The 57,671-nt window shown below is 72.8% G+C and carries 47 protein-coding genes (1 of these 47 running past the window's edge); 19 read left to right on the top strand and 28 right to left on the bottom strand.

Features of this window, described 5'->3' with window-relative positions; all coding sequences use genetic code 11:
- A protein-coding gene (locus HG542_RS09130) for an LLM class F420-dependent oxidoreductase (protein ID WP_171079610.1) crosses the window boundary here: on the bottom strand, window positions 1-627 show its 5' portion. 339 nt of this gene lie to the left of the window's left edge; 627 of the gene's 966 nt are visible here — the first part of the coding sequence; it begins with the start codon at window positions 625-627; its stop codon lies beyond the left edge, outside the window.
- A gap of 277 nt (window positions 628-904) precedes the next feature.
- Between HG542_RS09130 and HG542_RS09125 the strand changes: the two genes are divergently transcribed.
- Both HG542_RS09125 and HG542_RS09120 read left to right on the top strand, forming a co-directional pair.
- On the top strand, window positions 905-2,086 hold the full coding sequence (locus tag HG542_RS09125; protein WP_255315841.1) for a L,D-transpeptidase: 1,182 nt from the start codon (window positions 905-907) through the stop codon (window positions 2,084-2,086).
- Window positions 2,087-2,192: 106 nt separating this feature from the next.
- On the top strand, window positions 2,193-3,980 hold the full coding sequence (locus HG542_RS09120; RefSeq protein WP_171079609.1) for a bifunctional metallophosphatase/5'-nucleotidase: 1,788 nt from the start codon (window positions 2,193-2,195) through the stop codon (window positions 3,978-3,980).
- A 7-nt stretch (window positions 3,981-3,987) separates the two neighbouring features.
- On the opposite strand, the gene HG542_RS09115 is transcribed toward HG542_RS09120, so the two are convergent.
- Together HG542_RS09115 and HG542_RS09110 are read right to left on the bottom strand one after the other, a co-directional pair.
- Window positions 3,988-4,989, bottom strand: a complete 1,002-nt coding sequence (locus HG542_RS09115) for an AMP-binding protein (RefSeq protein WP_171079608.1) — start codon at window positions 4,987-4,989, stop codon at window positions 3,988-3,990.
- 76 nt (window positions 4,990-5,065) lie between these two features.
- Window positions 5,066-6,100: a PP2C family protein-serine/threonine phosphatase gene (locus tag HG542_RS09110; RefSeq protein ID WP_227725802.1), complete on the bottom strand. Its 1,035-nt coding sequence runs from the start codon at window positions 6,098-6,100 to the stop codon at window positions 5,066-5,068.
- 246 nt (window positions 6,101-6,346) lie between these two features.
- On the opposite strand from HG542_RS09110, the gene HG542_RS09105 reads away from it, so the two are divergent.
- Window positions 6,347-7,777, top strand: a complete 1,431-nt coding sequence (locus HG542_RS09105) for an NAD(P)/FAD-dependent oxidoreductase (protein WP_229922573.1) — start codon at window positions 6,347-6,349, stop codon at window positions 7,775-7,777.
- On the opposite strand, the gene HG542_RS09100 is transcribed toward HG542_RS09105, so the two are convergent.
- The 3 genes from HG542_RS09100 to HG542_RS09090 all read right to left on the bottom strand — a co-directional run bounded on the left by HG542_RS09100 (window position 7,764) and on the right by HG542_RS09090 (window position 10,876).
- Window positions 7,764-8,429, bottom strand: a complete 666-nt coding sequence (locus HG542_RS09100) for a hypothetical protein (protein WP_171079607.1) — start codon at window positions 8,427-8,429, stop codon at window positions 7,764-7,766. The two genes, HG542_RS09105 and HG542_RS09100, sit on opposite strands and share 14 nt — an antisense overlap.
- A 122-nt stretch (window positions 8,430-8,551) precedes the next feature.
- Complete coding sequence (locus tag HG542_RS09095; protein ID WP_171079606.1) at window positions 8,552-10,135, bottom strand: phosphodiester glycosidase family protein; 1,584 nt, start codon at window positions 10,133-10,135, stop codon at window positions 8,552-8,554.
- A gap of 399 nt (window positions 10,136-10,534) precedes the next feature.
- The gene (locus HG542_RS09090; RefSeq protein ID WP_171079605.1) at window positions 10,535-10,876 is read right to left on the bottom strand and encodes a hypothetical protein; all 342 of its coding nucleotides are present in this window, start codon (window positions 10,874-10,876) and stop codon (window positions 10,535-10,537) included.
- Window positions 10,877-11,092: 216 nt separating this feature from the next.
- Between HG542_RS09090 and HG542_RS09085 the strand changes: the two genes are divergently transcribed.
- Window positions 11,093-12,349 (top strand): MFS transporter, encoded by a 1,257-nt coding sequence (locus tag HG542_RS09085; RefSeq protein ID WP_171079604.1) that lies wholly within the window; start codon window positions 11,093-11,095, stop codon window positions 12,347-12,349.
- 11 nt (window positions 12,350-12,360) lie between these two features.
- On the opposite strand, the gene HG542_RS09080 is transcribed toward HG542_RS09085, so the two are convergent.
- The 8 genes from HG542_RS09080 to HG542_RS09045 all read right to left on the bottom strand — a co-directional run bounded on the left by HG542_RS09080 (window position 12,361) and on the right by HG542_RS09045 (window position 24,178).
- The gene (locus tag HG542_RS09080) at window positions 12,361-13,590 is read right to left on the bottom strand and encodes an aspartate kinase (RefSeq protein ID WP_171079603.1); all 1,230 of its coding nucleotides are present in this window, start codon (window positions 13,588-13,590) and stop codon (window positions 12,361-12,363) included.
- Between the two features lie 41 nt (window positions 13,591-13,631).
- A complete protein-coding gene (locus HG542_RS09075) occupies window positions 13,632-15,008 on the bottom strand; it encodes an aspartate aminotransferase family protein (protein ID WP_171079602.1) in 1,377 nt (458 codons plus the stop codon).
- Window positions 15,009-15,057: 49 nt separating this feature from the next.
- Complete coding sequence (locus HG542_RS09070; protein WP_171079601.1) at window positions 15,058-19,056, bottom strand: Pls/PosA family non-ribosomal peptide synthetase; 3,999 nt, start codon at window positions 19,054-19,056, stop codon at window positions 15,058-15,060.
- A 502-nt stretch (window positions 19,057-19,558) separates the two neighbouring features.
- Window positions 19,559-20,845, bottom strand: a complete 1,287-nt coding sequence (locus HG542_RS09065) for a M1 family metallopeptidase (RefSeq protein ID WP_171079600.1) — start codon at window positions 20,843-20,845, stop codon at window positions 19,559-19,561.
- Between the two features lie 73 nt (window positions 20,846-20,918).
- Window positions 20,919-21,782: an ABC transporter permease gene (locus tag HG542_RS09060; protein WP_171079599.1), complete on the bottom strand. Its 864-nt coding sequence runs from the start codon at window positions 21,780-21,782 to the stop codon at window positions 20,919-20,921.
- Window positions 21,742-22,620, bottom strand: coding sequence for an ABC transporter ATP-binding protein (locus tag HG542_RS09055; protein WP_171079598.1), 879 nt, complete (start codon window positions 22,618-22,620; stop codon window positions 21,742-21,744). Before HG542_RS09055 ends, HG542_RS09060 begins: the two co-directional genes overlap by 41 nt.
- Window positions 22,617-23,081 (bottom strand): MarR family winged helix-turn-helix transcriptional regulator, encoded by a 465-nt coding sequence (locus HG542_RS09050; protein WP_171079597.1) that lies wholly within the window; start codon window positions 23,079-23,081, stop codon window positions 22,617-22,619. The genes HG542_RS09055 and HG542_RS09050 overlap by 4 nt, the downstream gene beginning before the upstream one ends.
- A gap of 92 nt (window positions 23,082-23,173) precedes the next feature.
- Window positions 23,174-24,178, bottom strand: coding sequence for a DUF1259 domain-containing protein (locus HG542_RS09045; RefSeq protein ID WP_171079596.1), 1,005 nt, complete (start codon window positions 24,176-24,178; stop codon window positions 23,174-23,176).
- A 117-nt stretch (window positions 24,179-24,295) separates the two neighbouring features.
- On the opposite strand from HG542_RS09045, the gene HG542_RS09040 reads away from it, so the two are divergent.
- Window positions 24,296-25,153, top strand: coding sequence for an SAM-dependent methyltransferase (locus HG542_RS09040; protein ID WP_171079595.1), 858 nt, complete (start codon window positions 24,296-24,298; stop codon window positions 25,151-25,153).
- Here the strand turns inward: HG542_RS09040 and HG542_RS09035 are convergent.
- The 3 genes from HG542_RS09035 to HG542_RS09025 all read right to left on the bottom strand — a co-directional run bounded on the left by HG542_RS09035 (window position 25,107) and on the right by HG542_RS09025 (window position 31,880).
- Window positions 25,107-26,393, bottom strand: a complete 1,287-nt coding sequence (locus HG542_RS09035; RefSeq protein WP_171079594.1) for an aspartate kinase — start codon at window positions 26,391-26,393, stop codon at window positions 25,107-25,109. The genes HG542_RS09040 and HG542_RS09035 overlap by 47 nt on opposite strands.
- 91 nt (window positions 26,394-26,484) lie before the next feature.
- Window positions 26,485-27,798, bottom strand: coding sequence for an aspartate aminotransferase family protein (locus tag HG542_RS09030; RefSeq protein ID WP_171079593.1), 1,314 nt, complete (start codon window positions 27,796-27,798; stop codon window positions 26,485-26,487).
- Entirely contained in the window at window positions 27,795-31,880 is a 4,086-nt protein-coding gene (locus tag HG542_RS09025) for a Pls/PosA family non-ribosomal peptide synthetase (RefSeq protein WP_171079592.1), read from the bottom strand. The genes HG542_RS09030 and HG542_RS09025 overlap by 4 nt, the downstream gene beginning before the upstream one ends.
- Before the next feature lie 457 nt (window positions 31,881-32,337).
- Between HG542_RS09025 and efeU the strand changes: the two genes are divergently transcribed.
- Together efeU and efeB are read left to right on the top strand one after the other, a co-directional pair.
- Complete coding sequence (gene efeU, locus HG542_RS09020) at window positions 32,338-34,404, top strand: iron uptake transporter permease EfeU (protein WP_171079591.1); 2,067 nt, start codon at window positions 32,338-32,340, stop codon at window positions 34,402-34,404.
- Between the two features lie 39 nt (window positions 34,405-34,443).
- Window positions 34,444-35,712 carry an iron uptake transporter deferrochelatase/peroxidase subunit gene (gene efeB, locus HG542_RS09015; protein ID WP_171079590.1) on the top strand — a complete coding sequence of 423 codons (1,269 nt, stop codon included), beginning with the start codon at window positions 34,444-34,446 and terminating at the stop codon, window positions 35,710-35,712.
- Between the two features lie 67 nt (window positions 35,713-35,779).
- On the opposite strand, the gene HG542_RS09010 is transcribed toward efeB, so the two are convergent.
- Complete coding sequence (locus HG542_RS09010) at window positions 35,780-36,550, bottom strand: G1 family glutamic endopeptidase (protein WP_171079589.1); 771 nt, start codon at window positions 36,548-36,550, stop codon at window positions 35,780-35,782.
- A 142-nt stretch (window positions 36,551-36,692) separates the two neighbouring features.
- On the opposite strand from HG542_RS09010, the gene HG542_RS09005 reads away from it, so the two are divergent.
- The gene (locus tag HG542_RS09005; protein WP_171079588.1) at window positions 36,693-37,670 is read left to right on the top strand and encodes a helix-turn-helix domain-containing protein; all 978 of its coding nucleotides are present in this window, start codon (window positions 36,693-36,695) and stop codon (window positions 37,668-37,670) included.
- Window positions 37,671-37,716: 46 nt separating this feature from the next.
- Here the strand turns inward: HG542_RS09005 and HG542_RS09000 are convergent, their stop codons facing one another.
- Entirely contained in the window at window positions 37,717-38,973 is a 1,257-nt protein-coding gene (locus tag HG542_RS09000) for an MFS transporter (RefSeq protein WP_171079587.1), read from the bottom strand.
- A 90-nt stretch (window positions 38,974-39,063) separates the two neighbouring features.
- On the opposite strand from HG542_RS09000, the gene HG542_RS08995 reads away from it, so the two are divergent.
- On the top strand, window positions 39,064-39,759 hold the full coding sequence (locus HG542_RS08995) for a response regulator transcription factor (protein ID WP_171079586.1): 696 nt from the start codon (window positions 39,064-39,066) through the stop codon (window positions 39,757-39,759).
- Window positions 39,752-40,609: a cyclase family protein gene (locus tag HG542_RS08990; protein ID WP_171079585.1), complete on the top strand. Its 858-nt coding sequence runs from the start codon at window positions 39,752-39,754 to the stop codon at window positions 40,607-40,609. Before HG542_RS08995 ends, HG542_RS08990 begins: the two co-directional genes overlap by 8 nt.
- Window positions 40,610-40,654: 45 nt before the next feature.
- Here HG542_RS08990 and HG542_RS08985 read toward each other — a convergent pair whose 3' ends face one another.
- Both HG542_RS08985 and HG542_RS08980 read right to left on the bottom strand, forming a co-directional pair.
- Window positions 40,655-41,425 (bottom strand): SDR family NAD(P)-dependent oxidoreductase, encoded by a 771-nt coding sequence (locus tag HG542_RS08985; RefSeq protein ID WP_171079568.1) that lies wholly within the window; start codon window positions 41,423-41,425, stop codon window positions 40,655-40,657.
- Window positions 41,422-43,128 (bottom strand): dihydroxy-acid dehydratase, encoded by a 1,707-nt coding sequence (locus HG542_RS08980; protein WP_171079584.1) that lies wholly within the window; start codon window positions 43,126-43,128, stop codon window positions 41,422-41,424. Before HG542_RS08980 ends, HG542_RS08985 begins: the two co-directional genes overlap by 4 nt.
- 178 nt (window positions 43,129-43,306) lie before the next feature.
- Between HG542_RS08980 and HG542_RS08975 the strand changes: the two genes are divergently transcribed.
- Both HG542_RS08975 and HG542_RS08970 read left to right on the top strand, forming a co-directional pair.
- Entirely contained in the window at window positions 43,307-44,107 is an 801-nt protein-coding gene (locus HG542_RS08975; RefSeq protein WP_171079583.1) for a YmdB family metallophosphoesterase, read from the top strand.
- A 17-nt stretch (window positions 44,108-44,124) separates the two neighbouring features.
- Window positions 44,125-44,928: a class II aldolase/adducin family protein gene (locus HG542_RS08970; RefSeq protein WP_171079582.1), complete on the top strand. Its 804-nt coding sequence runs from the start codon at window positions 44,125-44,127 to the stop codon at window positions 44,926-44,928.
- Between the two features lie 62 nt (window positions 44,929-44,990).
- Here HG542_RS08970 and HG542_RS08965 read toward each other — a convergent pair whose 3' ends face one another.
- Entirely contained in the window at window positions 44,991-45,191 is a 201-nt protein-coding gene (locus tag HG542_RS08965) for a DUF2795 domain-containing protein (RefSeq protein ID WP_171079581.1), read from the bottom strand.
- Window positions 45,192-45,477: 286 nt separating this feature from the next.
- Here HG542_RS08965 and HG542_RS08960 point away from each other — a divergent pair, with 286 nt between their 5' ends.
- Window positions 45,478-45,645, top strand: coding sequence for a hypothetical protein (locus tag HG542_RS08960; RefSeq protein WP_171079567.1), 168 nt, complete (start codon window positions 45,478-45,480; stop codon window positions 45,643-45,645).
- Window positions 45,646-45,667: 22 nt separating this feature from the next.
- On the opposite strand, the gene HG542_RS08955 is transcribed toward HG542_RS08960, so the two are convergent.
- The 3 genes from HG542_RS08955 to HG542_RS08945 form a co-directional block, all read right to left on the bottom strand.
- The gene (locus HG542_RS08955; RefSeq protein ID WP_171079580.1) at window positions 45,668-46,111 is read right to left on the bottom strand and encodes a DUF2267 domain-containing protein; all 444 of its coding nucleotides are present in this window, start codon (window positions 46,109-46,111) and stop codon (window positions 45,668-45,670) included.
- A gap of 69 nt (window positions 46,112-46,180) precedes the next feature.
- The gene (locus HG542_RS08950; RefSeq protein ID WP_171079579.1) at window positions 46,181-46,576 is read right to left on the bottom strand and encodes a DUF2267 domain-containing protein; all 396 of its coding nucleotides are present in this window, start codon (window positions 46,574-46,576) and stop codon (window positions 46,181-46,183) included.
- 47 nt (window positions 46,577-46,623) lie between these two features.
- Window positions 46,624-47,055 (bottom strand): Hsp20/alpha crystallin family protein, encoded by a 432-nt coding sequence (locus HG542_RS08945; RefSeq protein ID WP_171079578.1) that lies wholly within the window; start codon window positions 47,053-47,055, stop codon window positions 46,624-46,626.
- Between the two features lie 128 nt (window positions 47,056-47,183).
- Here HG542_RS08945 and HG542_RS08940 point away from each other — a divergent pair, with 128 nt between their 5' ends.
- Complete coding sequence (locus tag HG542_RS08940) at window positions 47,184-47,828, top strand: type III effector protein (protein ID WP_171079577.1); 645 nt, start codon at window positions 47,184-47,186, stop codon at window positions 47,826-47,828.
- Here HG542_RS08940 and HG542_RS08935 read toward each other — a convergent pair.
- The gene (locus tag HG542_RS08935) at window positions 47,815-50,187 is read right to left on the bottom strand and encodes an ATP-binding protein (RefSeq protein WP_171079576.1); all 2,373 of its coding nucleotides are present in this window, start codon (window positions 50,185-50,187) and stop codon (window positions 47,815-47,817) included. The two genes, HG542_RS08940 and HG542_RS08935, sit on opposite strands and share 14 nt — an antisense overlap.
- A 191-nt stretch (window positions 50,188-50,378) precedes the next feature.
- Between HG542_RS08935 and HG542_RS08930 the strand changes: the two genes are divergently transcribed.
- Window positions 50,379-50,756 (top strand): hypothetical protein, encoded by a 378-nt coding sequence (locus tag HG542_RS08930; protein ID WP_171079575.1) that lies wholly within the window; start codon window positions 50,379-50,381, stop codon window positions 50,754-50,756.
- 86 nt (window positions 50,757-50,842) lie between these two features.
- Here HG542_RS08930 and HG542_RS08925 read toward each other — a convergent pair whose 3' ends face one another.
- Together HG542_RS08925 and HG542_RS08920 are read right to left on the bottom strand one after the other, a co-directional pair.
- Window positions 50,843-51,436, bottom strand: coding sequence for a ricin-type beta-trefoil lectin domain protein (locus HG542_RS08925; protein WP_171079574.1), 594 nt, complete (start codon window positions 51,434-51,436; stop codon window positions 50,843-50,845).
- 41 nt (window positions 51,437-51,477) lie between these two features.
- Entirely contained in the window at window positions 51,478-52,521 is a 1,044-nt protein-coding gene (locus HG542_RS08920; RefSeq protein ID WP_171079573.1) for an LLM class flavin-dependent oxidoreductase, read from the bottom strand.
- A gap of 626 nt (window positions 52,522-53,147) precedes the next feature.
- On the opposite strand from HG542_RS08920, the gene HG542_RS08915 reads away from it, so the two are divergent.
- The 4 genes from HG542_RS08915 to HG542_RS08900 all read left to right on the top strand — a co-directional run bounded on the left by HG542_RS08915 (window position 53,148) and on the right by HG542_RS08900 (window position 57,529).
- Entirely contained in the window at window positions 53,148-54,566 is a 1,419-nt protein-coding gene (locus tag HG542_RS08915) for an aldehyde dehydrogenase family protein (RefSeq protein ID WP_171079572.1), read from the top strand.
- A gap of 50 nt (window positions 54,567-54,616) precedes the next feature.
- Complete coding sequence (locus tag HG542_RS08910; RefSeq protein ID WP_171079571.1) at window positions 54,617-55,729, top strand: zinc-binding dehydrogenase; 1,113 nt, start codon at window positions 54,617-54,619, stop codon at window positions 55,727-55,729.
- Window positions 55,730-55,809: 80 nt separating this feature from the next.
- Window positions 55,810-56,919, top strand: a complete 1,110-nt coding sequence (locus tag HG542_RS08905) for a thioredoxin family protein (RefSeq protein WP_171079570.1) — start codon at window positions 55,810-55,812, stop codon at window positions 56,917-56,919.
- 85 nt (window positions 56,920-57,004) lie between these two features.
- Complete coding sequence (locus tag HG542_RS08900) at window positions 57,005-57,529, top strand: C40 family peptidase (RefSeq protein ID WP_171079569.1); 525 nt, start codon at window positions 57,005-57,007, stop codon at window positions 57,527-57,529.
- The last annotated feature ends 142 nt before the right edge of the window (window positions 57,530-57,671 follow it).

Here is a 57,671-nt window from a genome sequence, read left to right as displayed (position 1 = left end):
CTTGCCCGCCCCGCCGAACCGGTCGAAGGCCTCCACCAGCTCCTTCTTCGGCTCGGTGGCGATGAGCAGGTCGCCCAGCCCGCCCGCGATCCGGCAGGAGCGTTCGCCCGAGGCCGCGATGCCGATCGGCGGGGGAGGCGAGGGCAGGTCCCACAGCTTCGCGTGCTCGACGTCGAAGTGGGCGCCGTGGTGGTTGACCGTCCCGCCGGCGAAGAGGGCCCGGATGACCTGCACGGCCTCCTGCAGCCGTTCCTGGCGCACGTCGACCGCGGGCCAGCCCCAGCCGACGACATGTTCGTTGAGGTTCTCGCCGGACCCCAGCCCCAGCCGGAACCGGCCCTCGGACAGCAGCTGGACCGTGGCGGCCTGCTGGGCGACCACGGCCGGGTGGTAGCGGGTGGTCGGGCAGGTCACGAACGTCATCAGCGGGATGCGGGACGTGGCCTGCGCCGCGGCGCCCAGGACGGCCCAGGCGTTGGGGGAGTGGCCCTGGGCGGCCAGCCAGGGGAAGTAGTGGTCGGAGATGACCGAGAAGTCGAAGCCCGCCTGTTCGGCCCCCACCACGTGCTCGACCAGCTCCCGGGGACCCGCCTGTTCGCACATCATTGTGTAGCCGATTTGCACCATGAGGTCCCAGTTCCCGAAGCGACGGGGGAGAAACCCGCTTCGGCAACGGTACGCACCCGTACGGTTGCGCAAAGTGGTCAACCCGTGCGTGATCCGGGTCATGGTGCGTCGCATGACGCCCGGCGCAGACTGAATCAGCCACAAGCGGTTCTAGCCGGACAAATTTCTTCACTTCAGGAACCGCAGACGCATGTGGATCATCTGTACGGGTGGTGGGGGGAGCACAACCCGTCTGTTCCGGTGACAGGGCAGGGCCCGCCACGGATTTCTTGCAGCAATGGAGGTCGCACACGTGCGCATCGGATCGGGCCGTCGCCCCGTCCTGCTGATACCCGCCCTTCTGGGCTCCCTGGCGCTGACCGCATGTTCCGGCGGGGCCAAGGCGGATGCCGGGCCCGAGGCCAAGGTCACCGTCACCCCGGCCGCCGACGGCAAGGAGGCCGCGCTCGGCTCGCCCATCTCCGTCAAGGCCGACGGCGGCAAACTCACCGCCGTGGACGTCAAGGACGACAAGGGGCAGAACATCGCCGGGCAGCTGGCGGACGACGGGTCCTCGTGGACGTCGCAGGGGAAGGTCAGGCCGCAGGCCACCTACACCGTGCACACCACGGCCAAGTCGGCCAAGGGCAAGGAGACCTCGACGACCTCGAAGTTCACCACCCAGCAGGCCCCGAAGGTCAACAAGCTCACCAACACCCCGGCCGACGGGGAGACCGTGGGCACCGGCATGCCCGTCTCGATCCTCTTCGACCACAAGGTCGACAAGGACAAGCGCGCCGAGATCGAGAAGGCCCTCAAGGTCAACACCTCGGTGCCGGTGGAAGGCGCCTGGGGCTGGGTCACCGACTACTCGGGCAAGGACCGCATCGACTGGCGGCCCAAGTCCCCCTGGCCCTCCGGGACCAAGGTGACCGTCAAGGGCTCGCTGGCCGGCATCGACTCGGGCGAGGGCGGCTGGTTCGCCCGCGACTACAACTACGGCTTCTCGATAGGCAAGGACCGCAAGGCGGTCATCGACGTGCCCAGCCACCAGCTGACCATGTACGAGGACGGCAAGGAGGTCGGCAGCGTCATGGGCTCGGCCGGCTCCCCCGAGGCGCCCACCCGCGGCGGCATCCACACCGTCCGCAGCAAGGCCTCGGACGAGGTCATGGACTCCTCCACCATCGGCTACGGCAACCAGTGGTCGCTGCCCTCGAAGTGGGTGACCCACATGACCGCTTCCGGCACCTTCCTGCACTCCGCGCCCTGGAACAAGTCCATCGGCGTGGAGAACAACAGCCACGGCTGCTTCGGCATGACCACCGAAGACGCCAAGAAGGTCTACGACTTCCTGTCGATCGGCTCCACCGTCGAGGTCAAGAACACGACGAACACGGAGAAGACCGACGTCGGCAACGGCCTCGAGGTCTGGCAGGAGTCCTGGGACCAGTGGCAGAAGCGCAGCGCGCTGAAGTAACGCCCTTGCAGGGCAGCCCGATGTGAACCCGCGCCCATGGCCGGCGGACATGCCGTCCGTCGGCCCAATGGGCCCGGCCGCCGCGCCCGCCCCGCACGCTGGGGCCATGGTGCGGGAACCCCTGCGGCGCCGGAGCCTCTTGGCGGCCGGCGCCGCCGCCGTGATGCCGGCCGCGGCCGCCGGCCGGGTTCGGGCCGCGAACCGCGGCACCGTCGAGATGCAGCTGCTCAACATCACCGATCTGCACGGGTATCTGCAGGCGGCCCCCGGCACCGACGCCGTCGTCACCGGGGCCGGGGGAGCGCGGTACACCGTGGGCGGGGCCGCGTACCTGGCCGCCCACCTGGAGCGGCTGCGCAGGGGGCACCGCAACTCGGTCCTCTTCGCCACCGGAGACCTCTTCTCCGGCTGGGAGTTCGACGCGACGGCCTTCGCCGACGAGCCGACGATCGAGGTGCTCAACCGGCTCGGCCTGCGCTTCTCCACCGCCGGGAACCACGAGTTCGACCGCTCCCCGGCCTTCCTGACCCGGCACATGGAACACGGCGAGGCCTACCCCGAGGCCGGCCGGGACGACGCCTTCCCCGACTCCACCGGACGGCCCTTCCACGGCGCGGACTTCCGCTACTACAGCGCCAACGTGGTGTGGTCCGCCACCGGACGGACCGTCCTGCCGCCCTACAACATCGAGTGGGCGGACGCCGGGGACGGACGCCGGATCCCGGTCGGCTTCATCCACCTCACCGTCCCCGGCACCGCTTCCTTCCCCTGCTCCTACCAGCCCGCCCTCGGCACCCTGGACCCGCTCGCCACCGCCGACCGCTGCGCCGCCGAACTCGCCTCCCGCGGCGTCCGCGCCCTGGTGCTCAGCGTGCACGACGGGGCCTACGCCGGGCCCGACTTCACCACCGGCACGCACCCCTCCGGCCCCGCCTACGAGCTCGCACGCCAGGTCTCGCCCGCCATCGATGCCGTCGTCACCGGCCACTGGCACCACCGCTTCACCATGAGCGTCCCCGACCCGGACGGCGTCCCCCGGCCGTTCGTCGAAGCGGGCTGCCACGGACAGGTCGTCAACGAAACCGTCCTCCGGCTCGACCCCGGCACCGGACGGGTCGTCAGGGAACTGACCACCTCCGTCAACCACCCCAACACCCGTGACATCGCCCCCGACCCCGGCATGGAGCGGATCACCGCGTACTGGGCCGGACAGGCCGCCGCCCGGGCGCGCACGCCGGTCGGCCGGCAGACCGGCTCGTTCACCCGGCAGCGCACTCCGGCCGGGGAGAGCACCCTCGGCAACCTGGCCGCGGACTGGGCCCGTTGGGCCGGCAGCCGTCCTCTCGGCCCGTTCGACGACGGCAACGTCCATCCCGTCCGCCCCGCGGACCTCGGCATCGTCGCCACCGCCCCCCGCACCGGCCCCTGCATCCTCGGCGGCGACCTGGTCCACGACGGGGCGTCCGGCACCGTCGTCTTCGCCGCGGCGTGGAACGCCGTGGGCTACGGGGACCCGGTCCTCACCGTCACCGTCGGCGGACGACAGATCCACCGGGCCCTGGAGGACCAGTGGTACCACGCCGACGGGCAGTTGCAGTTCGCCCCGCTGGCCGTCTCGCGCAACGTGCAGTACACCTACGACGCCACGGGACCGGCCGGAGACCGCATCGCCCCGCACGACGTCCTCCTCGACGGCCGCCCCCTGGACCCGTCCCGCTCCTACCGGCTGGCCGCACCCGCCTACACCCTGCTGGGACTCGACGGCACCACGGCCTTCGCCGGATTCCGCACCCCCGTCCGCCACGAGCGCGACCACGAGAGCTTCATCGCGTACGTCCGCGCGCACACGCCGCTGACCCCGGCCCCCCTGGGCCGGGTCCGGGCACGCGGGTGACGTCCGTTCAGGACCGGCGCGCCACGGGCCGCGAGGGCCGCGGGGAAGGCACCCGGACCACGGCGTCGGGCCAGAAACCCGCCACCGCGTACGCCCCGATGAAGGCGTCGAGCCGCTCCCCGTCGACCCCCTGCTCCGGTGCCAGCACCAGCCGCCACCGGCCGAGCTGCAGCGCGCACCGCTGCACGTAGTCCGTCCCGTGCGGCAGATCGAGGGCGCCGGGCGGTATCACGCCCGTGGTGGCGCGCTGCTGCGACATCGCCGCCAGCCAGCGGCGCGGGTCGCGGGCCACGGTGCCCGAGGGCAGGGCCCAGGTGCTCATGCCGGTGAAGAGGGGCAGCAGCACCTGGGTCGTCAGGCCGGTGCCGTCGTGGGCGGGCAGCCAGCCGACCAGGCGGTCCCGCGCCCCCAGCCGGGTTTCCGCGGTGAACGCCGAGAGCCCCGCCAGGGCCGCGCCGTGCGTGACGGGCACGGCCCGCGGCGGGCCGAACGAGCGCGGGGTGTACTGGACATAGGCGAGATCGGAGGCCTCCGCCGGCACCGGTTCGGCCGAGCGGCCCGTCGGCGGCCCGATGGCCACCACCGCCCCGCTGCGGCTCCCCGGCCGGGAGGCGAACAGCGGCAGCCACCCCGGCACCGTGCACACCAACGCCGGCCGGCAGTCCGCCTCGACCGCCGCGTACAGCGACGCGCGGACCGGCCCCCGGGGCGCGGGCACCGGCACCGCCACCGCTCCCGCGTACAGGCAGCCGAAGAACGCCGCGGCGAACTCCGGGCCGTTGGGGAACGCCAGCAGCACCCGGTCGCCCCGCTGCACCCTGGTCCGCAGCAGGGCCGCCACCTGACGGGCCCTGCGGTCCAGCGCCGCGAGGCCGAGCGACTCCGCCCGGCCGCCCACGGCGTCGGGCAGGTACGTGCAGAACACCGCGTCGGGCCGGGACGCCGAGCTGCGGGACAGCATGTCGGTCAGGGTGCCGGCCGCAGTGCGCGGGGACATCGTCATCGTCATGACATCGACGATGCATGGCGATCATCAACGGATGATCGCCATCCGATTAACGGGGCGGAACCGTCTGTTGCAGCCGTCACTCGCAGCGCTCGACCGCCACCACCGCCACATCGTCGGCCAGCGCCCCGCCGGCGTGGGCGAGCAGGTCGCCGTGAATGTACTGCACGAGGTGCTGCGGATGCGTGCCGCCCCAGGCGGCGATGCGCTCGGCCAGGGGATAGAAGGTGCCGCGGGCGTCGCGGGTCTCGATCACCCCGTCCGTGTAGAGCACCAGGAGGTCGCCGACGCCGAAGGGGAACGCCTCGGCCTCGTAGGCCGACGCCGGCAGGCCGCCGCCCAGGCCCAGCGGCAGGGCGGGATCACTGACCGTCAGCTCCGTCACCCGCCCCTGTCGCACCACCAGCGGCGGCGGGTGGCCGCAGTTGATGAGGCGGATCAGCGGCTCCTCGTCGGGGATGTCCAGCACGGCGGCGGTGATGAAGCTCTCGCCCGCCGTCTCCGCGTCCTCCGTGGGCTCCACCGTGTCCCAGTAGACCGTGTTCTCCAGGTGTGCCACCAGGGTCGGCAGCGTGGGGTTGCGGTGCGCCGCGGCACGGAACGCGCCCAGCAGCAGCGCCGCGTCGCCGACCGCCGTCAGCCCCTTGCCCCGCACATCGCCGATCATCACGCGGCTGCCGTACGGGGTGCGCACCGTGGCGTAGAGGTCGCCCCCGATCCGCGCCTCCGCCTCGGCCGCCACGTACACCGAGGCGATCCGCAGCGGCCCGATCCGCGACGGCAGCGGCCGCAGCAGCACCTTCTGCGCCACCTCGGCCACGCCGCGGACCTGGACCAGCTCCTGCTCGTGACGGTTGTACGCGTAGCGGAAGAACACCACGAAGGCCGAGACCACGATGAGCGCGAGGATCTGCGCCTCGTGGTTGGAGGTGAACAGGCCGCCGTGGAACACCCCGATGAGCACCTGGGCGCCGACGGCCAGCGCACCGACGACCCCGGTGAGCACCGGCCCGCCGAAGGCCGCCGTGAGCGCGGGCGCCGCCACCAGCAGCGGGCCGAGGTGGATGTTCGGGGACGTCAGTAAGTCGACCACGGTGACGCCCACGATCAGCACGAGCGGTACCGCGACCAGACCGGATACACGGGGCCGGTGCCGACGGAAGGCCGGCGGATCATGTCGAGGGTGCACGGTTCCTGCTTACATGCCCGCGGCCCCGGCTCCCGCGATTCCGCGGCCCGCGCCGCCCCGGCTTGCCCCGGACGGGCCCCGGAGCCCGGCCCCGGCCGGCGGCCGGTACGGTGACCGGGGGCAGGACGAGCGGAACGACCGAATGGGGTGGGCGCGGTGGCGGAATCCGGCGTGCAGCAGAACGTACGGACCCTCGGCAGCCGGACGGGCGGCGGCAGTCCGCGACGGCACGCGGTGGTCATCGGCGGCGGGCTGGCGGGTCTCCTCGCCGCGTATGTGCTCGCCGAGCATGCGGACCGGGTCACGATCGTGGAGCGTGACCGTTTCCCGGAGGAGCCGGTGTCGCGGCCGGGTGTGCCGCAGGACCGGCAGGTCCACGTCATGCTGGAGAGCGGCCAGAATGCCCTGGAGGGGCTGTTGCCGGGCATCAACGCCGAGTTGCGCGAGCTCGGTGTACCGCGTCTGGGCATGCCCGACGACATCGTCCAGTGGCAGGCAGGCCGCTGGTACCGGCGCACGGCGGCGACTGTACACATCCTGACCGGCTCGCGGCCGTTGACCGACTGGGCCGTACGGCGCCGCGTTCTGGCCGGCCCACGCATCGAGGTCGTCGAGGGCGCCGAGGTGACGGGCCTGGCCGGGGACGCCCGCCGGGTGCGCGGCGTCCGTCTGCGCGACCGGGGAGCAGCGGCAGCCGGGCAGGAGCCCCGGGTCCTGGAGGCCGATCTCGTGGTGGACGCCTCCGGCCGCTCCTCCCGTGCCCCCGAGTGGCTTACGGCGCTCGGCGCCGAACCGCCCCACGAGGAACTCCTCGACAGCGGCCTCGCCTACGCCAGTGCCGTCTACCGCGCGTCCCGGAACGGTGACTCGCCCTTCGGCGGCGTCTACGTCGTCGCCAACGCCACCCAGCCCCTCGGGGCCGTCCTGTTGCCGATGGAGGACGACCGCTGGTTCGTCACCCTCTCCGGCATGCGAGGGAGCGAACCGCCCACGGACGAGGCCGGGTTCCTGGAGTTCGCCTCCCGCCTGCCGCACCCCGTGCTGTACGAGTGGCTGCTCAAGGCGGAGCCCGTCTCGCCCGTGCACGGCTTCCGCAAGACCGCCAACCTGCGCCGCCGCTACGACCGGCCGGGCCGGCGCCCGGCGGGTTTCCTGGCGACGGGCGAGGCGCTGTGCGCCTTCAACCCCGTGTACGGGCAGGGCATGTCGGTGGCCGCGCTGAGCGCCGTCGCCCTGCGGGAGGCGCTGTCGGACCCGCGCCGGGTGCCGACGACGCACCGGGTGCAGCGGGCCCTGTTCGCCGCGGCCCGGCCGGCCTGGGACATCTCCGCCGGAGCCGACAAGAACGTCCCCGGCGCCACGGGCAACGCCGTGGCGCCGCGCCTCGTGGACCGCCCGGTCGACTGGTACCTCCACCGCGTGGAGCAGCGGGCCACCGGCAACCCGGCCGTGGGAGCGGCCTTCCGCCGCGTGCTGTCCCTGAACGCCCCGGCGACCTCCCTGTTCGCCCCGTCCGTCGCCCGCGCCGTCCTCTTCGGCCCCACGCCGTGGACGCCGCCGGAGCCCCCGCTGACGCCGGAGGCGGACGCTACGGCGCGCTGACGAACTCCTCCGCCCCGTAGCGCACCCGCGCCTTCGCCCAGTCGGCGCCGAGCTTGGTGACGAACGCCCGGGCGAGGGCGAGGTCCTTGAGCGGGGCGACGAGGATCAGCCGCCCGCCGAGGGTGACGGAGCCGCCGCCGAGTTCGTCGCGGACGGCCGGGTCCGCCACCAGGGCGTCGTGCAGGCGCCGGGAGTCGACGCCCGGCACCTCGATGTCGACCGCGTTCGTGCCGGCCGCCGTGCGCGGCAGGTACCGGAACGTCAGCACCGACTCCTGGCGGTACTGCTTGGCCAGCACCCCGGCGATGTGGTGCAGCCCGGCGGCGGAGACGTGGTTGACGTCGAATTCGCGCGAGCGCTCGTACGTCGCCTTCTTCAGGTCCGACGACCAGAACACGCCGTCCAGCAGCCGGGAGGCGCCGGCGCGGGCGCCCTGGGCGTGGAGGACACCGCGCACCTCCCGGTCGAAACGGCCCAGCCGCGTCTTCAGCCGCGGGTCGGCGGGGTCGGTGATGACGGCCGTGTTGCTGGTGGCGAAGATCTCCGCCTGCGGGGCGGCGGATGCGGGCGCCGCCTGGGCGGTGCCCGTGCCCGCCGCCGCCCCCGAAGCCAGGACGCAGACCGTCACCAGGATGCCGAACCGACGCTTCATACCCGTTTCCCCTCGCCTGTTGTTCCGTCGTGCCGCACCGGCGGGTGCGGCGGGATCACGCTAGGGGGTGTGGAGAGGGATGTGCGCAGGTTCGGCCGTCAGTGGCCGGATCCGGCCCCCGGTCAGCGGATGATCAGGGCGTTCGCCACCTGCCGGGGACCGGTGCTGTCCGACGGCCGGTTGACGAGCCTGCCGTCGACCACCATGGCGGTGGACCCGCCGCCGTCGAGGTTGACGGCGTCCACGGCGCCCAGGGACTTGAGGACGGCCGCGCTCTCGTTGAACGAGACCCCTTCGCTCCAGCCGGGCCGGCGGCCGTCGACGGTGACGAAGAGCAGTGAGCCGTCGGCCGTGATTCCGGCGAGGGTGCGGGGGTGCCGGTGGGTGGCGAAGTAGTCGAAGAAGGACGGATCCTCGGGGTAGTTGAAGCCCTCGGCGTCCGCGGGCACGACGATGCGGCCGTTGCGCAGCAGCGTCGGGCCGCCGGAGACGACGTCCGCGCCGCGGCCGGCGGTGGCGGGCAGCGACTTGTGGTCCTGGTTGACGATGTCCGTGGTGACGGTCAGTTTGCTGCCCTGGCGGGCGTGATCGCGCAGCCACTGGGCGCCGCTGCCGATGCCGGCGAGCACGGTGTCGCCGCGCGGGACCGTCCCCTCCCGGCGGTTGCGGACCTCGAGCACCTTGCCGTCGCGGCCGAGCACCACGGCGGTGCCGTCGCCCTTGTGGATCGGCCCGTCGAAGAAGCCGGTGTACTGGATGATGTCGTCGGTGTCGGTGCACAGCCAGTCGTGCCGGGGGCGGGCGGTGGGCACCTCGGCGGCAGGGCCGCCGCAGGAGCGGATCACGCCCGGGGCGCGGTTGAGCCCGTCGAGGGTGCGCTGCGCCCCGTCGCCGGCCCGCAGCCGCATCGTCGTGTCGAGCTGCTGGACCGACGGCTTCCGGTTCCGGTCGGAGGGCAGGACGAGAGCGCTGCGCCCGCGGACGGCCTCGCTGATCAGTTCGCCGTGCAGCACGGACAGGCCGGCGACGTCGCCGAAGGTGCCGTCCTCCTCGTCGGAGCCGTAGCTTCCGTTGATGCCCGCGACGGCGTGGGTCCGGTGCACCATGTCGGCGAGGGTCTCGCCGCCGGGCACGTGGTCCAGGGACTGCCGCGCCTGGACCCGCTTGCGCTGGTCTGCCGCGACCCGCAGGACGTCGACGACCCAGGGGCCGGAGTGCGCGCGGTCGTCCTCGCCGGTGAAGTAGGTGCGGGCGGGCTTGAAACCCGCCGCCCGCAGGTCCTTGACCAGCCGGGCGGCCGCGTCCGCGTCGGCGAGACTGCCGACGCGGACCCGCCAGCCCCACGGCTGCCGGGACGGCAGGTCCTGGGGGCGGTCGTCGACGCGGGTGACCAGGGGGGCGAAGCCCTTGGCGGTGAGCCGCCCGGCCAGCTCGCGGGCCGCCTGCTCCTCGCGGAGCAGGGCGACTTCGACGGTCCAGTGCTCCCGCGGGTCCTCGGTGCTCCCGCGCTTGATCCTCGTCCAGGTGACCCCCGGGGCGACCCGGGTGACCGTGCGCGTCTCCGGCAGGTTGCGGTCGCCCAACGGGAGGTGCTGGACGGGTGTTTGGGCGGCGGCCGGGCCCACCAGGCCTGCCGCGGGCGGTACGGACGTCAGCACGACCAGGCTCGCAACCAGTGCCGACCAGCGCATACGTCTGATCCTCACCACTTTTCTCCCCTGCCCTCTCGGTGTCATGGCGCAATGTCATGTCACGGACTGTCGCCGCAGTGTGGCCGCGCAGCGTGTCGCGTGCGCGAACACTCCGCTCAGCATGGCGGAATGGGGGGAAAACAGGGATGGGGCGGGAGTGCCGACTCCGACGGCTGATCCCCGGGTGAAGAACGCCCGCGATGGAGGCATCATGCACAGCATGGACCCCGATGAGCTCAGCGCCGATGAGATCAACGACCTGCTCGACGAGAACGAGCAGGATTCCGGGTGGTACGAGGACGACGCCTATGACTGGGTGCGCTGACCTCCTGGCCGGCCGCGCGCAGGCGAACGGGTGACGCACGGCCGGAAGGCCCCCGTGGTGCCTTCCGGCCATGCCGCGCGCGGGCGGGCTCAGCCGCGGACCTTGTGGAACCACAGGCCGACGTTCGCGCCGCCGCTGAACACCGCGCACACGTGCCGGTCGTAGCGGTTGCGGTCGTAGGGGTGGCTGTAGGCGTACTGATTGCAGTTGTCGAAGGTCCAGAACCAGGTCTGGTACTCGTAGCAGGGGTTGACGTTGCCGTTGTCGGCGCAGTCGGGCTTCGGGGATTCCATGATCCTGGCCGGGGCGGCGGCGTGCGCCCGGGCGGGTCCCGATGCGGTGGCGGTGGTGGTGCCCAGGGCGCACAGGGCGAGTGCCGCGGTCAGGGCGGCGGCGGTGCGGCGGAGCTTCGTCTTCATGGAGGTCTTCATGAGGGTCCTCCTCGATGGGGCGGCCGGTGTCGGTGCACCAGCGTGTCCGGGCCGGCAGAGTGCGGCCAAGCACTTCGGGGAGGGCTGAAACGTGGGCCATGGATCGCCGGTTGAGGCGTTTTGCCCCGCTCGCCACGATCGGGTGTTCTTTCGGGAATAGTCGGGCTTTGTCGGCCATCTGCCCTCTACCGTGGCGCCGTTGGGTCAGGAGGGCGCATGGACTATGTGCGGCTGCTGCGGATGCGACCCGTGCTGGTGCTGTGGCTGGCCCGGAGCCTCTCCGTGCTCGGCGACCACCTCTACGCGGTCGCGGTCATATGGAGCGTCTACGCGAGCACCGGTTCGGCCTCGCTCATGGGGCTCGTCGCGACCCTGGAGTCGCTGCCCTACGTCCTGCTCGGCACGGCGGGCCGTCGGCTGGTCTCCCGCTGTGCGTCCTACCGCGCCCTGTCCCGGGTGGACGCCGCGCGGGCCGCCCTGGTCCTCGCCCTGCCCTTCGCCTGGACGCCGGACGGCCGGGGCGTCGCCGTGCTGCTCGTCGGCGTGTTCGTACTCGGCATCCTCGGCGCCCTCTTCGACCCGAACCTGGAGGCGCTGCTGCCCGGGCTCGCCGGACCGGAGCGGGTGCAGCCGGTGACCGGGCTGTTCGACCTGACCAGCCGCATCGCCCGGATCAGCGGCCGGGCCGGCGCCGGCCTGCTGCTCCTGATGGTCTCCAAGCTGCAGCTCTTCGCGTTCGACGGCGCGGCCTTCGCGGTGTCGTCCGCGGCCCTCGGCTGGCTCGCCCGCCGCCATGCCACCCTGCCGCAGCACCGCCTCCCGCAGCAGCGGCCGTGTCCGCCCGTGCGGGCCTGGCCGCTGCTGCGCGACCACCCCCGGATCGGCGTGGCGATCGCGGTGCACGGCCTCGTGCCGTTCTGCTCCGCCGCGACGACCGTGGCGATGCCGGCCCTGCTCGCCACCCGGTTCGGCGCCGGCGCCGGGGCCTATGGCCTGGTGACCGCCGCGCTCGGCGTCGGGGCGCTGATCGGCAACCCCGTGGCGGGCAACCGGCGGTCCGGCGGCTGGCAGGCCGTGTGCTGCTGCGCGTGGGTGATCGAAGGGCTGGCGACCGTGTGCATGGGATTCGTGGGCCGGGTCTCGGCACTGGAGGCCCTGTCCCTGGTGATGGGCCTGGCCGCCCCGCTGGGCACGGTGACGCTCCGGACCCGGCTGGCCCGCTTCCCCGCGGCCGAGCGGCTGCGGCTGATGGCCGTCGAGCACACGGCCGCGCGGTCGGGGGCGGTGGCCTCGACGCTGCTGGTGCCGATGGTGGCCGACGTGTCGGTGCGGGGGGCCTTCGGCATGGCGGGGGCGGTGGTCGCGGCGGCTGCCGTGGGGGGCTACTTCTGTCCCACCCCGCCCTCGCCCGGGGCCGGGGCCCCGCCCCGGACCCCGGACCGCGCCGTGCCCGGGGGCACCTCCCAGCGGTAGCTGGGGGAGTGTCACGCCCCCGCAGGTGCCGGGGCGCTGAGCCCGAACGCCGAGTGCAACACCCGTACCGCATCGCAGAGATGGTCGTCCTGGCACAGCACCCGCACCCCCGGCCGCAGGTACGTCACCGCCTCGATGCCCACGCCGGCGTCGGCGAGCACGCTGCAGCAGCGGGCCACCGAGCCCGGTCCCGCCGAGGGGGCGGCGCCGATCACGGAGACGCTGCCGATGCGGTCGTCGCAGTGCACCCGGACCGGATCCGGGGCGCCGGCACCGGCGTCCTCGATGGCGGCGAGGACGGCGGGGATGTGGTCCGCGTGCAGCACGAACGACAACTCCCCGGGCCCGGCGTCCTGTTGCCGCACCTCGATGTCGAAGCCGCCCTCGGCCGCGGCGGCCGCGTGCAGGATGCGGCCGGCCGCACCGCCCCGCCCGGGCGGGGCCGCGACGGTGATCCGGGCGGCCTTGTGGTGGGTCACCCCGGTGACGGAGCCGTCCGGCGCCCCGGAGTCCTCGCAGAGCAGGGTGCCCTGCCCGGGTCCGTGCGCGGCACGCACCCGCACCGGCACGCGGTGGCGCTGGGCGTAGGCGACCGAACCGGCCGCGAGGACCTGGGCGCCGCCCGCCGCCAGCCGGCGCATCGGTTCGTAGCCGATGCGGTCCAGCCGGCGGGCGTCGGGGACGATCCGCGGGTCGGCCGTGTAGACGCCGTCGACGTCGGTGCAGATCTCGCACAACTCCGCTTCGAGAGCGGCCGCGAGGGCCACGGCGGTGGTGTCGGAGCCGCCCCGCCCCAGCGTGGTGATCTCCGTCCCGCCGTGGGCCCGGCCCTGGAAGCCGGCCACCACCGGGACCAGCCCGGCGTCCAGCGCCTGCCGCACGCGCTCCGGCGCGACGCCGGTGATCTGTGCCCGGCCGTGGTCCGCCGTGGTGGCGATGCCGGCCTGTGCACCGGTCAGCGAACAGGCCGGGACGCCCAGCGCGTCCAGGGCCATGGCGAGCAGGGCGCTGGAGATCCGCTCGCCCGCGCTGAGCAGCATGTCGGTCTCCCTGGCGGGCGGCAGCGGGGTCACCTGGGCGGCCAGGTCGAGCAGGTCGTCGGTGGAGTCGCCCATGGCGGACACCACCACGACCACCTCGGTCCCGCCGGTGCGGGACTTGGCGACGCGTTCGGCGACGAGCCTGAGCCGCCCGGCGTCCGCGACCGACGAGCCACCGTACTTCTGAACGATGAGCGCCACGGGTACCTGTCTCCTTCGGTGGGGTGGGTCGACAGGGGGCGTTACCGGCCGGCGGCCGTGCACTCCTCGACGGCGGACACCAGGATGGTGCAGGCGGTGTCGACGACGTCCTCGGTGACGTTCAGCGGCGGCAGCATCCGCACCACGCAGTCGTCCCGGCCGCCGAGTTCGACGATCAGACCGTGGCGCAGCGCGTGCTGCTGCACGGCCGCCGCGAGGGCGGACGCGGGCCGGCCGTCGCCGGGCACGGCCAGTTCCACGCCCCACATCAGCCCGAGGCCGCGCACCTCCCGCACCCACGGGCAGCTGCGCAGCGCGCCGAGCCGGTCCGCGAACTGGGCGCCGCGGGCCCGCACATTGGCGAGGACGTCCTCGTCGTGGATGATGCGCACGGCCTCGGCACCGGCCGCGAAGGCGAGCTGGTTGCCGCGGAAGGTGCCGGTGTGGGCGCCGGGGGCCCAGGTGTCCAGCCGCTCGTCGTAGAGGATCATGGCGACGGGGGTGCCGATGCCGCTGAGCGCCTTGGAGGCGACGATCACGTCGGGCTCGATGCCGTACTGCTCGAAGGCGAACCAGGTGCCGGTCCGGCCGCAGCCGGTCTGCACCTCGTCGACGACGAGCGGGATGCCGAGCTCGCGCGTGATCTCCCGGACCCGGGTGACGAATTCGGGACGGGCCGGGATCACGCCGCCCTCGCCCTGGACGAGTTCCATCACCACGGCCGCGGGGGCGGCCACACCGCCGTTGCCGTCGCGCAGCGAACGTTCGAGAAGCGTCGCGCAGTTGGTCTCGCAGGTCTCGGGCGACAGGGCAAGCGGGCAGCGGCTGCAGTAGGAGTACGGGAAGAAATGGGTGCCGGGCATGCCGTTGGACACCGGCTGTTTCTGGGCGACGAGCCCGGTGAGCGCCATGGCGGCGTGACTGCTGCCGTGGAAGGCGCCCTGGAAGGAGACGATGTCGCCGCGGCCGGTGGCGGTCTTGCACAACTTGACGGCGGCGTCGACCGCGTTGGCCCCCGTCGGGCCGCACATGTGCACCTTCATACGGTCGCGGAGTGCCGGCGGCAGCATCGACAACTGGGCTTCGACGAAGGCGTCCTTGGCCGGGGTGGGGAAGTCCAGGCCGTGGGCGAGGCTGCCGAGCTGCCGGGCCGCGGTCGCCACCAGGGCGGGGTGGCTGTGCCCGAGGGAGAGGACGCCGGCGCCGGCGAGGAAGTCGATGAAGACGTTGCCGTCCACGTCCCTGACCCAGGGACCGGAGGCCTCCGCCAGGGCTATGGGGATCCGGCGCGGGTAGGTGCGGGCGTTGGACTCCCGCTGCTGCTGGCGTGCCAGCAGCTCGGCCGAGCGGGGGCCGGGCAGGTCGCCGTGGATCCGCGGCCCGGTCCAGGTGGCGGGGTCCGTCAACTGCACTGTCATGACTGCTCCGTGGGATGGGGGAGAAGCGAGGGGACGGGGGTGCGGTGGTTCAGTACGGTCTGGCCGGGATGCCGCGCCAGTTGCTGCGGGCGGGCAGGTTCTCGCCCTTCATGACCAGCGAGAGGGCGTCCAGGCAGGTGCCGGCGCCGACATGCGCGTCGTAGAGCACGACGCAGCGCGACCCCACCGAGGCGCCCTCGCCGACCCGGACCCGGGACATCTTCATCACCCGGTCCTCGAACAGGTGGGTCTGCAGGGACGTCGCCTCGCCGACCGCCGCGTCGTCGCCCACCTCGACCAGGTCGAACTCGGTCATGAACGTGGTGTTCAGCCAGGTCCGTCGCCCGATGCGGGCCCCGAACAGGCGCATGACGGGGGCCATCCACGGGGTGCCGGTGAGGAAGTTCACCAGGGTGGGCACGACCAGGTTCTCGAACAGCCCGGTGATCAGCTCGGTGCGGCGCACCCAGATGCCCCACAGCGGCTCCGTGCGCGCCCGGTAGCGGCCGATCACCAGCCACTTGAGGACGACGACCACGAGGGTGGCGGTCAGCGAGGACGCCAGGAGCAGCCCGGGGGTCAGGGCGAGCAGGACGAGCGGGGGAGCGGTCTCGGCGGTCAGCGCCATGGCGTAGAGCAGGGCCAGTATGGACAGTCCGCCGAGCGTCGCGGGCAGCGTGACCCGGAAGAACTCGACGGCCAGGCGCGCCGCGACGAGCCCCGGGGTCGGGGCGAAGGTGTACTTGGCCGGGAAGCTCCGGCTCTCCTCGCGGGTCGGCAGGAACAGGGCCGGCGAGCCGAGCCAGGTCGTCTCCGGCTCGATGTCGCCGGGCGGGGCGACGGAGTGCACGCCCAGCAGGCTGTTGTCGCCCAGCCGCGAAGAGCCCGGCACCAGCGCCCCGTTGCCGACGAAGCTGCGCCGGCCCACGGTGGCGGGGGCCACGGCGAACCGCCCGTGGTGGAAGACCGCCGGGCCGACGACGGCGATGTCGGCGACGAAGCTGCGCTCGCCGATCTCCAGCAGGTCGGGGTCGACGAAGCTGACGGTGGCCACCTCTGCCCAGCGCCCGGTCCGGGCGCCCAGCGCCCGCAGGAACGGCACCAGGTAGAGCGTGGAGTACAGGGCGTGGGTGGCGGTCAGGCTCAGTGTCATCATCCCGTCGCCGAGCCACTTCGCCGGGCCGGAGCCGCTGCGCTCGCGGTGGATGCCGGTACGGGTCCGGGGCAGCAGCCCGCGCTTGACGGCGAGGACGAGCAGGCAGGTGGAGACGGCGGCCAGCGGCCCGGCCGCCGCCGCGGCGGCCAGCGCCCCGGCGGGCCCGTGCTCCGCCGCCGCCCAGGCGGTCAGTATCCCGCCTGGCGTGAGCACCAGCGTGGGCGCGGCCATCAGCAGGGCGGTGCCCAGGACGTAGCCGGCCAGCACGGGCAGCGGCCAGCGGCCGTGGTCGGGGTCGGCCTCCAGCCGGGCGAGCAGCGCGGGCTTGCCGCTCTGCCGCACGGCCGGGGAGCCCGCCCAGAACTCCCCCTCGGGGACGACGTGGTCGGCGGGCACGAGCGACTGGTCGCCCACCGCGGCGGCGTCACCGATGTCCGCGCCGGGCAGGACGACGCTGTTGACGCCCAGATAACTGCCCGTGCCGAGGCGCACGGGGGCCAGCCGCAGCCAGCCGCCCTCGACGGCGAACGGCTGGACCCGTGCCCCGTAGCCGATGCTCGCCGCGTCGCCGAGCTCCACCAGCGACGGCACGGCCGGCGGTGCGCCGATGTGGCAGCCGCGGCCCACCCGGGCGCCGAGCAGCCTCAAGTAGGGCGGCAGCAGCGGGGATCCGGCCAGTATGGCGGCGGGGGAGAGGGCCAGCACCTTGCCCTGCAGCCAGAACCGCAGGTACGTCGCGCCCCACAGCGGATACCACCCCGGCCGCACCCCGGCCATGAGCAGCCGGCCGGCGACGGCGGGCAGCAGGACGAGGTCCACCACCGTCCAGGCGAAGTCGACGGGGACGAAGGCGCCCCAGCCCAGGTGCGCCAGGAAGCCGAGCGGGCCGCCGTCGATGCCGTCGACGGGCAGGGCCAGCGTGACGCACAGCCGGTAGAACAGCACCAGGAACGGCAGGCCGAGGACGAACAACCAGGCGTACAGCGCCCCGAGTTGGGCGAGGCCGCAGGCCCGTACCCGGGCCGTGGAGTGCCGCCGCGGGGCCGGGGCGGGGACGGCCGGGCGCTGCGGCGGAGCGGCGGCGGCCCCGGCGCGGTCCCGGAGGAAGGCGGCGAGCCCGCGGACGGTGGGGTGGGCGTAGAGATCGCCCATCGCCACGCCCTCCAGGCCCGGTTCGCCGCGCAGCCGGGAGACGAGGCGGGCCGCGGACATGGAGTGGCCGCCCAGGTCGCAGAAGAAGTCGTCGTCGGCGGAGAGCCCGGCGATGCCGAGCACCTCCTGCCAGACGGCGGCCAGTTGCCGCTCCGCAGCGGTCTCCGGCGCGGCGCGGCGGGTGCGGCGGCGGCCGAACGGGGCCGAGGCGGGCGCGGGGAGCCGCGAGCGGTCCACCTTGTCGGCGGCGAGCAGCGGCAGGGCGTCGAGGACCTCCACGAAGGCGGGGATCATGTAGTCGGGCAGCCTGCGGCGCAGGGCGGTGTGCAGGCGCTCGCGCAGCTCGTCCTCGTCCTGCCGGGCCCGGTCGTGCAGGGTCAGGTAGCCGACGAGGGCCTGTGCGTTCCCGTCGGGCCCGTGCGGGACGACGACGGCGCTCTCGACGGCCGGGTCCTCGCGCAGGATCTCCTCGATCTCGGCGCATTCGATGCGGTAGCCGCGGATCTTGACCTGGGTGTCGACGCGGCCGAGGTACTCGATCTCCCCGGTGGGCGTGAACCTGCCGAGGTCGCCGGTGCGGTAGAGGCGGGGCACGTCGGCGCGGTCGGCCTCGACGGGGTTGGCGATGAAGCGTTCGGCGGTCAGCTCGGGCCGGTTGACGTAGCCGACGGCCACGCCCGGCCCGCCGACGCAGAGTTCGCCCTCGGCGCCGTCGGGCACCGGCCGCAGGTGCTCGTCGAGCACATAGACCCGGTAACTGGGCAGCGGGCGGCCGATGGTGACGGGCTGGTGCGGGTGCAGTTCGCCGCAGGTCGCTGTCACGGTGGACTCGGTCGGCCCGTAGGCGTTGAGGATCCGCCGCCCGCTGCGCGACCAGCGGTGCACCAGGTCGCGCGGGCAGGCCTCGCCGCTCACCAACAGGCTGCGCAGTGCGGGGAGTTCGCCCTCGATGGTGGTCAGCAGGGTCGGCACGCAGCACAGCACCGTGATGGCGTGCTCGGCGAGGAAGTCGGCGAGGCCCTGGCCGACGCGGCGTTCGCCGCCCGGGCCGGTGTAGAGGGTGGCCCCGGCGATCCAGGCCGGCCAGATCTCCTCGACGGAGAAGTCGAAGGCGAGCGAGAGCCCCTGGTAGACGCGGTCCTCGCCGTGCACCTGGTAGATCGGGGTGGCCACGCGCAGGAAGTTGACGACGTTGGCGTGGCTGACGGCAACGCCCTTGGGGTGTCCGGTGGTTCCGGAGGTGTAGATGATGTAGCACAGCGCCGCGGGGTCGTCCGGCGGGGCGATGCGGTCCGCGGGCAGGTGCGCCGCCTCGGCCTCGGCGAGGCCGACGTCGAGCACCGGGCAGGCCGCCCCGGCGGCGCGTTCGCGCAGGGCCGGGACGGTGAGCAGGCACTGCACCCCGGCGTCCGCGGCGATGAACGCCACCCGGTCGGCGGGGAACGCCGCGTCGAGCGGCACGTAGGCGGCACCGGTCTTGAGTACGGCGAGCAGGGCGACGTAGGTCTGCTCGGAGCGGTCCAGGAGGATGCCCACCGTGCCGCCCTCGCGTACCCCGCGCTGCCGCAGCAGCTGCGCGAGCCGGTTGGCGCGGGCCTCCAGCTGCGCGTACGTCAGCCGGGTTCCGTCGCAGACGACGGCGACGGAACCCGGCGTGCGGTCGCAGGTCCGCTCGAAGAATTCGAAAAGGAACCGTACGTGGCGTGCTCCGTCGCCTTGTACAGGATCGGGAGAATTCATGACGTGAGCCGGTGCGGTGGGCGCCGGGCTCACTCTGGTTTCGGGCACATGTCCCCCAGATGAATGGGACTTGCAGGTTTTTCCGCACGCCTTCGCGACAGCTTCGGGAGGAATCGTGGGGCGGGCGGATTTCAGGGGTGGAGGATTCGGCTGCTGCTGCCGGCGGTGATTTTTCGGGCGGCCGCCGTCAACAGCGCGTCAGGAAAACTAGGTGGCTGTATCCCCGGGGAACAGCGGGATTCTAGCCGACGTGGGGCGCCCCAATTCGCGCCACCGGGGCATGTCACGCGCGTGGCGGGTGGGGCTCGGGCGAGTCTCTGTGGTGCTTGGTCCGGACAGGGGATCGGTCGATGCCGAGATCCCTCCCCGTGTCAAGACGCAATCCGGCTCGGCCGCGGCAGGCGGCACGGCCGGTTCCCGTTGGTTGCGGAGTCGCGCAAGTAAAATATTCATCTTGTTGTTTTGCAGTGCTGTAAACACCGCACCAAAAACTGCTTGGTGATTATTCCGGGCGGCCTGCGCCGGGCCCCGGCCCGGGAATTCCGGGCAGCGCCCGACGGTAGATCCACTCCTGGAAGAATCCGTCGAGGGACATGTCCGTCACCTGCTCGGCGAGGGCGATGAAACCCCTGGTGCCGCCATTGCCGCCGCGATACCGGGCGAGCCACTCGCGGATCAGCCGGAAAAATTTCTCGTCCCCCGCGGTCAGCCGCAGCGCGTACATGGTCAGGGCGCTCCGGCTGTACACCCAGTCCTCGAACAGGGCGGCCGGGCCGGGGTCCGCGAGCACCGTGTCCGGGTCCGCGGCGCGCAGCTCCGCCAGATGCTCGGCCGCGAGCGTGCGGGCACCGGCCTCGCCGCACGCCTCCCACCACAGCCACTCGGCGTAGGTGGCGAGCCCCTCCTTGATCCACAGGTCCTGCCAGCCGGAGATCCCGGCGCTGTTGCCGAACCACTGGTGGGCCAGCTCGTGCGCCACCTCGTCCTCGTACCCGCGGCGGCCGTCGACACGGTCGGTGCCGAACACCGCGAACGTCTGCGCCTCCTGCGGATCGCCGACGTCGTCGTCGACCACCACGGCCCCGTACGCCTCGAAGGGGTACGGGCCGAACAGTTCCGTGAACGCGGTCAGCATCTGCGGCTGGCGGCCGAAGTCGTGGGCCGCGCGCTCGGCCAGCCGCTCGGGGAAGGCGTTGCGCAGCAGCACGCCCGGCGGGCCGCCGGACTGCTCGTGGAAGACGAACCGGCCGATGGCCAGCGTCGCCAGATACGGCGCCATCGGTCCCGCGTGCTCGTACACCCACGTCGTGCGCCCCCGCCCGGCCGGACTCCGCTGTGTCAGCGTGCCGTTGGCGCACACCTGCCAGCCGTCCGGGACCGTCGCCTCGAACCGGTACGCCGCCTTGTCGTCCGGCCGGTCGTTGCAGGGGAACCACGACGGCGCGCCCACCGGTTCACCGGAGACGCGGATGCCCTCGCGGGTGGTGAACCAGCCCGCCTCGTCGTCGAGTTCGGGGATCCCGACCGGCCGCGGGACGCCGCGGTAGTGCACCGTCACCTCGACGGGCTCCCCGGCGGGCAGCGGCCGCGGCGCGGCGACGAGCAGCTTCCGGCGGCGGTGCCGGAAGCGGGCCGGTGCCCCCGCGAGGTCGACGCGGGAGACGTGCAGCCGGGCCAGGTCGAGCTCGATCACCTCAAGGGGTTCCACCGGCACGACGGTCAGCGTCGCCGCCGCGAGAATGCGGCCGGAACCCGGCTTCCAGTCCAGGCGGATGCGGTAACGGCGCACGCCATGACCGAAGTTGCCGTGTCCGGGGAAGTACGTATGGGGCGGGCGGGGGCGTGCGGGGCGGCGCATCGGCTCAGCGGGCCAGCCGGCCCAGCAGCGAGGCCGCGGAGGCGATGCCCAGCACCGCGGCGGCGACGAGCACGGCGAGGTCGGTGCCCAGATGGGCGGGCGTGCCGATCAACAGCCCGCGCAGCGCGTCCACTTGATAGCTCAGCGGGTTCGCCGTGCTGACGGCCTGCAGCCAGCCCGGCATCGCGGACACCGGGTACAGCGCGTTGGAGCCGAAGAACAGTGGCATCGTGATGGCCTGGCCGATGCCCATGAGACGGTCACGGGTGAGCACGATGCCCGCGATCGTCATCGACAGGCAGGAGAAGAAGGCCGAGCCGAGCAGCACCACGGCCAGGACGCCCAGCAGTCGCAGCGGGTTCCAGGTCAGGGCGACGCCCAGGGCCGCCGCGATGGCGATCACGACCACGGCCTGGATGACGGCCTTGACGCCCGCGGCGAACGCCTTCCCGGTCACCAGCGCCGCCCGGGGTGTCGGGGTGACGAGCAGCTTGGTCAGCACGCCCGAGTCCCGCTCCCAGATGATCATGATGCCGTAGAAGATGGCGATGAACATCGCGGACTGGGCGATGATGCCCGGCGCGAGATAGTCCAGGTACGGCACATGGCCGGTGGGGATGGCGTGGATGCGGGTGAAGGTCTCGCCGAAGATCAGCAGCCACAGGGCCGGCTGCACGGCGCGCGTGTAGAGCTCGGTGCGGTCGTGCCGCAGCTTCTGCAGCTCGACGGCGCACATGGCGGCCACCCGGGCCGGCACCACCCGCCAGCCGCTGCGGGCCTGCGGCGGGGTCAGCAGCAGGGCGTAGCGCTCCTCCGGCGGAAGGGGGTCAGCCGACGCGGGAGGCGGTGCGGCGGGTGCGGCGGACATCGCTGAACTCCCCTCGTTCGTCCGGGCCGGGCTCGTCCAGCCCGCTTCCGGAGAAGTGCCGGAACACGTCCTCCAGGGACGGCGGGGGCGGTTCCGCCTCGCCGGCCTCCCGGCGGTGGGCCGTCAGTCCCGCCTTGAGCTCGGCGGGCGTGCCCAGGGCGCGGATCCTGCCCCGGTGCATCAGCGCCAGCCGGTCGCAGCGCTGGTCGGCCTCCTCCATGGAGTGGGTGGTCACCAGGACCGTCATGCCCGTCCCGGTACGGATCTCGGTGATGCGGTCCCAGACGCTGTCCCGGGCGATCGGGTCGAGGCCGATGGTCGGTTCGTCCAGGATCAGCAGGCGGGGCGCGCTGACCAGGGCCTGCGCCAGTTCCAGGCGGCGCACCATGCCGCCCGAGTACGTCGCGGCCATCCGGTGCGCGGCGGAGGCGAGGCCGACCGCGTCGAGTGCCTGCGCCACCCGGGCGGCGCGCTCGCGGCGGGGCACGTCGAAGACCCGGGCGAAGAGGGCGACGTTCTCCTCCCCGGTCAGGCTCCCGTCGGCGGAGAGCTGCTGCGGCACGTAGCCGAGCAGGCGCCGCACCGCCATGCGCTGCCGGGCCGCGTCGTGGCCGAAGACGCCGACCACGCCCGGCGGCACGGGCAGCAGTGTGGTGATCGCGCGGATCGTGGTCGTCTTGCCCGCGCCGTTGGGGCCGAGGAGGCCGAAGACCTCGCCCGGCTCCACCTCCAGGTCCACGCCGTCGACGGCCTTGGTGCTGCCGAACGCGTAGTGCAGGCCGGTGCAGCGGACGGCCGCGACGGGCTCGTCCCCTCCGGTGTGCCGGGACGGGCTCACGGAACCTCCCTTGTCTCGGGTGTCTCGCGCAGCGACTCGGCCAGCCTGCGCAGGGCCGGGAGCGCCGCCGCCAGCGCCTCGCGGTCGTCGGCCGGCAGGCTCTCCATCCGCTGCCGGAACAGGGCCGTGCGCTGCGCATCCCACACCCGCAGCTGCTCGTGGCAGGCGGGGGTCGGGTGCAGCAGCGCGGCGCGCCGGTCCTGCGGGTCGGGCTCGCGGTGCAACAGCCCTGCCGCCACCAGCTGGTTGACCAGGGTGCTGACCGAGTTGGCCGCCAGACACAGCTCGCGGGCGGCGGCGGAGACGCCGATGCCGGGCCGGGCCGCCACCACGCGCATCAGCTCGGCCTGGGCCCCGCGGAGCCGCGGCCGGGGCATGGCCCGCCACAGCCTGCGCCGGGCCAGCCGCTGGATGCCTGCCAGCACCCCGGCGAGCTCGTCAGGAAGACCACCTGCGGCCATATCATCAGGTTAACTCTGTGTGAGAGCTAACGGAAGGCGGCTGCAGGGCGGCCGGGCCGCGGGCCGCGCCGCGCGCGCCGGGGCACGGCTGCTCACCGGGAGCCGGCCGGGTGCACGGGCTCGAACGGGGCGACGTCGGTGGCGTCCACCGCGCGGCGCAGGGTCCGGGCGATGTGCACGGCGTCGCCCACCGCCCAGAAGTGCACGAAGAACAGCCGCGGTTCGTCGTCCAGCCCGTGGTTGTGCAGCTCGATGATGCTGATGCCGCCCCGGTGCAGCGCCGCCAGCACGTCCTGGACCTCGTGGGCCGTCATCGCGAAGTCGCCGTTGACCGCCGCCCGTCCGCCGCCGAGCGGCTGGAAGAGGAAGGCCGACATGGCCCCCAGGCCGGGCGGCATCTCCAGGCAGCCCATCGTCACCGTCTCGCGGCGGAAGAAGAGGCACTTGTGGACCCCTTCCTCGTCGAACCCCTTGACGCCCAGGGCGGCGGCGATCCTCTTGGTGTCCAGGCCCTTCACCCGCGCGACCGGCCGCGCCCGGGCCGGGGTCGCGGTCCGGTCGAGCACCGCGCGCAGCCCGCCCGCCAGCGCCTCGGCGTCGCGGCGGTGCCCGTGGACGTGGACCCACCAGACCTCGGGGCTATGGGCCAGCAGGTGCTTGTGAATCGCCGTCTGCTGCAGGCCTCTCGCATGCACGGTGCCGACCACGTGCTGCAACTCGGCCTCGGCGACGGCCAGATCGCCCATCATCAGGGTGCTGCCGTCGTCGTAGCGGACGAAGGACACATGGGAGCCCACGGCGAGGGCCGGGTTCACGGACACGCCCCGGGAGGTCACGCGCAGGTCGTCGCGCAGGAAGCCCAGCTGGTACTCGACGCCCGCCATGATGCCCCTCCGGCCCAGCGCCCGGGACACGCCCCGCCAGTCCTCGGCCGTCGTCGCCACGGGCCGCAGCCGCCCCGTGGCGGCCGCCCCGTCCTTCACCGCCGGTCTGCCGCTGCGCGCCACGGCCGCTCCCGCCCCGGCCAGGACCGGGGCGAGCGCGGCAGCGGTCAGCAGGGGGCGCCGCCGCACGTTCTCGGAATCGGAAGTATCCATGCCCTGCTGCGTACTACGAAGAAGCGGGCAATGCACTCACCGACCGGCGAAGCATGATCAACTACGAACAAATGGACCAGTGGTTTGCGGGGGAAAGGATCGGAAGAGGTATCAGGCATGACCTCCGAGAGCAGAGCGGCGCAGGCCGCCGATGTGGCGCGTACGTACTACGACTCCGACGACGTCAACGGCTTCTACGTCCACGCGTGGGGCGGCGACGACATCCATGTCGGGATCTATGCCGAGCCGCACGACACGGTCGCCGCGGCCTCCCGCCGCACCATCGGGCACCTGGCCGGGAAGGCGGCGGACCTGCTCCGCCCCGGCGGCACGGTGCTGGATCTGGGCTCCGGCTACGGAGGCGCGGCCCGCGCCCTGGCGGAGGGGTTCGGCTGCCGGGTGACGGCCCTCAACATCAGCGAGGTCCAGAACCGCCGGCACCGCGAACTCAATGCCGCACGCGGCCTCGACGGCCTCGTCGACGTGGTCACCGGAAGCTTCAACGACATCCCCTTCCCCGACGGGACCTTCGACGTCGTCTGGTCCCAGGAGGCCCTCTGCCACAGCGGCGACCGCGCCCGCACCCTCGAGGAGGCGGTACGGGTCCTCCGGCCCGGCGGCCGGCTGCTCTTCACCGACACCATGGCGGCCGAGGACGCCCCCGAGGAGGAACTGCGCCCCCTCGCCGAGCGCCTGACCAACGCCGACTTCGCCACCCCCGGCTTCTACCTCGGCCGGCTGCACCGACTGGGCCTGGCCGACGTGCAGTTCGAGGACCTCACCGCCCATATGCTCACCCACTACGAGCGCATCACCGGCGAGGTCGAGGCGCAGGACCCGCAGCTGCTGGGCGCGGTGAGCGCCGCATACGTCGCACGCCTGCGGGAGAACCTGCCCCGCTGGGCGGCCGCCTGCCGCGCGGGCCTGCTCAGCTGGGGCGTCTTCGACGCCCGCCGGCCGGCTGCGCCACGGTGACGCCCGCGCCGAGCCCGAACGCCTCGTGCAGGGCACGGATGCCCTCCGGGAGCCGGGGGGAGCGGCACACCGCCGAGATCCGGGTGTCCGAGGCGGACACCGGCCCGACGGGCACCCCCGCCCCGGTCAGCGCCTCGCGGAACGCCGTGAGCGCGCCGGTCCGTTCCCGCATCCCGGAGCCGACGAGCGAGACCCGGCCGATGTCGTCCCGGTACGTCACGCCCTCGTAGCCCAGCCCGTCCCGGTGCCGGCGCAGCGCGGCCAGCACCGCGGGGGCGTCGCTCGCGGGCAGCACCAGGGTGATGTCGCTGCGCGGCCCGTCCGGCGACGGCACGGCGTGGTGGACGACCAGGTCGCTCTCGGCACCGGCGTCGGCCAGCAGTCCGAACACGTCGGCCGTGACCCCGGGCCGGTCCGGGACGGCCGTCATGGTGACCTCCGCACTGGACAGGTCGTGCGCGACGCCCGTGAACGGGGCCGGAGGCGTGCGGAGTTCCTCCGGCGCCCCCGCGGACACCACCGTGCCGGGGCCGTCGCCGTCGGCGGAGGAACGGACGTGGACCGTCACCCCGTGCCGGGAGGCGTACGCGACACTGCTCGGGGCCAGCACCTTCGCCCCGCCGGCGGCCATGGCCTGCATGGCCTCGTACGTCAGGTGCTGCAGTTGCCGGGCGTCCGGCACGATGCGCGGGTCCGCGGTGTAGACGCCGGCCACGTCGGTGTAGATCTCGCACACGTCCGCCTTGAGGGCCGCGGCCAGGGCGATCGCGGTGGTGTCCGAGCCGCCGCGGCCCAGCGTGGTGACCTCGCGCGTCTCCCGGCTGACCCCCTGGAAACCGGCGACCATCGCGATCGTGCCGTGGTCCAGGGCCTCCCGCACCCGCCAGGGCTCGATGCCGATGATCCGCGCGCGGCCGTGCGCCGAGCTCGTGATCACCCCGGCCTGCGCCCCGGAGAAGGAGCACGCGGGCACCCCGAGCGTGTGGACGGCCATCGCCGTCAGGGCGTTGGATATGCGCTCGCCCGACGTCAGCAGCATGTCGAGCTCCCGGCGCGAGGGCACCGGACCCATCTCGTAGGCCATGCGCAGCAGTTGGTCGGTGGTGTCGCCCATGGCGGACACCACCACCACGACGTCGTGCCCCTCGGCGTGCGCGGCCACGACGCGTTCGGCGACGTGCTTGATCCGCTCGGTGTTCCGGACCGAGGAGCCGCCGTACTTCTGGACGATGAGAGCCATCAGATCGCGCCTTCCCCGGAGGCCGCACCGCGGACGGGGCGGCCGGTGGACAGGGCCGGCCGGTACGGTCCCGGCCGGGACGAGCGGAGCGTCACGGACTGCATGACGTGACCGCCTTCACGAGAATCGAGCAGGCCGTGCCGACGACCTCGGCCGTGACGTTCAGCGGCGGCAGGATCCGCACGACGCAGTCGTCCCGGCCGCCGAGTTCGACGATCAGCCCCTGCCGCAGCGCATGCGCCTGCACCGCCGCGGCCAGCGCCCCGGCGGGCCGGCCGCCGTCCGGGTCCGCCAGCTCGATCCCCCACATCAGGCCGCGGCCGCGCACCTCGCGCACCCACGGGTGCCCGCGCAGCTCGCCGAGCGCCTCCGCGATCTGCTCCCCCCGCGCGCGGACGTTGTCCAGCACGCCGTCGCGCCGGATGATGCGGATCGCCTCCACGCCCGCGGCGAAGGCCAGTTGGTTGCCGCGGAAGGTGCCGATGTGGGCGCCCGGCGCCCACTTGTCGAGCACGGCGTTGTAGAGGATGAGGGCGACGGGCAGCCCGGCGCCGCTCAGCGCCTTGGACGCCACGACCACGTCCGGCTCGATGCCGTACTGCTCGAAGGCGAACCACGTCCCCGTCCGCCCGCAGCCCGTCTGCACCTCGTCGACGATCAGCGGGACGCCCAGCTCCCGCGTCACGGCCCGGACCCGCCGCGCGAAGTCCGGGCGGGCCGGGACGACGCCGCCCTCGCCCTGCACCAGCTCCATGAGCACCGCGGCCGGCCGCGGCATCCCGCCGAGGCCGTCGGTCAGCGCCTGCTCCAGCGCGCCGGGGTCGTTGTACGGGAAGAAGTGCACGCCCGGCATGGTGTTCTGCACCGGCTGCTTCGCGGCCACCAGCCCGCTGAGCGCCATGGCGGCGTGGGTGCTGCCGTGGAAGCCGCCCCGGAAGGAGACGATGTCGCCGCGGCCGGTGGCGATCTTGCACAGCTTGACGGCGGCCTCCACCGCGTTGGCACCGGTGGGCCCGCAGAAGTGCACCTTCATGCGGTCGCGCAGCCCCGGGTCCAGCATCGACAGCTGGGCCTCGGTGAAGGCGTCCTTGGCCGGGGTGGGGAAGTCCAGGGCGTGGGTGAGCAGGCCCAGTTGCCGGCTCACACAGGCGAGGAGCTCGGGGTGGCCGTGCCCGAGGGAGAGCACCCCGGCGCCCGCGAGGAAGTCGATGAAGACGTTGCCGTCGACGTCCCGCACGAAGCTCCCGGAGCCCTCGGCCAGTGCGACGGGCAGATGGCGCGGGTAGGTGCGGGCACGGGACTCCCGCTGCTCCTGCCGCGCGAGGAGGGCGGCCGACTGCGGACCGGGCAGGTCCCCGGCGACGTGCGGGCCGGTCCAGGTGCCGGGCCGGGCGAGAACGGTCATGACGGGCCTCCGCCGAGGTGAGCCGGTGCAGGGGTGCAGGGACGGGCCGGGATGCCCTGCCACCGGGTCCCGTCCGGCAGCGTTTCGCCCTTCATCACGAGGGACAGTGCGTCCAGCCGGGCTCCGGTGCCGACCCGTGCGTCGTAGAGCACGACGGAACGGGCGCCGACCGAAGCACCTGCCCCCACCTTCACGTGGGACATCTTCATCACCCGGTCCTCGAACAAGTGGGTCTGCAGCGAGGTGACCTCGCCGACCGCGGCATCGTCGCCGACCTCGACCAGATCGAACTCCGTCAGGTACGTCGTGGCCAGCCACACCCGCCGCCCGATGCGGGCGCCGAACAGCCGGAGCACGGCGCCGATCCACGGGGTCCCGACGAGGAGGTTGACCAGGGACAGCACCACCAGGTTCTCGTACAGACCCGTCACCAGCTCGGTACGGCGCACCCAGATGCTCCACAGGGGTTCCACCCGCGGCCGGTACCGCCCGACGACCAGCCATTTGAGCGCCACCGTGACCAGCGTGCAGGCCAGGCCCGCACCCAGCAGCAGGGCCGGGGCGAGGAGGAACAGCACCGGCGGCGGGAGGCGCCGGGCGGTCTCCGTCGCGGCGTACAGGATGCCCAGGGCACTGAGCGCGCCGACGACCGTGGGCAGGGTGACCCGGAAGTACTCGATGGCCAGCCGGGCCGCGATCAGCCCGCGGGTGGGGGCGTAGGTCAGCTTCTCGGGGAACGCCTGGCTGGCCTCGCGGTGCGGCAGGAAGATCGCGGGCGACCCCAGCCAGGTCGTCTCGGGGTCGACCGGCCGGAGCGGGGCGAGGGAGTGCACGCCCAGCAGGCTGTTGTCGCCCAGCCGGCAGGCGCCCGGCAGCACGGCCCCGTTGCCCACGAAGCTGCGCCGCCCCACCTCCGCGGGGGCGAGCGCGATGCGGCCGCGGTGGAAGACGGCCGGGCCGACCACGCTCACGTCGGCCAGGAAGCTCTGCTCGCCGACGACCAGCATGTCGGGGTCGACGAAGCTGACCGTCGCCACCTCGGACCAGCGGCCCGTGCGGGCGCCCAGCCGGCGCAGGAACGGCACGAGGTAGAGCGTGGAGTACAGGGCGTGCGTCAGCGTCAGGCTCATCGTCATCATGCCGTCGCTGATCCACTTGCGGACGCCGAAGCCGCTGCGCTCCGGGTGGATGCCGGCCCGGGCCGCGGGCAGGACGGCCCGCTTGACGAGGAGCGCGGACGCGCAGAGGGCGAACACGGACAGGGGACCGCTCGCGGCGACGGCCGCCAGGCCTCCGCCCGCGCCGTGGTACCAGGCGGCCCACGCGACGAGGGTCGCGGCCGCGGCCGCGGTCAGCAGCGGGATCAGCAGGAGCAGCAGCGCCCCGGCGGCGTACCCGGCCAGCACCCCGGGAGGCCAGGGGCGTTCGTCGGCGTCGGCGTCCAGGGCCGCCAGCAGCGGCGGTCGGGCGTCCTGCCGGGCGGCCGGGGCGCCGGCCCAGTGCTCGCCGCCGGGTACGGCCGTGTCCTCGGGCACCAGCGACTGCTCGCCCACCGAGGCCCGGTCGCCGATCACGGCACCGGCCAGCACCACGCTGTTGGTGCCCACGAAGCTGCCGGACCCGACCCGCACGGGCGCCAGCCGCAGCCGGCCGTCCGCGACGGTGTACGGCTGGAGCCGGGCCCCGTAGCCGACGCTCGTGCCCTCGCCGATCTCCACCAGGGGGACCGGCAGCGGGACGGCCGACAGGTGGCAGTGGCGTCCGATGCGGGCGCCCAGCAGCCGCAGGCAGGGCGCCAGCAGCGGCGAACCGGCCAGCAGCGCGATCGGGATCAGCGTGAGGATCCTGGTGTGCAGCCAGAAGCGCAGATAGGTGACCCCCCACAGCGGATACGTCCCCGGGCGCACCCCCGCCATGAGCAGCCGGGCCCCGAGCAGCGGCAGCACGAACATGCTCACGGCCAGCCAGCCCGCCTCCAGCAGCGCGAACCAGGGCAGCGGGAGATCGGAGAGCCAGTCCAGGGCGCCGCCCGCGGCGGGCTCCTGCACGGGGACGTCCCATGCCTCGAACAGCCGGTACAGCAGGACCACCATCGCCAGGCCGGGCAGCAGCAGCCACACGTACACCCCGGCGAGCTGAACCACGCCGCACGCCCGGACGCGGGCGGTGGAGTGCTGCAGCGGCGGGTCCTGCGCGCCGGACGGCCCCGCGGCGGGGACGGCCGAGGCCTCGACGAAGGCCGCCAGACCGCGGACGGTCGGGTGGGCGTACAGGTCGCCCATGGCCAGGCCCTGCAGCTGTGGGTCCTGCCGCAGCCGGGACATCAGCCGGGCGGCACTCATCGAGTGGCCCCCCAGGTCGCAGAAGAAGTCGTCCTCGACGGAGACGTCGTCGGTGCCGAGCACGTCCCGCCACAGGGCGGCGAGCCGGTGCTCCAGCGGGCTCCGCGGCGCGGCACCAGGCCCCGGGCGCCGGGCCAGCGGGGGAGAGGATGGCGCGGGCAGGGCGGCGCGGTCGACCTTGTCGGCGGCCAGCAGCGGGAACTCGGGCAGCACGTCGAGGTGCGAGGGGATCATGTAGCCGGGCAGCCTGCCCTGCAGCCGGACGCGCAGCCGTTCGCGCAGGTCCGCTTCGTCCGCCGCGGACGCGGTGGAGGGGCTGTGGCGGAGGGTCACGTAGGCGGCCAGGCCCTCGGCGGCGCCGTCCCGCTCCAGCGGGGTGACGACGGCGTTCTCCACGGCCTCGTCCTCGCGCAGGACGGCCTCGATCTCGGCGAGTTCGATGCGGTAGCCGCGGATCTTGACCTGGGTGTCGACCCGGCCCAGGTACTCGATCTCGCCCGTGGCCGTGAACCGCCCGCGGTCGCCCGTGCGGTAGATGCGCGGCACCTCCGCGCCGTCCCGCGCGACCGGGTTGGGAACGAAGCGCTCGGCGGTGAGCTCGGGGCGGTTGACGTAGCCGATGGCCACGCCGGGGCCGCCGATGCAGATCTCGCCGCTCTCGCCCTGCGCGACCGTCCGCAGCCCGTCGTCCAGGATGTAGATGCGGTAGGTGGGCAGCGGGGTGCCGATGGTGACCGGCCGGTGCGGGAGCAGCTCGCCGCACGTGGCGCTGACGGTCGCCTCGGTGGGCCCGTAGGCGTTGAGGATCCGGCGGCCCGGACGCGACCAGCGGCGCACCAGGTCGGGCGGGCAGGCCTCCCCGCTGACGAGCAGACTGCGCAGGCTCGGGACGTCCGTCTCCAGGGTGGACAGCAGGGTGGGCACACAGCACAGCACCGTGATGCCGTGCCGTGTCAGGAAGTCGGCGAGCTCCTGCCCGGCGCGCCGGCCCTCGCCGGGCCCGGCGACCAGGGTCGCCCCGGCCGCCCACGCCGGCCAGATCTCCTCGACCGCGAAGTCGAAGGCCAGCGACAGGCCCTGGTAGACGCGGTCCTCCGCGGTCACCCCGTAGACCGGGGCGGCCGCGCGCAGGAAGTTGACGATGTTCGCGTGCGAGACGGCCACGCCCTTGGGCCGGCCCGTGGTGCCGGAGGTGTAGATGACGTAGGCGACGGACGCCGGGTCGACGCTCCCGTCCGGTCTGTGGTCCGGCGCGGCGGCCAGCGCGGCCCCGGCGCGGTCGAGTTCGAGCACCGTGCAGGGCAGGTTCCGGGTCCGTTCGCGCAGCGGCGAGGACGTGAGCAGGGCGCACAGTCCTGCGTCGCGGGCGATGTACTCCAGCCGGTCGGCGGGGAAGAACGTGTCGAGCGGGACGTAGGCGGCCCCCGACTTGATGACGCCGAGCAGGGCGGCGTAGCTGTCGGCGGACCGGTCGAGCAGGATCCCGACGGCGCTGCCCTCCGCCGCGCCGTGCGCCCGGAGCAGGTGGGCGATGCGGTTGGCGCGGCGGTCGAGTTCGGCGTAGGCGATGCGGCTGCCGTCGCAGAGGACGGCGGTGGCGTCGGGCGTCCGGTCGCACGTGCGCTCGAAGTATGCGGCCAGGGTGCGGACGTCCGGGAGGGCGCGGCCGGGCGTCCGTGACGGTACGCCCGGGTCGGCGTCCGTCCCGACGGGATCCGTTGTGGTTGTCGCCTCTGTCATGGCCTTCTCCCTGCGCGCTCCTGCGCGGCAGATCCGCAGTGCCCGGCACTGCTCATCCATGAATACGGCCGGCGGCCGGGTTCGACTCAGGCGGAACGCCCGAATTCCCCTGCCGCGCCCGGCAAATTCTTGCCATCGATCATTAAAGGAAAGGGAAAGCGGGGAGGTCGGCCGACCGTCCACAGCGGTCACGGGAGGGGTGCTCCGCCTCCTCCGTCCCTTGGTGCACTTCCCACGGTAAGTAGCCATCCGGAAAAGGGAAAACGGAAGCGGTGCAGTACCCTGCGTCCACGGCTGCGGGTGCCCGGCAGTGTCCGTTTATGCCGTTTCCGCCGGTCAGGGGTGGGTTCCAGCGAAGATGATCATGCGACTACAGATCTGTAGACAGCTAAGGCTTACCTGAATAAGGTATGGCTTCGCTAACCAGCACTACCGACGCCGCGGCGGGGAGAACAGCATGTGGGACGACGCGTTTCCGAGCTTCTTGATAGGTCTGAGAGAAGGGCTGGAAGCCGGACTCATCGTCTCCGTCCTCGTCGCCACCCTCGTCCGCGCCGGCGCCAAGTCCCGCCTCCCGCAGGTGTGGACGGGCGTCCTGGGCGCGATAGCCCTCTCCCTGAGCTTCGGCGCGGTGCTGACCTTCACCGCCGCCAGCCTCTCCGCCACCGCCCAGGAGGCGTTCGGCGGCACGCTCAGCGTCATCGCGGTCGCCTTCGTCACCGCCATGGTCTTCTGGATGCGGCGCTCCGCCCGCAACCTCTCCGGTGAGATCCGCGAGAAGGTCACCAGCGCCCTCGCCATGGGCACCGGCATGCTGATCGTCACCTCGTTCCTCGCCGTGGGCCGCGAGGGCCTGGAGACCGCCCTGTTCCTCTGGACGACGGCACGCGCCGCCGGCGAGTCCGCGGGCCCGATGATCGGCGCCGGTATCGGACTCGTCATCGCGGCCGGGCTCTGCTGGGGCCTGTACCGCCGGGTCCTGAAGATCAACCTCACGAAGTTCTTCACCGCCACCGGCGTCGTCCTCATCGTCATCGCCGCCGGTGTCCTCGGCTACGGACTGCGCGACCTCCAGGAGGGCGGCGTCCTGCCCGGGAAGGCCGCGTTCGCGTTCGACCTGAGCCAGAACATCGACGCCGGATCCTGGTACGGCACGCTCGTCCAGGGCGTGTTCAACCTGACCCCCTCCATGACCTGGCTGCAGGTCGTCGCCTACGTCGCCTACCTCGCCGTCGTCATGACGCTGTTCGTACGGGGCGTGCGCGGCACCCGTCCGGCCAAGGCCGGTGCGGAGGCGAAGACCGAGGCGAAGACCGAGGCGGTGCAGGACAAGACGTCCGACGAGGCCGCGGAGAAGGCGCCGCGCCGCCGCCCGGCGTGGCTGGTCCCCGCGGCCGTCGTCGCCGTGCCCGCCGTCGCCGCCGGTGCCGTCGTCGCCTTCAGCGGCTCCAAGCCCGCCGGCGCCCAGACCGTCGCCGTCTCCGAGAAGGAGTGCGGCAAGGGCTTCACCGCCCCTCAGCCCGGCCGCCAGACCTTCCAGATGCACAACACCGGCGACAAGGCCTCCGAGGTCTACCTCGTCGACCCCGCCACCAACTCCGTCTACGGCGAGATCGAGGGCCTGGCGCCCGGCACCACGCGCGACCTCGTCGCCACCGTCGGCGGCGGCGAATACGCCTGGCGGTGCGTGCCCACCGGCGGCAAGGCCGTCACCTCCGCACCGGTGCGCGTCAGCGGCGGCGGCAACGTCAAGGCCGTCAAGCCCGTCTCCGAGGAGGACCTGGCCGGCCCGCTCAAGGCCTACAAGGACTACGTCGCCAAGGGCCTGGCCACGCTCACGGACCAGACCGGCAAGCTCAGCGACGACATCCAGCACGGCGACCTCGACGCCGCCCGCACCGACTGGCTCACCGCGCACCGCACCTACTCCTCCCTCGGCGCGGCCTACGGCACCTTCGAGGACTTCGACAAGAAGATCAACGGCCGCACCGCAGGCCTCCCCGACGGTGTCCGCGACAAGAACTTCACCGGCTTCCACCGCGTCGAGTACGGCCTGTGGCACGGCGAGTCCGCCGACGACCTGCGCGGCCCGGCCCAGCAGCTGCAGCAGGACGCCCAGGGCCTGCAGAAGGCCTTCCCCACCCAGGACTTCGACCCCTCCGACCTGCCGCTGCGCACCCACGAGATCCTGGAGAACACGCTCCAGTTCGAGCTCACCGGCGCAGCCGACCAGGGCAGCGGCACCATGCTGGCCACCGCCGATGCCAACCTCGCCGGCACCCGGGAACTCCTCGACGTCCTGCGGCCGTTGATCGCCGCGCGCAGCCCGCAGCTGCTCACCACCGTCAACGGTGACATCGACCGTGAGCAGAAGCTGCTCGACGCAGCACACCACGACTCCGCGTGGACCCCGGTCGACAAGCTCGACACGGCCACCCGCGACCGGCTGAACGGCGCCACGGGCCAGCTGCTCGAGGACCTCGCCCCCATCCCCGATCTCCTCGAGATCCGCAAGTCCGCCTGACCCGTGCCGTACGCCGAACCCTCCGAAGGGAACCAGAACATGACCGCCGAATCCGCCTGCCCGATGGGCTTCTCCGCCGGCCGCCGCGGTTTCGTCAAGACGGCACTCGGGGCGGGCGCGGCCGGTGCCGTCCTCGCCGGCGGCGGCTTCGCGCTCGGCCAGGCCGGCGCGGGCCGGGCGGAGGCCGCCGACACCGAGGACGCGGGGAAGGTCGACTTCCACGGCGCCCACCAGGCGGGCATCCTCACGCCGCAGCCGGCCGCCGCGGCCTTCCTCTCGCTCAACGTGATCGCCGAGAACCGCAAGGAACTCGCCGACCTGTTCCGCACGATCACCGAGCGGGCCCGCTTCCTGACCGCGGGCGGCGCCCCCGTCGACCTTGGGGTCGGCGCACCGCCCTCGGACAACGGCATCCTCGGCCCGACGGTCCCCGCCGACCGGCTCACCGTCACCCTCGGCGTGGGCGCGTCCCTCTTCGACGACCGCTTCGGCCTCGCCAAGGCCAAGCCCCGCAAGCTCACGCCGATGCGGACGTTCCCCAACGACAACCTGCAGGCCGCCGAGTGCCACGGCGACCTCTCGCTGCAGATCTGCGCCGAGAACCAGGACACCGTCCTGCACGCCCTGCGCGACATCGCCCGGCACACCCGCGGCGCCATGCAGATCAAGTGGCGCATCGACGGCTTCCAGAACGCGCCCCGCCCGACGGGCGCGCAGCGCAACCTGCTCGGCTTCAAGGACGGCATCGTCAACCCCGACACCGGGTCCGCGCGCGAGATGCAGCGGCTGGTGTGGGTGACGGACCAGCTCGGCGAGCCGTCCTGGGCCGTCGGCGGCAGCTACCAGGTGATCCGCATCATCCGCATGCTCGTCGAGTTCTGGGACCGGGTCTCGCTCACCGAGCAGGAGAAGATGTTCGGCCGCCGCAAGGACACCGGGGCGCCGCTGGACGGGGCCAAGGAGACCGACAGCCCCAACTACGCCAAGGACCCGAAGGGCGAGGCGATACCGCTCACCGCCCACATCCGCAAGGCCAATCCGCGCACGCACGACACGGACGACTCCCGCATCCTGCGCCGCGGTTACAACTACGACCGGGGTGTCGACAACGTCGGCAACCTCGACATGGGCCTGGCGTTCTGCTGCTACCAGCAGGATGTCAAGCGGCAGTTCGAGGCCACCCAGGAGCGCCTGATCGACGAGCCGCTCGTGGACTACATCTCGCCGACCGGCGGCGGCTACTTCTACGCGCTGCCCGGTGTCCGGGACTCCAAGGACTGGCTGGGCCGGGGCCTGCTGGAGAGCTGACGACGTTTCCCCGCGCCCGAAGGGGCGCGGGGAACTGCGCGATCAGCCACGACGAACCCGCAGTCGATCAGTAGCGGATGCTCCCCGGCCGCCCCACAGGGGCCGCGGTGCGCGACCCGCCGCCAGGCGACATGCCGAACGCGCCGCCCTGCAGGGGCCCCGGCACGTACCCCCCGCTGACCAGCGCCTGCGGCCGGACGGAGTCGAACGGCTTCCCGTCCACCGTGATACCGGAGAAGTCCAGCCGGGCGAAGGCCGGATAGCTCTGCGTCGGCGACTCGATGACGGCCTCGGCGCTCGCGTTCTGCCCGTCGATGGACTGGTCGACGTGCTCGGACCAACCCTTCGTGGTGTCGCTGAGGGTGAGCGTGTAGCTGCCGCCCCCGTTGGAGACCACCGTCGCGGTGATGGAATCGCCTTCCGAGACCGGGTCGTTCCAGTACACGGGCGGGGACGGGTACATCTCGTACCAGGCCGAGAGCACGGGCGAGCCGCTGGAGCAGTCGGTCTGCACCCCGGCCTGTTCCACCGACTGCGAGCCGTAGCCGTCGATGCCGACCCAGGGGGCGAAGAGGTCGTTGGCCGAGGTGCAGGTCGCGTGGGGCTCGGTCCACGAGCCGGTGATCGTGGAGAACGAGCCCTGGGCGACGTAGCCGCCCCAGTTGCTGTCCCGCAGCCGGAGGTTGTGGGGGCCGAAGGCCGCGGCCGACGCGCCGGCCGTGCCCGCCGGGACCAGGGCCGCGGCCAGCAGCAGTGCTGCCGCCGCGGCCCTGGCCGCGTGGGGGCCGCCGGCGCGGGATCTGCCGATGATGCGCACGGTGCCCGGGGATATGCCCATGAGGCACGCTCCTTGGGGGGTGTTGACATACCGGTGGGGGCGGTCGGCCGACCGGGGCTCATGGTGCGGGCGGCCGTGCGGCTCCTCAAGCGGCGCGGTCCGGCCGGATTCCGTTATGGCGGGAACATGACATGATGTTTGGGTGGTTCCTCACGAGTCCCGCGCGGCCTCCGCCGGATTTCTCGAAGCCCTCGGCCTGCCGGAGCCCGAGGAGGCCGCCTACCTCTGCGCACTTGCGGTGCCGTCCTGCACGGCCGCATCGCTCGCGGACGAACTCGGCACCACCGCCGAACGGGCCGCGCGGCTGCTGCAGTTGCTCGCCGCCCGCGGGCTCCTCCACCGCCGGGACGGCGACCCCGCCCGCTGGTCGGCGGCCGCCCCCGACCTCGCCGTCGAGGCACTGCTGCTGCGCCGCGAGGAGGAACTGTGCCGCACCCGCGGCCGCATCGCGGAGCTGATGCGCACCTACCGCTCGGCCCGCCGCCCGTGCGCCACCGACCTGGTCGAGGTCCTCACCGGCACCGCCGCCATCGCGCAGCACTGGCGGTCGATGCTGGCCGGCGCCCGCCGCCGGGTGCTGCTCTTCGACAAGCCCCCGCACATCGTCCGCTCCGACCCCGGCCTCGAACGCGCCCTGCTGGGGCGGGACGTGCAGATCCGCGTGGTGTACGAGGCCGGTTCGGTCGGCGCCCCCGGCCGGCTCGCCGAGATCCGAGCGTGCGTCGCGGCGGGGGAGCAGGCCCGGGTGCTGCCCGAACTCCCCTGCAAACTGGCCGTGGTCGACGACCGGTGGGCGATGCTGCCCCTGTGCACCGGCTCCGAGCTGCACGGCGCCATGCTGGTGCGCACCTCGTCGCTGCTGGACGCGCTGACCGGCACGTTCGAGGCGTACTGGAACCGCTCCGTACGGGTCCCGGACACCCGGGCCCCGGCGGACGGTGACCGCCGGGCGGAACTGCTCACGCTGCTCTGCGCGGGATACACCGACGACAGCATCGCCCGCCTGCTCGGCGTCTCGCCGCGCACCGTCCAGCGCCGGGTGCGCGAGGTGATGGACTCGCTGGGCGCCCGCACCCGCTTCCAGGCCGGCATCCAGGCGGCCCGGGCGGGGCTGCTCTGACGGGTGGCCCGGCGCTGCCGCCGCGCACCCCGCACGGCCGTGCCGACTACCGCCGCCTGTCGAGCTGACGGCACCTTCCCGGCGTACTGCGAACTCGCTCCGCGTCGGGCCGCAGGGAACGGACCACGGTCGCGGCGGACAGCAGTGCCGTGACCGCCGCGAAGGCGTAGAACGTGTGCACCAGCCCGAACCGGGTGCTGAGCAGGCCCGCCAGCACGGAAGGAACGGAGAACGCCAGGTAGGCGACGGTGAAGAAGGCGGCGAGGGTCTCCCCGCGGCGCGCGGGCGGAGCGGCGTGGGTGATGCGGCGGCTGCTGCCCATGAACGCGAGGCCGAATCCGGTGCCGGTCACCGCCGACCCGGCGAAGAACAGGGGCGGGCTGCCCGTGAACAGGGCGCCGGCGACGGCCAGGACGCCGAGGAACAGCGCGGTGCAGCCGAGCGCCGACGCGACCCGGTCCGCGACGGCGCCCCGGCGCAGGGCCCAGGTCAGCTGGGCGGCGCCGGCGACGCCCTGCATGCTGAGGATCACCAGGCCCGTGACGAACGGGTCCGACCCGTCGAGCAACTCCTTGACCAGGCTGCCCGCGAGCCCCAGATACAGCCCGCCGACCGCCCAGGCGACCGAGACCCCCACGGAGGCGGTGAGGAACTCGCGACGCGTTTCGGGCGGCACCCGCAGCGGCTGCAGACGGAGCACCTGCGACCACTGCAGCCGGGGCGCGGCCACCGTCTCGGGGACCCAGGCGATGATCGCCGCGAGCACGACGAGCGTGACGCCGGCGAGCACGAGGTAGGGCGAGCGCAGTGGTGCCGGCCCCCACCGGGCCAGCGCGCCGCTGATCACGGCGCCCACGGCAAGGCCGCTCGGCATGGCGGCGCTGTTCACCAGCCCGGCGGTCCGGTGGTCGGCACGGGGGTGCAGGTCGGCGAGGGCGGCGCCGGCCGCGCCGGTGAACACCCCGGTCGCCAGCCCCTGGACCGCCCGGGCGCAGTAGAGCCACGTCACGTCGTCCGCGGCGAGGAACAGCGCATAACTCACGATCAGCGTGCAGAGACTGCCCTGCAGGACCGGGCGGCGGCCGATCCGGTCCGACAGCCCGCCGATGAGCAGGAGCGCCGCCAGGACCCCGGCCGCGTAGACGGCGAAGACGGTGGTGAGCGTGGTGGCGGAGAACCCCCACCGCTCCTGATAGGCGACATACAGCGGTGTGGGGGTGCTGTTCGCGGCCAGGACCGTTCCGACGCCGACGGCCACGGTCCGGAAGGCACGCGCGGGCCGGCGCCCTGGAAGGTGTATCACCCAATGACCCTACGGCCCCCCGCCGCAGCCCTCAAGTGCCCGTGATCCGCGGGCCGTTGGCCTTGACTCCGCGCAGGCCCGCGCGAGGATGTGTACGTCGTCGAACGATGGGGGCGTCCCGTTTCAGAGAATCAAGAACGCATCAGCATCGTCCTGGCCCACCCCAACTCCCTGTACCGGCAGGGAATCACGGCGCTGCTGAATGCGGATGCCGATTTCTCCGTCGTGGGGCAGGCCGGCGACGGCGACCGCTGCATCGAGACGGCGGAACGCGAGCAGCCGGACGTCGTGCTCATCGACTGCGGCATTCCCGGCCCGCCCCTGGAAACCCTGATCGCACGCATCGCCGCGCTGGCCCCGCGCACCAGAACCATGGTCCTGCTGGCCAGACGCGACGACCCCGGCCTGCTGCGCAGACTGGTGCGGCTCGGGGTACGCGCCTTTCTGGTGCCCGACGGCGACCGTGACGAACTCCGTTCCGCCGTACGGATGGTGGTGAACAGCGGCGACCGGGTCGTCATGTCGATCCCCCGGGACATGATGCGGGGCCTCGGCGAATCCGGCCGGCTGCTGTCCCGGCGCGAGGTGGAAGTGCTCCGCCTCGTGGCGAAAGGCCTGACGAACAGCGAGGTCGGCGGAACGCTTTTCATCGCCGAGGGAACGGTGAAGCGGCATCTGACCAACATCTACACGAAGCTCGGCGTGAGATCGCGTATCCAGGCCGTCAACAAGGCTTTCCTGCTGGGTGTCATGGGAGATCGAGGAGGTGTTTCGTCGCATGGCTGACGGATCCCCGGAGAACGGCCCGAAGGCGTCGCCGCCATGGGCCGGAGGGTACGAGATCGTCGACCTCTCCGTGCTGGTGGCCGAGGACCTGCCCTGCTACTGGCCCACGCATCAGCCCTATCAGGCGAAGGTGTGGAACTGGTACGAGAACCGGCAGGACGTCGCCCCGGCTCCGCTGTACAGCAGGGAGGGCCCGTACGCGACCCGCTGGCTCGCCATCGACGAACACACCGGAACGCACTTCGACGCACCCACCCACTTCATCCCGCACGAGGACTCCGGCCTGCCGAACGCGGGGGAGTGGGGCGGCGTCTCGGCGGACCGGGTCCCGCTGTCCCAGCTCACCGGACCCGCGGCCGTCGTCGACGTCTCCGCGCTGACGGGCTCGGCCGGGGAGCCGGCCGTCAGCCCGCTGGTGACGGCCCGTCATATCACCGCCTGGGAGGACGAACACGGCGAACTCGCCCCGGGCGACGTGGTGTTGTTCCGCTCCGGGTGGGACTCCCGCTACCGCCGCGGCCGGGCCGGGCAGGCGTACGCGCACGACGTCATCGTCACCGGACGCGGCGACGCGTGGCCCGCACCGGACGTCGGCGCGATCCGGCTGCTCCTGGACCGCGGTGTCCGCTGCGCGGGCAGCGACGCCCCCAGCATCGCCCCCGTGCAGGGAAAGCTGCCCGTCGACGTGCACGTGACGGGCCTCGGGGCCGGCGCGGTCTTCGTCGAGGGGCTCGCCCGCCTGGACTCCCTGCCCCCGCGCGGCGCCTGGTTCTGTTTCCTCCCCGTCAAGCTGGAAGGGGCAACAGGCGCACCCGGCCGGGCCGTTGCCTGGGTCCCCCGCGCACGGTGACGCGGCTCCGGCCCGCCGCGGAACGGGGCGGGCCGGAACCGTGGCTCACTGCGCCAGGTATCCGCCGTCCACGGGCAGCACCGCGCCGGTGATGAACGAGGCCTCGTCCGAGGCGAGGAAGACGATCGCCGCCGCGACCTCGTCCGGCTCGCCGATCCTGCCCATCGGATGCCTGCGCTCGATCTCGGCGAGGTACGCGGCACCGCCCGGCTCGTCCGGCAGCCGGCGCACCCGGTCCGTACGGATCGTCCCCGGCGCCACGGCATTGACCCGGATGCCCCGGTCCGCCCACTCCACCGCGAGGTGCTTGGTGAGCCCGGTGGCCACGAACTTCGCCGGGCCGTAGGTGCTCTGGCCCGCCTGGCCGGCGAGCCCGGAGATGGACGACAGGCACACGATCGCGCCGCCGCCGGCCGCGGCCATCTGCTCGACGGCGAACTTGCAGGTGAGGAACATGCCCCTGCCGTCGACCGCCATGACGTGGTCCCAGTCGTCCGCGGTCGCGTCCGTGATCCTGCTCAGCGGCAGGATCCCGGCGTTGGCGACGAGCACGTCCAGCCGGCCGTACGCCTCGACCGCGGCGGCGATCATGCGTCCGGCGTCCGCGGGCACCGAGACGTCACCGGTCACCGTGGCCGGCTCGGCGCCCTGTGCGGCCAGCTCCGCGGCCAGTTCGCCGAGGGCCTTCCCGTCCACGTCGGTGAGGGTCAGCAGCGCGCCCTCCCGGGCGAAGCGCAGGGCGGTGGCGCGTCCGATACCGCGGGCCGCGCCCGTGACGACCGCCGACTTGCCGGACAGCCGGCCGGGCCCGCTCACGGGTTCTCCGTCCGGCCGCGGGAACGCGGACGTGTCGTGATCGCGCCGGCCGCCGCCGAGGAGACGACGTCGCGGTACTTGGCCATCACACCGGCGGGGCACCGGGACGGCGGCGCCTCCCATTCCTTCAGGCGCTGGGAGAGTTCGGCCGGGGAGAGGTCCACGTCGACCACCCGGCGGTCCAGGTCGATCGTCACGAGGTCGCCGTCCCGCAGGGCGGCGAGCGGCCCGCCGTCGGCGGCCTCCGGCGCGATATGCCCCACCATCAGGCCCAGGGTGGCGCCCGAGAACCGGCCGTCGGTGAGCAGCCCCACCGAGGGCCCCAGGCCCCGGCCCACCAGGGCGGCCGTGACACCGAGCATCTCCCGCATCCCGGGGCCGCCGCGCGGGCCCTCGTACCGGATCACCACCACGTCGCCCTCGGAGATGGCGCCCGACTGCACGGCGCTCATGGCGAGTTCCTCGGAGTCGAAGACCACCGCGGGGCCGGTCAGGCTGCGCGTACCGGTTCCCGTGGTCTTGAGGACGGAGCCTTCCGGGGCCAGGTTCCCCCGGAGCACGACCAGTCCCGACGACGGGGCGAACGGGGCACCGGCGGGGGCGATCACCTGCTGGCCCGGCCGCTCGACGGCCTCGCCCACCTCGGCGGCGAGCGAACGCCCGGTCACCGTCAGCGCGTCCCCGGCCAGCAGCCCCGCTTCGAGGAGCCGCCGGCCGACGAGCCGGGTGCCGCCCGCGAGGTCCAGGTCGACGGCGGTGTACCGGCCGCTGGGGCGCAGGTCGGCGATGAGCGGGGTACGGGAACTGATCTCGTCGAACTCGTCGATGTCCAGCGGGATTCCGCTCTCCGCGGCGATGGCCAGCAGATGCAGGACGAGGTTGGACGAGCCGCCGGTGGCCGCGCACGCGGTGATCGCGTTGCGGAACGAGTCCCTGCTCAGGATCGCGCTCGGCCTCAGACCGTCCTCCACCAGGCGGGCGGCGAGCACCCCGGCGTCCCGGCAGGCCTCGGACTTGCGCGGGTCGCCGGTGGGCGGATCCATCGAGCCGAACGGCGACAGACCGAGGAACTCCATGGCCATCGCCATGGTGTTGGCCGTGTAGTGGCCTCCGCACGCCCCGGCGCCCGGGCAGGCGCTGCGCTCCAGTTCGGCGAGCCCCGCGTCGTCCAGCTCACCGGCCGCATGCCGGCCCACGCCCTCGAAGACGTCCTGCACGGTGACGTCCCTGCCCCGGAAACGGCCGGGAAGCGTCGTACCGGAATAGACGATGACACCGGGTATGTCGAGACGCACATGTGCCATGGCCGCGGCCGGAATCGTCTTGTCGCAGCCCACCAGCGTGACAAGCCCGTCCAGCGCATGGCCCCTGCCGACGAGTTCGACGGAATCCGCGATCACCTCGCGGCTGACCAGGGAAGTGCGCATGCCCACGGTGCCCATGGTGATGACATCCGATATGGCAATGGTGTTGATTTCCAGGGGAGTTGCCTCGGCGGACCTGACCCCGCGCATGGCCGCCTCGGCCAGCACGCGGTGGTTGAGATTGCACGGCATCGTGCCGATCCAGCTGTGCGCGACACCGATCATGGGCTGGGCCAGTTCCCTGCCGGACAGGCCGGTCGCGCGCAGCGCCGCCCTGGCCGCCGCCCGGTCGGGGCCCGTCAGTACGGGATTGGGCCGGGAACGACGAGATCCCGCCATCGCATTCATCCTCCGTCCGTTCCCAGGAGTTCCTGGGGGGCGCTCACCCTAATCGCTGGACAGGCGGAGACGCAGTGTGCCGAAGGTCGTAGCGCGTGAATGTGACGATGGTGGGATGCGGGTTCCCAACCCCCTGGGCAGAGTTGAATGACCTGATGGACCTTTTGGGGGCGGCCAGGTGAGAGTTCTCTACATCGGTGACGTCGTGGGAACGGAAGCCGCGGAACTCCTCGTCCGCAGGATCGGGGAATTGCGCCGGGCATACGGCGTGGACCTGATCCTGATCAATGCGGAGAATTGCGCTCCGGACGGATTCGGCACGACCGTCGGACAACTGGAGCGGCTGCTCGCCGCCGGGGCCGACGTCATCTGCGGCGGAAACCACTCCTGGGACAGCCCGCAGGCCGTGGCGTCGCTGGACCTGCCGCGAGTCCTGCGCCCCGCCAACGTCGAGGCCGGCGTCCCGGGACGGGGCGTCATCACCGTCGAGGCGGCCGGCGCCACGGTGACCGTCGTCAACCTCGCCGACGCCTGCGCGATGCACTCCGCGAGAGGCGTGGCCGACAAGTTCTACCCCGCCTACCGGGCCTGGCAGTCGGCGGAGAAAATCGGCGCGGTCATCGTCGACTACCACGGCGACCACGTCCTGGAGAAACAGATCTTCGCCCATGCCGTCGACGGCGAGGCGGCCGCTGTGCTCGGCAGCCACACGCACGAACCCACCGTTCCCCTGCACTTCCTGCCGGGCGGCACCGTGCTGGTCACCGACGTGGGCATGACCGGCCCGGTCGGCGGGGTCCAGGGTTTCGACCCGACACACCTGGTGCGCAACCTGCGCGAACGGGGCAACCCCTTCGCCGGCGAGCTGCCGGTACCCGTCGCCGGAGCACCGATCACCTTCGGCGCGGTGCTGATCAGCATCGTGGGCAACAAGACCGTCGAGGCCGAGCGGCTGGACGACGCCGTGCTCACCGGCTGAGCAGGAGAGGACCCCGGATGCCCCGACCGACTGACGGATCATTCGCCGCATCCCTCCGTCCCCGCGACCCGAAACTGCCCGGGCCGCCGGAATTCGCCACCGTGGAGGAGGAGCGCCGGCACCGCAGGGAACAACTCGCCATCGCCTTCCGGATCTTCGGCAAATTCGGCTACGGCGAACACCTCGCCGGCCACATCACCGTACGGGACCCGGAACTCCTCGACCATTTCTGGGTGAACCCCCTCGGACGGTCCTTCTCCCGGATCCGGGTGTCCGACCTGATCCTCGTCAACGCCGAAGGACTCGTCGTCCACGGCGACGCTCCCGTGAACAAGGCCGCCTTCGCCATCCACTCCCAACTGCACCACGCGCGCCCCGACATCGTCGCGGCCGCCCACAGCCACTCGCTCCACGGAAAGGCACTCGCCGCACTGGGACAGCCCCTGCTCCCCATCACCCAGGACGCCTGCCTGTTCTTCGAGGACAACGTCGTCGTACCGGACTTCCAGGGCATCGTGTACGACCCGGCCGAAGGCGCCCGCATCGCCAAACAGCTCGGCAGCATGAGCACGGCCATCCTGGCCAACCACGGACTGCTCACCGTGGGGCGCAGCGTGGAGGAGGCGGCCACCCTCTACGTCCAGGCCGAGCGCGCCGCACAGGTCCAGCTCATCGCGGCGGCGGCCGGCGAACTCCGGCCCATCGACCCCGAGGTGGCCCGGTTCACGTACAACCAGACAGGGTTGCAGGGTCAGAACTGGCGCGGATTCCTGCCGCTGCGCGAGGAGATCCTTCACGAACAGCCGGACGTCCTGCACTGACCCGCAGGGCGCCACCGGTCCGGGGGACGTGGCGGCGCTCCGCGTGTGTCTTGTGCTCGTGTCTACTTCCCGCCCTCCTTCACCGCGGCCTTGGTGACGGCCGCGGGCGACTCGTACTCCTTCTTCGGCATGGCGCTGAGCGCGTCGACGGTGGATTTCGTGGCTCCGTGCTTCTTGGCGTGGTCGACCAGCTTTTCCTTGGTCGCCGGGTAGTCCATGCCCTTGAGGCACTTCTGGAGCTCGATGGGGTTCGTTTTGGCCATGGTCCGCGGAGTACCCCGGCCGGGGCCGGGGATGAGGGGCGCGCCGCGGATTCACCCGGATGGCAGGACGCTGGTGACAGGGGCCCCGGCCGCACCGGGGACACGGCGGTGCGTTCCCATGCCAGGACGCGCGATGTGAGCCGCCGTCTGCGCCGGGCTGCGGCACAGCGGCAGCCCTCTCTCCGTGGATTCATCGGTATTTCATCGCCCTCCACGACGGTGGGGACGCGCGACGTGTCAACGATCAGTCGCGCGTCCGCGTCGTGCACGAGTGAACGGGGTACCGATGGACGATCTGTTGCACAAGCTGGTTTCCGGAGCCATCACCGGCGGGCTGATCGCCCTGGTGGGTGGGCTGAGCATGGCCTCACGCCGGCGCAGGGCGGCCCGTGAGCAGGCCGCCGCGGCGCGTTCTGCGGACGCAGGGCCGGACGCCGGACGGCAGTCGCGCTGAGCCGGGCCCGCGGCCTCGCCGGCTACGCGGCGGGGGTGAGTTCGGCGCGGCCGAACAACAGGGCGTAGCCGGTGGGGAGTTGGTCCAGGATGCGGGCGATGAGGTCGGGGCCGGCGTGGGCGGCGACGGCGGAGAAGACGGATCCGGTGTCCCAGCGGGTCGTGGCCAGGGAGGCGCCCGTGCGGGCGGCGAGGTCCTTGACGAAGGCCCAGCCGGTCAGGGGCCGGGTGTCCGGGATCTGCGCGGTGAGGACGCGGGCGGCCTCCAAGGGCAGACAGGCGGCGAGATCGACGCGTTCGTCACCGGTCAGCTGGCGCCCCAGCCCCGCGAGAACCAGGCGGACGGCTTCGTCGGCCCGCTCGCGGGTGGGGTAGGCGCCGTCGTAGCGGACCTTCTCCAGCATCTGCTCGTACGCGGTCCCGTACGGCTGCCGGTGCTCAAGCGGTACCTGTGCGTCGGAGATCACTGAGGTGCATGCCTTTCGTGGAGCCGGTATGGGAAGGGTGGTGCCGGGGTGCGGCACCACCCGTCGTGGTCAGGTGGGCTGGGGGCGGCCGAAGAGAAGGTCGTAGCCGGCGGGGAGCTGGAGCAGGATCTGCCCCAGCAGGTCGTCGCCGGCTGCGTCGGCGACGGTGGACAGCACGGCGCCGACGTCCCAGGCCGCCGTCTGCTCGGTGGCGCCCTCGATCCAGGCGGCGGTCGCCCGGACGAACCGCTCGGGGGTCAGCGGTTCGGCGCTCTGCAACGGGTTGAGCAGGATCAGGGCGAAGCCCTCCGGCAGGCGCGCCGCGAGACGGGCGCGGACGTCGCCCACCAGATGCGCGCCGAGCAGGGCGAGCACCACGCGGGCCGCGCGCTCGGCTTCCTCCGTGGTGCGGTACTCCCCGCGTTCCTTCACGCGATCGAGGAACGCTTCGGCTCGCAGGGTCATCTCGGACGCCACCTCCTCCTCTTCGGAGTGCCCCCGTCCGGCCGGTGTCAGCCGGAGATCTCCTTGTGGTCGGAGCCGGCGCGGATGGAGATCTTGCGGGGCTTGGCGCGCTCGGCGATCGGGATGCGCAGGGTGAGCACGCCCGTGTCGTAGTCGGCCTTGATGTGCTCGGTGTCGAGGGTGTCGGCGAGCACGATCTGGCGGGAGAAGACGCCCAGCGGCCGCTCGGACAGCTCCATCTGCACGTCGTCGCTCTTCGCCACCGGCCGGCGCTCGGCCTTGACGGTGAGCATGTTCCGCTCGACGTCGATGTCGATCGCGTCGGCGCTGACGCCGGGAAGGTCGAAGGCCACCACGTAGTCGTCGCCCTCGCGGTAGGCGTCCATCGGCATCACCGACGGACGGGACCAGGTGCCCGGGCCCGTCAGCTGCTGCGCCAGCCGGTCCAGCTCACGGAAGGGGTCAGTGCGCATCAACATCGTGAGAACACCTCCAGCAGGTTCGGGCAGTCGCTGCCAATGCGCTTCACTGACACCGTTGTAACATGTCATCCAATGGATGACAAACAAAATGTCGTCGATGTGATGACAGACCGAGGGAGGTGCCTGTGACCGCAGCCGACCAACCACCCCTGACCAGCGCGAATGCCCACAGCCCGGCGTCGTTCCTCGCCGCAGCGGCGGCCCTCAGGGCCATAGACGACGCCCTGCGCGACGCCCAGCACGACACGCGGCGGGACTCTCCGGACAGTCCCGAAGCGCCCGGTCCCGGGCCGGAGCAGGCGCTGGCCTCCCTGCTGCTGTTGCGGCAGGTGCGCGAGCAGCTCGCCGGATGGGAGACCGGCCTGATCGAAACCGCCCGCGACGCGGGCGCCAGCTGGGCGGACCTCGCCGGCCCCCTCGGCGTCGCCAGCCGCCAGGCGGCCGAACGCCGCTACCTGCGCGGGCGTCCCGGCCCCGCCGGAACCACCGGCGAGCAGCGCGTCACGGCAACCCGCCAGGCGCGGGCCGCCGAACGCGTCACCGCCGGCTGGGCCCGTACCAACGCCGCCGACCTGCGCCGCCTCGCCGGACAGATCACTGCACTCACCGATCTCCCCGCCGCCGCCCGCCGCCCGCGCGACAAGCTCCATGCGGCCCTCGCCCATGACGACCCCGCCGGTCTCATCGCCCCTCTGGCCGTCATCCGCCCCCACCTGTCCGCCGCCCACCCCGACCTTGCCGCCCGGCTCGACAGCCTCACTCCCCCCTGAGTCCACCGTCGGCGTCGAGGAGCGCGGTGAGTTCGGCGGTTTCGGGGGCGCTCAGCTCGCCCTGGACCGCGAGTGCCTGCTCGGCGTGGTGGCGGGCGGCGGCGGGGTCGTCCGGGGCCAGGGCGTGGGCGATGCCCTGGTGGGCGCGGGCGATCTGCAGGCTGCTGTCGATGGCGCGGGCGATGTCCAGCGCCCGCTGATGCCGCCGGCGGGCGGTGTCGCGGCGGTCGGCCGCGTGGTAGGTGGCGCCGAGGTCGTTGAGGACCTCGCTCTCCGCGCGCCGGTCGCCCATCCGGCGGTCGAGGGAGAGCGCGCGTGCGTGGTGGGCGACGGCCTCGCCGAACCGGCCCAACTGCCGGTAGCCGGTGCCCATGTTCGTCAGGGTGCGGGCCTCGCCCCACGGGTCGCCGATCCGCCGGTAGCGGTCGAGAGCCCGCCGGTGGTGATCGAGGGCCTCCGCGGCCCGCCCGAGCCGGGTGTGGGCCGTGCCGAGGCTGGTCAGGCTCAGGGCCTCGCCCCAGGGGGCATCGATGCCGCCGTAGAGGGCCAGGGCCTGCCGGTGGAGGTCGACGGCCTCCTCGATCTGCCCCAACTGCTCCTGGGCGATACCGAAGTTGGTGAGAATGACGGCCTCTCCCCACGCGTCGCCGAGCTCCCGGCACAAGGCCAGCGCCTCAAGTCCCCGGTCGAAGGCGTCCTCGGGGCGCCCCGCGTGCCAGCAGGCGATGGCGAGGCTGGTCAGGATCTCGGCGTGGGCCGGGTGGTTGCCGAGGTTCCCGGTGGCGGCCAGGGCGAGTTCGTGGGTGGTGACCCAGTCCAGGGTGCGCCCGCGGATGTCGAAGAAGTGCTGGAGGACATGGGTGTACTGCCACACATGCTCGTTCCTGCCGTGTGCGGCGGCCTGCGTGATCATCGCGACGAGGTTGGCATGCTCGGCCTCGTACCAGGCCAGGGCCGAGGCCCGGTCGCTCACGTCCGGGGTGTCGTCGGGTGGGTGGGCGACCTCGAACGGGAGCAGCCGCTGTCCCGGCGCCGTCACGAGGCGGGCGTTCCGCGCGGTGTGCAGATAGTGGTCGAGGAGCCGCAGCTCCGCCTCTTCCCGGTGTGCGGGCGGCTCGCTCTCGTGCAGGACCTCCTGCGTGTGTCGGCGGAGCAGATCGTGCAGTTGATAGCGGTGGGGCGCGTACTGCTCCAGCAGGTGCACGTCGACGAGCTCCTCCAGCCACTGCCCGGCCGTCGCCACGTCCGTGCCCGCCAGGGCCGCGGCCGCGTACGCGTCGAGATCGGCGCCGGGGTGCAGGCCGAGCAGCCGGAACAGCCGCTGACAGCCCGGGCCGAGGCGCGCGTAGGAGAGGGCGAAGGCCGCGCTGACCGCCTGTTCGTTGCCGCCGGAGCCGGACCGGCGGCGGCCCGCGCGGAGTTCGGAGGCGAGGTCCTGCGCCGTCCACGCGGGCCGGTGGGCGAGCCGGGCCGCTGCCATCCGGATCGCCAGCGGCAGCCGGCCGCACAACTCGGCGATCTCGGCGACCGCTTCGGGCGCGTCGGCGACCCGGTCGGGTCCCGCGATCCGGGCCACCAGCGCGCACGCCTCCGCCTCGGGCAGCACGTCGAGCGAGAGCGGGACGGCGCCTTCCAGCGCCAGGAGCCGCCGCCGCGAGGTCACCAGCACCGCGCACGACGCGGAGCCGGGCAGCAGCGGACGCACCTGCTCCGCAGTGGCGGCGTTGTCCAGCACCACCAGCGTCCGCCGGTCCGACAGCGTGGTACGCCACAGGGCCGACCGCTCCTGCAGGGTGTGCGGGATGCGCGCGCCGTCGACACCGGCCATGCGCAGCAGCGCCTCCAACGCCGAGGCCGGGCCCACGGGTTCGTAGCCCGGCGTGAAGCCGTGGAGGTCGCAGTAGAACTGGCCGTCCGGGAACCTCTCGGCCATGAGATGGGCGGCGTGCACCGCCAGCGTGGTCTTGCCGACGCCCGCCATGCCGTCGATCGCGGAGACCAGCACCGCGCCCGCGCTTCCGCTGCCGACCAGCTCGGCGATCCGGGCCACTTCGGCGGCGCGCCCGGTGAAGTCCGGGATGTCGTACGGCAGATAGCGGCGGCGCCCGGGCTGACCGGGCTGCTCGGTCTCGTCGGCCGCGTCCGTGGCGGTGGCGAGCAGGCGCTGTTGTTCGCCCGCCTTCAGCCCGAGGGCCTTGGCGACCTCCCGTACCGAGGCGAGGCGGGGCACCCGCCCCTGCCCGGACTCCAGTGCGCGGATGGTCCGGGCCGACAGCCCGGCCTGCTCGGCCAGTTCCTCCTGGGTCAGCCCGGCCCGTCGCCTGTAGGTGCGCAGCACTGTGCCGAACCGTTCCGCCATGTCCTCTCCCCGTCCTCCGGGCCCGGACCGCGCGGCCCCTGGCCGCGCGGCTTGACGTTCCCGACTGTGGCCGCCGTGGGAGAACGTCCGCTAAACGTCCGCTGGACGTCCTGTCGGCGGTGCGGGGCGGACGGCAGCATCTGAGCGTGTCCTTTTCCGCACGTTCCGATCTGCGTATCCAAAGGAGCACGGTGAACACACCGCGAAGAATCGCCGCCACCGCATCCGTCCTCGCCGCGGGCCTCGGCTTGCTGGGGGCGACCTCCGCCTCCGCCTCGCCCGCCGACGGTGTCCGCGTCACCAAGACGGCCGCAGCCGCGTCGGATTGCGCCTTTGCCGTCGTCACCCCCGGCAACAGGTACTGCTACAACGACGCAGGCAGCTACTCCATCGGCCCCATCACAGGAGTCAGCTTCGTCTGCGTCAACTCCGGATGGGCGGTCTACTCCTGGGCGTACAACCCCGGCGAGCGGCACCACGCCAAGCTCCAGCACCAGTCCGACCCGTGCGACGACTACAACGGGGTGCCGGGCAACACGGTCGTGGACTGGGTGGAGTTGCACCCCTAGCGGACAGGCAGGGGCCTGGTCGGGGCCTCGCCGCTCACGCCCCGGAGCGGCGAGGCCCCTTGCATCCGTTCACCGACGTGCCGGGCTCAGCCCTGGGTCTTCCAGACCTGGTACTGATTTCTCGGGTCCTGGCAGGTGGGCATGCCGTTGGACAACGAGCCGACCTTGTCCAGAAGGCCCGTTGTGTTGGTCAGGCACTCGCCGGCGATGTGCTTGTTGGTGACGGTCTTGTTGAAGAACTGGACTCCGTTGGAGGGGTTGCCGGCGACATTGCCGACCCAGGTCATGTTCCACTGGTCCTCGACGTTCCGGTAGTCGCAGGAGTCCGTCTTGAGGACGAGACGGTCGCCGTACCAGTGGTGGTCGGCGTGGATGCGCAGGCACAGTTTGGTGGCCACGTCCTGGATCTGGACCCGGGAGTAGTAGTTGTTGACGTCGCTGTCGTAGGACGTGACGTTCCACCGCTGGAACGGGCCTCCGTTGCAGACCCCCACGTAGACGGAGCCGTGGGCGTTGCTGTCGAGGCACAGCGGGCCGCCTCCGCTGACGATCAGCTGGGCTCCGACGAGGTGCGTATTCGCCTGAGCCGTGCCGGTGCCGAGGACGATCCCCCCGGTGACGGTGGTGAGGGCGGCGGCGGTCATGGCGACGGTGCGGCGGAGTCTGGATGATGTCGGCAATGCGGACAAGGTGTCCCCCAATCTCGTGCGCCCTATGGCGCTCAGGCGAGGAGTTCGGCGAGTTGGGCCATCTCGGTCGGCGGGTCGATCACGGGTTGGATGAGGAGCTCGTCCACGCCTGCCTGTTCCAGGGCGGCGATGCGCGTGCGGAGGTCGTGCCGGGTGCCGACGAGGGCCACGCTGTTCATCAGCGAGGGCAGGACCAGGTCCCGGTCCTGCGGTGCGATGCGTCCGAGGTAGTCGGGGTAGAGCTTGGTGTACCGGTCAGGCGCGGTGGCGGTCGTGCCACGCCGGGCGAGGAGTTGCCGCACCACCTCGCGTTGGTCGGGGCCGAGTTGCCCGGCGAAGACGGGTGTGTCGGCAGCGAAGTCCAGCAGCGCCAGGACGAGATGGCCTGTCGTGTCCCGGGCCGCATCGCTGTCGGAGTCCTCGTCGCCGCGCAGCAGATGGAGCGCGGTGACCACGTAGGAGTCGTGGTCGCGGGGCATGCCGTGGGCGGCTTGACGGCGGGCGTCGTGCAGCGCGCGCCAGGCGGCGGGGTCGAGCAGGCCGAAGGAGATGAGGCCGGCGCTGCGGTGGCCGGCGACGGCGGCGGCTTTGGGTCCGTGCAGCGCGGCCACGACGAACTCGATCGGATCGGTGGTGTTCACGTGCGCCCCGGCGTGGAGGAACCGGATGTCGCGGACCCGGTCCCCTTCGCGGTACTCGGTCGGGCGCCCGGCACACAGATCCTGCAGTGCCGCGGTGAAGTTCTCCAGCGCGGCCGCCGTGGCCGGCTGCATGCCCAGAGTGCGCCGAGCGGTGTTGCCGGTGCCGACCCCGCAGATGATCCGGCCCGGTGCCAGGGCATTGAGGCTGGCGAACCCGCTCGCTGCGGCCGGGGCCGAGCGCAACGCCGGCGAGGTCACGCCGATACCGAGCCGGATGCGACGGGTGGCCTTCGCGCACAGACTCAAGGCGACGAACGGGTCACCGTGGACCATCGGGGTGTCATTGACCCAGAAGCTGTGCAAGCCCAACTCCTCGGCCTGCACGGCGAGATCCTCCACACCGGGGTGCGCGGCGATCACGACGCCTGCACGCATCGAACCTCCCGAGTACGAGGATCGGATCGAGCTTGCTCATGCTGGCAGATACCGGGGCCGAAGCCCATGGCCGTGACGCCGGCGGCGGAGCCACGTCGACGACCCGCGAATTCCCGACCCCGCACGCCCCTACCCCGACGCCCCCGCCGACTCCCGCAACCGCCAGCGGACATCCCGGTGCGTGCTGCTGGGTGGCAGCCACTCCGTGCGCAGCTTCGCCACGCACGTGCAGTTCGCGTCGCAGACATTGGCCGGCGGCGACTCGGACGCCTATGCAGCCCGTCCACCAGACCGAGCCGGGCGGTCCGGAAGGCGTCCTCCAACGGGCGTGCGGAACCGGGCTGGCTCGCCATGGCGGGGGTCGACGGCGCGAGCATGACGCAGTTCTGCAAGATGTGCGAAACGGAGCGGAGCTCGGTCACAGTTCGCGCGCTGGTACTGGGCACGCACTACGCCGGGGCACCACTGCACGACGCGCTACTGCTGATCCGGCCACGCAGGCGGAGGCCGGCGAGGCAGCTTCCGGGGGCTTGCCGTACGAGCCGGGACGGGGGCGCCCTGGTGTGCCGCCGGTGACGGAGGTTAGGTTGAGCGCGTATCCAACGGGACGTCAGGAGGCGACGGTTGTGAGCGCGCACGACGGCATGTACATCGACGGCAGCTGGCGCCCCGCCGAGGGCAGCGACAGGATCGACGTCGTCAACCCGGCGGACGAGCAGGTCATCGGGACCGTGCCCGCCGGCACCGCCGCGGACGTCGACGCCGCCGTGCGCGCCGCGCGCACGGCGCTGCCCCGCTGGGCCGCCACCGCGCCCGCCGAGCGCGCGAAGTACCTGACCGCGCTGCGGGACGCGCTCGCGGCCCGGCAGACGGAGATCGCCGCGACGATCACCGCGGAACTGGGCGCACCCACAGGTTTCGCGCAGCGCGTGCACACCGGGCTGCCGATCGCCGTGACCGGCTCGTTCGCCGAACTCGCCGCCTCCCACCCCTTCGAGGAGAGGGTCGGCAGCTCGGTGGTCCTGCACGAGCCGGTCGGCGTGGTCGGTGCGATCACGCCGTGGAACTATCCCCTGCACCAGATCGTCGCGAAGGTCGCCCCCGCGCTCGCGGCGGGCTGCACGATCGTCCTCAAGCCGGCCGAGGACACCCCGCTCACGGCCCGGCTTTTCGCGGAGTGCGTGGATGCGGCGGGCATCCCGGCGGGCGTGTTCAACCTCGTCACCGGCCTCGGCCCGGTCGCCGGCCAGGCCCTCGCCGAGCACCCGGACGTCGACCTGGTCTCCTTCACCGGTTCCACGGCCGTCGGCAAGCGCATCGGCGCGCTCGCGGGCGGCGCGGTGAAGCGGGTCGCCCTGGAGCTGGGCGGCAAGTCCGCGAACGTGATCCTGCCGGGCGCCGATCTCGCGAAGGCGATCGCCGCCAACGTGGCGGACGTCATGCGCAACTCGGGGCAGAGCTGCAATGCGCTCACACGCACACTCGTCCACGCCGACCAGTACGCGGAGGCGGTCCATCTCGCTGCGGAGACCGTCGCGACGTACGTGCCCGGCGACCCGGCCGACCCCGGTGTGCGGCTCGGCCCGGTCGTCAACGCCGAGCAGCGGGAGCGGGTGCGCGGGTACATCGCCAAGGGTGTCGAGGAGGGCGCCCGTATCGTCACCGGAGGCAAGGACGCGCCGGAGGGCCTGGAGAAGGGCTACTTCGTCCGCCCGACCGTCTTCGCCGACGTCACCCCGCAGATGACCATCGCGCAGGAGGAGATCTTCGGCCCGGTTCTGTCCTTGCTCGCGTACGAGACGGAGGACGAGGCCGCCGCCATCGCCAACGACTCCGTGTACGGGCTCGGCGGCGCGGTGTGGGCGGCCGACCAGGACAAGGCGGTGGCCTTCGCCCGGCGCATGCAGACCGGCCAGGTCGACATCAACGGCGGCGGGTTCAACATCCTTGCCCCGTTCGGCGGTTACAAACAGTCGGGTGTGGGGCGCGAGCTGGGGGCGCACGGCCTGGCGGAGTACCTGCAGACGAAGTCGCTGCAGCTCTGAGGCTGCCGAGGGGCTCCGAGGGTTCCGACGGTTCACGGAAAGGCACCGACATGGTCCGCGCTGCAGTCCTGTCCGCCGTCGGCGTCCCCTTGCGGGTGACCGACATCGATCTGCCCGCCCCCGGTCCGGGCCGGGTCCGCGTCGCGCTCGCGGCAGCGGGGGTCTGTCACTCCGACCTCTCCCTCTCCGACGGCACACTGCGCCAGTCCGTGCCCGCCGTCCTCGGCCACGAGGGCGCGGGCACGGTCACGGCGGTGGGCGAGGGCGTGGACGCGGTCGCCCCCGGTGACCGCGTCGTCCTCAACTGGGCACCCGCCTGCCGTGATTGCCACCTCTGCGGTCTGGGCGAACCGTGGCTCTGCACGAACGCGGCGAGCGCCGCGGGGGCCCCGTACGCCACGCTCGCCGCCGACGGGTCGGCGCTGTACCCGGGCCTGGGCACAGCGGCTTTCGCGGAGGAGACCGTCGTACGGGCGGAGGCGTTGATCCCGCTGCCCGACGGGATCCCGCTGGCCGAGTCCGCCCTGCTCGGCTGTGCCGTCCTCACCGGCTACGGCGCCGTGCACCACAGCGCGCGGGTACGGGCCGGCGAGTCGGTCGCGGTGTACGGCGTCGGCGGCGTCGGTCTCGCGGCCGTCCAGTCCGCGCGGATCGCGGGGGCGGAGGCGATCGTCGCCGTGGACGCGTCCCCGGAGAAGGAGGAGCCGGCCCGGGCCGCCGGCGCCACGGACTTCGTCCTGGCGGACGGCGACACCACGGCCAAGCGGGTCCGCGCGGCGGCGGGCGGGCCGGGTGCCGACGTCGCCATCGAGTGCGTGGGCCGGGCGGAGACCATCCGCACGGCCTGGTCCTCGACGCGGCGCGGCGGCCGCACGACGGTCGTCGGCATCGGGGGGAAAAGCGAGCAGGTCGTGTTCTCGGCCCTGGAACTCTTCCATTTCGGAAGGACGTTGTCGGGCTGCGTCTACGGCAACAGCGACCCCGCCCGGGACCTGCCGATCATCGCGCACCACGTGCGGGAAGGACGGCTGGACCTCTCGGGCATGGTGACGGACCGGATCGGACTCGGCGACATCCCGGAGGCGTTCGCGGCGATGCGGCAGGGGAGGGGCGGGAGGTCGCTCGTGGTGTTTCCGGGCGGCCGCCCGGTGGGAAAGGGCTGAGCCCCCGCCGACCGGCGGGGGTCCGAACTCGGTCGATCGGCCGACCCGGGCGGCCGCCCCGCATGCCTACCATGAGCCGCATGGGCAACAGGACTCGCATAATCCGCTTCCCGGAGCAGGGACTCCCCGGCACGCTGGTCAGCTGCGCCGAGGGCGAGGACCCCGTGGAGCGGGAGCCCAGCGGCCTGCTGGAGCTCCCGTCCGAGGCGCAGTTGATCTACGCGGCGGACACGGACGGGGACGGCCTCGCGGCCCTGGCCGAGCTGCCGCCCGACACCTTCACGGTCGTCGACCTGGGCGGTGCGACCGACGAGGCGATCCGGTCCGTGGCGGGCCAGCGCGGCTTGCGGACGCTCGTCCTGTCCGGCGACTTCACCGACGAGGGCGTCGCGGCGCTCGGAGGCATGCCCGAGCTGACCGACCTCGTACTGGAATCTTCGTGCTTCACCGGGACGGGGCTCGCCGCACTCGCCGGAACCGAGACCTTCGGCTCCCTCCGGAGCCTCGTCCTGAGCGACGCCCCCGCCCTGGAGTCGGAACGGCTGCACGCCCTGTCGGAGGCACATCGCTTGACCGGCCTCACCCTCGACGGCATCCGGGTCGACGACGCACTGGCCGACGTGCTGCTCGCCCTCGCACCGTCCCCGGCCGAGGTGTGGCTCACCGAACGCCCCGGCCACGAACTCGATCTCGCCGTGCTGGAACGGCTGCTGGGTGCAGGACTCGAAGTGAACGGTGTCCGCACGGCTCCCCGGCATGCGGCCCGCTTCGCCCGTATCGCCGCCGATGCCGCGACCATGCCCGATCTCCCCGACGGCGAGTCCGCCGCCCCGCCCCGCGGCGGAGTGCTCCACGAGATCACCGAGGAGCGGGAACTCGACCGGCTCCTCTCCCAACCCCTGCCCATCCTGGTCGACTTGACAGCACCCTGGTGCGGGCCCTGTGAGATCCTCGCCCCCGTCCTGGAGGACACGGTCGAGGCGCACGGCGCGGGCCTGATCGGCGTACAGATCGACATCTCCCGGGCCGAGTGGGCCCGGCAGCGTTTCGACGCCCTCGGCGTGCCTGCGGTCGTCCTGCTGCGGGACGGCCGGGAGGTCTCCCGCTTCAGCGGGGTCTGGCCCCGGCAGCGCATCACGGACTGGCTCGCCACGGCGGGCGTCGACGGTATACGACAAGGCCCGTCATAAGGCTCGCTCGCCTGCGCGTGCCCGACGGCTCCAACGCGGGTATGAGCCAGGTGGCTTACCCCCCTCGCGTGCAGCGGAGCCTTCCATGATGCACACCACCCCCATGCCCGCAGACATCGGGCTCACCCGGATAGCAGGACCCACCGGCAGAATGATCCGCATCGGCCAGTGGCTGAACGGCAACGGATTCGCCGACTACGAACACGCCTTCCTCGTCCTGCCCGGCGGGACGTTGCTGGAGGCCGAACCGGGCGGGGCGCGCATCCGCCCGCTGGAGGAGTACACGCACTCGCGCGTTCTGTACGTGTACCCGCCCGGCCTGACAGGGCAGCAACGTGCGGCCGTGTGCGCAGCAGCCCGCCGCTACGTCGGAGTGCCGTACAGCTTCCTCGACTACGGAGCCATTGCCGCGCACCGCTTCAGGCTGCCGCTGCCCGGGCTGCGGCGCTACGTGGCCTCCACGCGCCACCAGATCTGCTCGCAACTGGTGGACCAGTGCTACCAGGATGCCGAAGTACACCTGTTCGCCGACGGGCGCTGGCCCGGGTACGTGACCCCGATGGCGCTGTACGGCCTCCTCGCGCGGGGGGAACAGGTGCTGGCGGCCTGAAGCCCGCCCGGCTGTTGTGGCCCCCCACAGAAGGCTCAGGCGCCCATCGACGCCAGCTCGATCGCGGTGCGGTAGTCGGCGGATGCGGCGACCACACACGTGCGATAGGTGCGGTTGCCCTGCACCGCCTGGAAGTAATTGC

It is taken from the genome of Streptomyces morookaense, from assembly GCF_013030945.1.
Lineage (GTDB): Bacteria > Actinomycetota > Actinomycetes > Streptomycetales > Streptomycetaceae > Streptomyces > Streptomyces morookaensis.
Note: the sequence above shows the minus strand (reverse complement) of the source record. Positions and strands in the feature narration are given on the sequence as shown.

Bases quoted from the DNA above. Each gene is read 5' to 3' on its own strand.
- HG542_RS08990 (WP_171079585.1), top strand. From the start codon at position 39,752: ATGGCTGACGGATCCCCGGAGAACGGCCCGAAGGCGTCGCCGCCATGG.
- HG542_RS08900 (WP_171079569.1), top strand. From the start codon at position 57,005: ATGATGCACACCACCCCCATGCCCGCAGACATCGGGCTCACCCGGATA.
- HG542_RS08970 (WP_171079582.1), top strand. From the start codon at position 44,125: ATGCCCCGACCGACTGACGGATCATTCGCCGCATCCCTCCGTCCCCGC.
- efeU (WP_171079591.1), top strand. From the start codon at position 32,338: ATGTGGGACGACGCGTTTCCGAGCTTCTTGATAGGTCTGAGAGAAGGG.
- HG542_RS08920 (WP_171079573.1), bottom strand. From the start codon at position 52,521: ATGCGTGCAGGCGTCGTGATCGCCGCGCACCCCGGTGTGGAGGATCTC.
- HG542_RS09075 (WP_171079602.1), bottom strand. From the start codon at position 15,008: ATGACAGTGCAGTTGACGGACCCCGCCACCTGGACCGGGCCGCGGATC.
- HG542_RS09040 (WP_171079595.1), top strand. From the start codon at position 24,296: ATGACCTCCGAGAGCAGAGCGGCGCAGGCCGCCGATGTGGCGCGTACG.
- efeB (WP_171079590.1), top strand. From the start codon at position 34,444: ATGACCGCCGAATCCGCCTGCCCGATGGGCTTCTCCGCCGGCCGCCGC.
- HG542_RS09060 (WP_171079599.1), bottom strand. From the start codon at position 21,782: ATGTCCGCCGCACCCGCCGCACCGCCTCCCGCGTCGGCTGACCCCCTT.
- HG542_RS09115 (WP_171079608.1), bottom strand. From the start codon at position 4,989: ATGACGATGACGATGTCCCCGCGCACTGCGGCCGGCACCCTGACCGAC.
- HG542_RS09070 (WP_171079601.1), bottom strand. From the start codon at position 19,056: ATGAATTCTCCCGATCCTGTACAAGGCGACGGAGCACGCCACGTACGG.
- HG542_RS08950 (WP_171079579.1), bottom strand. From the start codon at position 46,576: ATGACCCTGCGAGCCGAAGCGTTCCTCGATCGCGTGAAGGAACGCGGG.
- HG542_RS09010 (WP_171079589.1), bottom strand. From the start codon at position 36,550: ATGGGCATATCCCCGGGCACCGTGCGCATCATCGGCAGATCCCGCGCC.
- HG542_RS09050 (WP_171079597.1), bottom strand. From the start codon at position 23,081: ATGGCCGCAGGTGGTCTTCCTGACGAGCTCGCCGGGGTGCTGGCAGGC.
- HG542_RS09125 (WP_255315841.1), top strand. From the start codon at position 905: ATGGAGGTCGCACACGTGCGCATCGGATCGGGCCGTCGCCCCGTCCTG.
- HG542_RS09090 (WP_171079605.1), bottom strand. From the start codon at position 10,876: ATGAAGACCTCCATGAAGACGAAGCTCCGCCGCACCGCCGCCGCCCTG.
- HG542_RS09100 (WP_171079607.1), bottom strand. From the start codon at position 8,429: ATGAAGCGTCGGTTCGGCATCCTGGTGACGGTCTGCGTCCTGGCTTCG.
- HG542_RS08960 (WP_171079567.1), top strand. From the start codon at position 45,478: ATGGACGATCTGTTGCACAAGCTGGTTTCCGGAGCCATCACCGGCGGG.
- HG542_RS09085 (WP_171079604.1), top strand. From the start codon at position 11,093: ATGGACTATGTGCGGCTGCTGCGGATGCGACCCGTGCTGGTGCTGTGG.
- HG542_RS08905 (WP_171079570.1), top strand. From the start codon at position 55,810: ATGGGCAACAGGACTCGCATAATCCGCTTCCCGGAGCAGGGACTCCCC.
- HG542_RS08945 (WP_171079578.1), bottom strand. From the start codon at position 47,055: ATGTTGATGCGCACTGACCCCTTCCGTGAGCTGGACCGGCTGGCGCAG.
- HG542_RS08965 (WP_171079581.1), bottom strand. From the start codon at position 45,191: ATGGCCAAAACGAACCCCATCGAGCTCCAGAAGTGCCTCAAGGGCATG.
- HG542_RS09025 (WP_171079592.1), bottom strand. From the start codon at position 31,880: ATGACAGAGGCGACAACCACAACGGATCCCGTCGGGACGGACGCCGAC.
- HG542_RS09045 (WP_171079596.1), bottom strand. From the start codon at position 24,178: ATGGATACTTCCGATTCCGAGAACGTGCGGCGGCGCCCCCTGCTGACC.
- HG542_RS09030 (WP_171079593.1), bottom strand. From the start codon at position 27,798: ATGACCGTTCTCGCCCGGCCCGGCACCTGGACCGGCCCGCACGTCGCC.
- HG542_RS09120 (WP_171079609.1), top strand. From the start codon at position 2,193: ATGGTGCGGGAACCCCTGCGGCGCCGGAGCCTCTTGGCGGCCGGCGCC.
- HG542_RS08910 (WP_171079571.1), top strand. From the start codon at position 54,617: ATGGTCCGCGCTGCAGTCCTGTCCGCCGTCGGCGTCCCCTTGCGGGTG.
- HG542_RS08980 (WP_171079584.1), bottom strand. From the start codon at position 43,128: ATGGCGGGATCTCGTCGTTCCCGGCCCAATCCCGTACTGACGGGCCCC.
- HG542_RS09035 (WP_171079594.1), bottom strand. From the start codon at position 26,393: ATGGCTCTCATCGTCCAGAAGTACGGCGGCTCCTCGGTCCGGAACACC.
- HG542_RS08935 (WP_171079576.1), bottom strand. From the start codon at position 50,187: ATGGCGGAACGGTTCGGCACAGTGCTGCGCACCTACAGGCGACGGGCC.